The organism is Dactylosporangium sp. NPDC006015 (genome assembly GCF_040614215.1).
Taxonomy (GTDB): Bacteria; Actinomycetota; Actinomycetes; order Mycobacteriales; family Micromonosporaceae; genus Dactylosporangium; species Dactylosporangium maewongense.
This window is the reverse complement of sequence record NZ_JBEXUD010000039.1, coordinates 1-57,671: the sequence shown is the minus strand read 5'-3', so window position 1 is coordinate 57,671 and position 57,671 is coordinate 1. Positions and strand designations below refer to the sequence as shown.

At 73.5% G+C, this 57,671-nt stretch carries 43 protein-coding genes and 1 pseudogene (1 of these 44 running past the window's edge); 24 read left to right on the top strand and 20 right to left on the bottom strand.

Features of this window, described 5'->3' with window-relative positions; all coding sequences use genetic code 11:
* The 3 genes from ABZ321_RS43570 to ABZ321_RS43560 form a co-directional block, all read right to left on the bottom strand.
* On the bottom strand, positions 1-589 hold the start of the coding sequence (locus tag ABZ321_RS43570) for an AAA family ATPase (protein ID WP_354901677.1). 629 nt of this gene lie to the left of the window's left edge; only the first 589 of its 1,218 coding nucleotides appear in the window; it begins with the start codon at positions 587-589; the stop codon falls past the left edge of the window.
* A complete protein-coding gene (locus ABZ321_RS43565) occupies positions 586-1,503 on the bottom strand; it encodes a hypothetical protein (protein WP_354901675.1) in 918 nt (305 codons plus the stop codon). The genes ABZ321_RS43570 and ABZ321_RS43565 overlap by 4 nt, the downstream gene beginning before the upstream one ends.
* Before the next feature lie 435 nt (positions 1,504-1,938).
* On the bottom strand, positions 1,939-2,160 hold the full coding sequence (locus tag ABZ321_RS43560; protein WP_354901673.1) for a helix-turn-helix domain-containing protein: 222 nt from the start codon (positions 2,158-2,160) through the stop codon (positions 1,939-1,941).
* 139 nt (positions 2,161-2,299) lie between these two features.
* Between ABZ321_RS43560 and ABZ321_RS43555 the strand changes: the two genes are divergently transcribed.
* The 5 genes and pseudogenes from ABZ321_RS43555 (at position 2,300) to ABZ321_RS43535 (ending at position 8,892) form a co-directional block, all read left to right on the top strand.
* Entirely contained in the window at positions 2,300-2,773 is a 474-nt protein-coding gene (locus ABZ321_RS43555) for a helix-turn-helix transcriptional regulator (RefSeq protein ID WP_354901671.1), read from the top strand.
* A complete protein-coding gene (locus tag ABZ321_RS43550) occupies positions 2,770-3,990 on the top strand; it encodes a site-specific integrase (protein ID WP_354901669.1) in 1,221 nt (406 codons plus the stop codon). Before ABZ321_RS43555 ends, ABZ321_RS43550 begins: the two co-directional genes overlap by 4 nt.
* Before the next feature lie 147 nt (positions 3,991-4,137).
* A pseudogene (locus tag ABZ321_RS43545) lies at positions 4,138-4,518 on the top strand (competence protein ComEC); the annotation flags it as partial.
* A 4-nt stretch (positions 4,519-4,522) separates the two neighbouring features.
* Positions 4,523-5,506, top strand: coding sequence for a DNA polymerase III subunit delta (holA, locus tag ABZ321_RS43540; RefSeq protein ID WP_354901667.1), 984 nt, complete (start codon positions 4,523-4,525; stop codon positions 5,504-5,506).
* Positions 5,503-8,892 (top strand): hypothetical protein, encoded by a 3,390-nt coding sequence (locus ABZ321_RS43535; protein WP_354901665.1) that lies wholly within the window; start codon positions 5,503-5,505, stop codon positions 8,890-8,892. The genes holA and ABZ321_RS43535 overlap by 4 nt, the downstream gene beginning before the upstream one ends.
* A gap of 434 nt (positions 8,893-9,326) precedes the next feature.
* On the opposite strand, the gene rpsT is transcribed toward ABZ321_RS43535, so the two are convergent.
* The 4 genes from rpsT to ABZ321_RS43515 form a co-directional block, all read right to left on the bottom strand.
* Positions 9,327-9,593: a 30S ribosomal protein S20 gene (gene rpsT, locus ABZ321_RS43530; RefSeq protein ID WP_344512338.1), complete on the bottom strand. Its 267-nt coding sequence runs from the start codon at positions 9,591-9,593 to the stop codon at positions 9,327-9,329.
* A 138-nt stretch (positions 9,594-9,731) separates the two neighbouring features.
* Complete coding sequence (locus ABZ321_RS43525; RefSeq protein ID WP_354901663.1) at positions 9,732-10,976, bottom strand: Ig-like domain-containing protein; 1,245 nt, start codon at positions 10,974-10,976, stop codon at positions 9,732-9,734.
* Positions 10,977-11,083: 107 nt separating this feature from the next.
* Positions 11,084-13,549, bottom strand: coding sequence for a PAS domain S-box protein (locus ABZ321_RS43520; RefSeq protein WP_344512342.1), 2,466 nt, complete (start codon positions 13,547-13,549; stop codon positions 11,084-11,086).
* Positions 13,550-13,610: 61 nt separating this feature from the next.
* Complete coding sequence (locus ABZ321_RS43515) at positions 13,611-14,378, bottom strand: ABC transporter ATP-binding protein (RefSeq protein ID WP_354901661.1); 768 nt, start codon at positions 14,376-14,378, stop codon at positions 13,611-13,613.
* Positions 14,379-14,434: 56 nt separating this feature from the next.
* On the opposite strand from ABZ321_RS43515, the gene ABZ321_RS43510 reads away from it, so the two are divergent.
* Entirely contained in the window at positions 14,435-15,019 is a 585-nt protein-coding gene (locus ABZ321_RS43510; protein ID WP_344512346.1) for a PadR family transcriptional regulator, read from the top strand.
* On the opposite strand, the gene ABZ321_RS43505 is transcribed toward ABZ321_RS43510, so the two are convergent.
* Entirely contained in the window at positions 15,016-16,128 is a 1,113-nt protein-coding gene (locus tag ABZ321_RS43505; protein WP_354901762.1) for an FAD-binding oxidoreductase, read from the bottom strand. The two genes, ABZ321_RS43510 and ABZ321_RS43505, sit on opposite strands and share 4 nt — an antisense overlap.
* A gap of 91 nt (positions 16,129-16,219) precedes the next feature.
* Between ABZ321_RS43505 and ABZ321_RS43500 the strand changes: the two genes are divergently transcribed.
* Positions 16,220-17,161 carry a PfkB family carbohydrate kinase gene (locus ABZ321_RS43500; RefSeq protein ID WP_344512350.1) on the top strand — a complete coding sequence of 314 codons (942 nt, stop codon included), beginning with the start codon at positions 16,220-16,222 and terminating at the stop codon, positions 17,159-17,161.
* 112 nt (positions 17,162-17,273) lie between these two features.
* Here ABZ321_RS43500 and ABZ321_RS43495 read toward each other — a convergent pair whose 3' ends face one another.
* Positions 17,274-17,675 carry a hypothetical protein gene (locus tag ABZ321_RS43495; RefSeq protein ID WP_344512352.1) on the bottom strand — a complete coding sequence of 134 codons (402 nt, stop codon included), beginning with the start codon at positions 17,673-17,675 and terminating at the stop codon, positions 17,274-17,276.
* 168 nt (positions 17,676-17,843) lie between these two features.
* Between ABZ321_RS43495 and ABZ321_RS43490 the strand changes: the two genes are divergently transcribed.
* Genes ABZ321_RS43490 through ABZ321_RS43475 form a run of 4 tightly spaced genes read left to right on the top strand, consistent with a single transcriptional unit; the run spans position 17,844 to position 21,703 of the window.
* Positions 17,844-20,324, top strand: coding sequence for a nitrate- and nitrite sensing domain-containing protein (locus ABZ321_RS43490; protein WP_354901659.1), 2,481 nt, complete (start codon positions 17,844-17,846; stop codon positions 20,322-20,324).
* Positions 20,325-20,747: a roadblock/LC7 domain-containing protein gene (locus ABZ321_RS43485; protein ID WP_344512356.1), complete on the top strand. Its 423-nt coding sequence runs from the start codon at positions 20,325-20,327 to the stop codon at positions 20,745-20,747.
* A complete protein-coding gene (locus tag ABZ321_RS43480) occupies positions 20,734-21,117 on the top strand; it encodes a DUF742 domain-containing protein (protein WP_354901657.1) in 384 nt (127 codons plus the stop codon). The genes ABZ321_RS43485 and ABZ321_RS43480 overlap by 14 nt, the downstream gene beginning before the upstream one ends.
* The gene (locus ABZ321_RS43475) at positions 21,098-21,703 is read left to right on the top strand and encodes an ATP/GTP-binding protein (RefSeq protein ID WP_344512360.1); all 606 of its coding nucleotides are present in this window, start codon (positions 21,098-21,100) and stop codon (positions 21,701-21,703) included. Before ABZ321_RS43480 ends, ABZ321_RS43475 begins: the two co-directional genes overlap by 20 nt.
* Here ABZ321_RS43475 and ABZ321_RS43470 read toward each other — a convergent pair.
* Complete coding sequence (locus ABZ321_RS43470) at positions 21,657-22,958, bottom strand: FAD/NAD(P)-binding protein (RefSeq protein ID WP_354901655.1); 1,302 nt, start codon at positions 22,956-22,958, stop codon at positions 21,657-21,659. The two genes, ABZ321_RS43475 and ABZ321_RS43470, sit on opposite strands and share 47 nt — an antisense overlap.
* A 126-nt stretch (positions 22,959-23,084) precedes the next feature.
* Here ABZ321_RS43470 and ABZ321_RS43465 point away from each other — a divergent pair, with 126 nt between their 5' ends.
* Together ABZ321_RS43465 and ABZ321_RS43460 are read left to right on the top strand one after the other, a co-directional pair.
* Positions 23,085-24,599, top strand: coding sequence for an amino acid permease (locus tag ABZ321_RS43465; RefSeq protein WP_344512363.1), 1,515 nt, complete (start codon positions 23,085-23,087; stop codon positions 24,597-24,599).
* 117 nt (positions 24,600-24,716) lie between these two features.
* Complete coding sequence (locus ABZ321_RS43460; protein ID WP_354901653.1) at positions 24,717-25,196, top strand: hypothetical protein; 480 nt, start codon at positions 24,717-24,719, stop codon at positions 25,194-25,196.
* 8 nt (positions 25,197-25,204) lie between these two features.
* Here the strand turns inward: ABZ321_RS43460 and ABZ321_RS43455 are convergent, their stop codons facing one another.
* Positions 25,205-25,867, bottom strand: coding sequence for a hemerythrin domain-containing protein (locus tag ABZ321_RS43455; protein ID WP_344512365.1), 663 nt, complete (start codon positions 25,865-25,867; stop codon positions 25,205-25,207).
* Between the two features lie 104 nt (positions 25,868-25,971).
* Between ABZ321_RS43455 and ABZ321_RS43450 the strand changes: the two genes are divergently transcribed.
* Positions 25,972-29,514, top strand: coding sequence for a BTAD domain-containing putative transcriptional regulator (locus tag ABZ321_RS43450; RefSeq protein ID WP_354901651.1), 3,543 nt, complete (start codon positions 25,972-25,974; stop codon positions 29,512-29,514).
* Here the strand turns inward: ABZ321_RS43450 and ABZ321_RS43445 are convergent.
* Complete coding sequence (locus ABZ321_RS43445; protein ID WP_354901649.1) at positions 29,502-30,482, bottom strand: hypothetical protein; 981 nt, start codon at positions 30,480-30,482, stop codon at positions 29,502-29,504. The genes ABZ321_RS43450 and ABZ321_RS43445 overlap by 13 nt on opposite strands.
* A gap of 123 nt (positions 30,483-30,605) precedes the next feature.
* Here ABZ321_RS43445 and hrpB point away from each other — a divergent pair, with 123 nt between their 5' ends.
* From hrpB to ABZ321_RS43430, 3 genes are all read left to right on the top strand, one after another.
* Entirely contained in the window at positions 30,606-33,083 is a 2,478-nt protein-coding gene (gene hrpB / locus ABZ321_RS43440; RefSeq protein ID WP_354901647.1) for an ATP-dependent helicase HrpB, read from the top strand.
* Between the two features lie 219 nt (positions 33,084-33,302).
* Positions 33,303-34,595: a DUF1254 domain-containing protein gene (locus ABZ321_RS43435; protein WP_354901645.1), complete on the top strand. Its 1,293-nt coding sequence runs from the start codon at positions 33,303-33,305 to the stop codon at positions 34,593-34,595.
* 85 nt (positions 34,596-34,680) lie between these two features.
* Positions 34,681-36,786: an MMPL family transporter gene (locus tag ABZ321_RS43430; RefSeq protein ID WP_354901643.1), complete on the top strand. Its 2,106-nt coding sequence runs from the start codon at positions 34,681-34,683 to the stop codon at positions 36,784-36,786.
* Between the two features lie 38 nt (positions 36,787-36,824).
* Here ABZ321_RS43430 and ABZ321_RS43425 read toward each other — a convergent pair whose 3' ends face one another.
* From ABZ321_RS43425 to ABZ321_RS43410, 4 genes are all read right to left on the bottom strand, one after another.
* Positions 36,825-37,724, bottom strand: coding sequence for a hypothetical protein (locus ABZ321_RS43425; RefSeq protein WP_354901641.1), 900 nt, complete (start codon positions 37,722-37,724; stop codon positions 36,825-36,827).
* Positions 37,721-38,239 (bottom strand): NADAR family protein, encoded by a 519-nt coding sequence (locus ABZ321_RS43420; RefSeq protein WP_344512441.1) that lies wholly within the window; start codon positions 38,237-38,239, stop codon positions 37,721-37,723. Before ABZ321_RS43420 ends, ABZ321_RS43425 begins: the two co-directional genes overlap by 4 nt.
* 86 nt (positions 38,240-38,325) lie before the next feature.
* The gene (locus ABZ321_RS43415) at positions 38,326-39,504 is read right to left on the bottom strand and encodes a HAMP domain-containing sensor histidine kinase (RefSeq protein ID WP_354901760.1); all 1,179 of its coding nucleotides are present in this window, start codon (positions 39,502-39,504) and stop codon (positions 38,326-38,328) included.
* Positions 39,505-39,518: 14 nt separating this feature from the next.
* Positions 39,519-40,175, bottom strand: a complete 657-nt coding sequence (locus ABZ321_RS43410) for a response regulator transcription factor (protein WP_344512378.1) — start codon at positions 40,173-40,175, stop codon at positions 39,519-39,521.
* 131 nt (positions 40,176-40,306) lie between these two features.
* Here ABZ321_RS43410 and ABZ321_RS43405 point away from each other — a divergent pair, with 131 nt between their 5' ends.
* From ABZ321_RS43405 to ABZ321_RS43390, 4 genes are read left to right on the top strand one after another with little or no spacing between them, the layout of a single operon-like run.
* Positions 40,307-40,918 (top strand): hypothetical protein, encoded by a 612-nt coding sequence (locus ABZ321_RS43405; protein ID WP_354901639.1) that lies wholly within the window; start codon positions 40,307-40,309, stop codon positions 40,916-40,918.
* A 59-nt stretch (positions 40,919-40,977) separates the two neighbouring features.
* Positions 40,978-41,991, top strand: coding sequence for a peptidoglycan-binding domain-containing protein (locus ABZ321_RS43400; RefSeq protein WP_354901637.1), 1,014 nt, complete (start codon positions 40,978-40,980; stop codon positions 41,989-41,991).
* A gap of 53 nt (positions 41,992-42,044) precedes the next feature.
* Positions 42,045-42,719: an ABC transporter ATP-binding protein gene (locus tag ABZ321_RS43395; RefSeq protein WP_354901758.1), complete on the top strand. Its 675-nt coding sequence runs from the start codon at positions 42,045-42,047 to the stop codon at positions 42,717-42,719.
* Positions 42,716-43,927: an ABC transporter permease gene (locus ABZ321_RS43390; protein ID WP_344512384.1), complete on the top strand. Its 1,212-nt coding sequence runs from the start codon at positions 42,716-42,718 to the stop codon at positions 43,925-43,927. The genes ABZ321_RS43395 and ABZ321_RS43390 overlap by 4 nt, the downstream gene beginning before the upstream one ends.
* On the opposite strand, the gene ABZ321_RS43385 is transcribed toward ABZ321_RS43390, so the two are convergent.
* The gene (locus tag ABZ321_RS43385; RefSeq protein ID WP_354901635.1) at positions 43,870-45,087 is read right to left on the bottom strand and encodes a glycosyltransferase; all 1,218 of its coding nucleotides are present in this window, start codon (positions 45,085-45,087) and stop codon (positions 43,870-43,872) included. The two genes, ABZ321_RS43390 and ABZ321_RS43385, sit on opposite strands and share 58 nt — an antisense overlap.
* Before the next feature lie 76 nt (positions 45,088-45,163).
* Positions 45,164-48,475 (bottom strand): hypothetical protein, encoded by a 3,312-nt coding sequence (locus ABZ321_RS43380; protein ID WP_354901633.1) that lies wholly within the window; start codon positions 48,473-48,475, stop codon positions 45,164-45,166.
* A gap of 193 nt (positions 48,476-48,668) precedes the next feature.
* On the opposite strand from ABZ321_RS43380, the gene ABZ321_RS43375 reads away from it, so the two are divergent.
* On the top strand, positions 48,669-49,214 hold the full coding sequence (locus ABZ321_RS43375) for a DoxX family protein (RefSeq protein WP_354901631.1): 546 nt from the start codon (positions 48,669-48,671) through the stop codon (positions 49,212-49,214).
* A gap of 14 nt (positions 49,215-49,228) precedes the next feature.
* Here the strand turns inward: ABZ321_RS43375 and ABZ321_RS43370 are convergent, their stop codons facing one another.
* Both ABZ321_RS43370 and ABZ321_RS43365 read right to left on the bottom strand, forming a co-directional pair.
* Positions 49,229-51,511 (bottom strand): hypothetical protein, encoded by a 2,283-nt coding sequence (locus ABZ321_RS43370; RefSeq protein ID WP_344512392.1) that lies wholly within the window; start codon positions 51,509-51,511, stop codon positions 49,229-49,231.
* Positions 51,512-52,107: 596 nt separating this feature from the next.
* Positions 52,108-54,753 carry a sugar-binding protein gene (locus tag ABZ321_RS43365; protein WP_354901629.1) on the bottom strand — a complete coding sequence of 882 codons (2,646 nt, stop codon included), beginning with the start codon at positions 54,751-54,753 and terminating at the stop codon, positions 52,108-52,110.
* Between the two features lie 610 nt (positions 54,754-55,363).
* Between ABZ321_RS43365 and ABZ321_RS43360 the strand changes: the two genes are divergently transcribed.
* Positions 55,364-56,440: an ROK family protein gene (locus ABZ321_RS43360; RefSeq protein ID WP_354901627.1), complete on the top strand. Its 1,077-nt coding sequence runs from the start codon at positions 55,364-55,366 to the stop codon at positions 56,438-56,440.
* Positions 56,441-56,471: 31 nt separating this feature from the next.
* The gene (locus ABZ321_RS43355) at positions 56,472-57,530 is read left to right on the top strand and encodes an extracellular solute-binding protein (protein ID WP_344512398.1); all 1,059 of its coding nucleotides are present in this window, start codon (positions 56,472-56,474) and stop codon (positions 57,528-57,530) included.
* Positions 57,531-57,671: the final 141 nt, after the last annotated feature.

The window sequence follows — 57,671 nt, the reverse complement described above, 5'->3', positions numbered from 1 at the left end:
GGGTGGCCTTGGAGATGTTGGCGGCCTGGGCGAAGAGGTGGAAGTGATCGGGCTCAACTGGGCGGCCTCCGTTGTTCGCCACCTCCCATGCCGTGATGCGTTCGTCAAGGCCGCTGGCCCCTTCTGCCGCCACGTAGAGCACGTTCCCGGCCCGGGGCACGTCGTAGCGGTCGAGCCAGGGGCGGCCGGTGGCGATGCTCAGCGACCAGCCGATCGCGAGGAACGACTTCATCGACTGGTTTTTGCCAGCCAGCACCGCATAGGAGCCCCTGGTGAGGATGCGGTCGATGAGCTGTTCTGGCCGGGGGATGTTGCCGAGCTTCGAGCGGTCGTAGAGGGCGGCGCGCAGGCTGTCGAGGTCGCCGACGGCCTGTTCGTCGCGGAACTTCTCCCGAGCCTTGTGGGTTGCCTTCTCCCGCATGTACTGGCGCCACACCAACTCTTCGTAGGTGGGTGCCTTGCGTCCCTGGTTGTCGGCGCCGTCGTAGAGCCGTTCGGCGCGGCGCAGGAACTCGGGGAAGTCGCTGTCGATGAGGTCGGCGAGGGTCGCCTCTTCGGTGCCGGGGAACGGCGGCATCTGGTAGGTCACGCCCAGACCTCCAGGTCTGCGAGGCCCGGGTCGGCGAGTGGGGTGTCGACGGTGACGAGCTGGTGCATGCCGAACCCGGCGTCGAGGTGGTCGGACAGGTCGGCGCCCTTGACGTCGACGGCGGCCCGGACGACCTCGATGCCGCGGGCGATGGGCAGGAACGTGGTGACGACCTGCTCAGCGTGCGCGTATCCGGGGCGGTCGTAGTCCGCCATCACCATCACGTCGGGCTTGAGTCCCCGGAAGTGGTCGGCGTGGGCCTGCGTCCACTTGCCCGCGCCGCCCGCGTTGCAGGTGGCGGTGTAGCCCATGGAGCGCAGACGCTCTGCGTCCTTCTCACCCTCGACGATCCACAGGTTCGTGGTGAACGGCTTGCCCTGCAACGCCTTTAGCGCGTCCGGCAGCCGGTACGGCAGGCCCTCGCCGACGGTGGTGCCGTCGTCGAGCTTGCGGCTCCAGCGCTTCCCGGACTTCTTCGTCGGGTCGGGCCGCCACTGCCTGAAGCCCTGGCACCCGTCGCCCTTGAGCGCGCACCGGGCGACGGCGAAGACGAGCGTGCCGTCGGCGTCGCGGTACTCGTACTCGGCGACCTTGCGGTGCCGCCAGTCGTGCGGCGCATCCTTCTGCATGCCGCACGGCATCCAGTCGTCGACGTCAGGGCGGGCGGGCTCGACACCGGAGCAGAGGTCGCGCCAGGTGAGGCCGACGGCCTTGAGGATGTCGTCCCGGCCGCAGTTGCCGTGGCACGTGAGGACGACCGGTTGGCCCTTGGTGCCCCGGGCAACGCTGAGGCTCGGCGTGCTGTCGTCGTGGGCAGGGCACCTGGCGACGAACGCCTGTCCGCGCGCACGCCACCGCACACCGTCGAGCTTCTCGGCCAGGGCGTCGAGCGGGTCGACCAGTTCAGCGGCCACCGCGACCACCACCCCGACGTGCCCCGCCGCCGAGGGCGAGCGGGCACCACGGCTCGTGAGCGATCGTGAGGGCCGCACCCATCAGACCCACCCGGGCCATCGAACGCCGCTGCCTGCGGTTCGGGACGCTCGGCTGTGCACCGCAGTCGTGGCACGCGAGGGCCGCGCCCCGGTGGCGGTACGCCAGCGCCGGACCGCTCGGTACGCTGTTGATGTCGTCGTCGTTCGTCTGCGCGCCCGATCCCTGTCCGGATCGGGCGTTGTTCTTATTCAAGGGGTTCTCGTCTCCCGTTTTCGGGAGCTGGCTCCCACCCCCTACGCGGGTGGGACTTCGCGGGCGTCGGCAACTACCGACCCGGGCAGCCTCGGCTTACCGGCACTGCTCTCGACGCTTGGCGTCGACCTCTGCGGCCCACCTGCTCGATGCTGTGTGGACTACTCGGACGCCGCGTCGGTGAGCTGGTACTGGCGAAGGAACTGACCGGTGAGGACGCGCACCGACCGGCCGACCCGGACGGCGGGCAGTTCGCCGCGTTCTGCCGCCGCGTAGGCGGTCCGCAGGCCGACGCCCAGGATGCGAGCGGCGTACGCGATCCCGATCGTCGGCTGCGTCGCGGGGTCCGGCAGGACGCGGGAGGGCAGCGTGTTGATGGACATGGACTCTCCTTGAGCATGACTTGCGCTCAATTCGATCAAGCGCGGCGCTCAGCATGACACGAGCGGCGCACGTGCGCAAGATGACTTGAACTAGCGCTCAAAATGAGCAATGATGAGCTCGCACGGCAGGAGGGGTCACGTGGTCGAAGAAGGCAACAAGTCAAACCCGGTGGGCGAGTCGGTACGGGCGAACGTCCGCCGACTCAGGGCAGCGAAGGGGTATTCGTATGCCGAGCTGGCCGAGCGGCTGGAGGAGATCGGCTGGAGAATTCCCGTCATCGGGCTGCGCCGGATCGAGAGCGGCGACCGGCGGGTCGACGTCGGCGACCTCATGGCGCTCGCTCACGTCTTCAACTCGTCGCCCCTCGACTTGCTGGTCGATCCGCATGCCGACGAAGGCGAGGTCTATCAGGTGACATCGTCGCTGGTCAGTACGGTCGAGTCGACCCGCGAGTTCATCCGTGGCAACCAGCCACTGATGGACATCGCCAACAACTCCAGCCCGGCGGCCAGCGGCTGGATGAGCGACTTCGTCACCGGCCTGCCGCCAGCCCGGGGGCAGAAGGTGTGGCAGAAGTACATCGAACAACTTCGAAAGGATGGTGATCAATGACTCGCAAGCAGGACCCGATCAAGCGAGTCGAACTCGCCGACGGGCGTATCCGCTACCGGTTCGTCGTCGACCTCGGGGCGAAGCCCGATGGCCGCCGCGACCAGAAGACGATGACGTTCGACACCCAGCGGGAAGCCCGCGCCGAACGCGCACGGATCATCAGCGAGCGGGCGACCGGGACACTGGTCCGGCCGAACAAGAAGCTCACGGTTGAGCAGGTCGCGACCGAGTTCCTGACCGCGAAAGCGGACGCGGGCAAGAAGCCGTCCACCGTCCGGTCGTATCAGGATGCGCTTGCGCCGCTGGTCGACCGGCACGGCAAGTTGCCGATCCAGGCCCTCGACATCCGCCACCTTGAAGCGCTCCGTCGCGACATGTTGGCCGGGCGAACCCGCAGGATCGGGACCGGCGACCTCGCCCCCAGAACGGTCAACCTGGCCTTGGGGGTGTCCACGATGCTGCTGAAGTACGCCATGCGCCGCAGGCTCGTCGGGCACAACGTCGCCGAGCTGGTCGACCGGGTCCCTGCGGACCCCGATGCCGGATCGGACCGGGCGGCGTGGCAGACGGCTGATGCCGTGGTGTTCCTACGGGGTGTCCGTAACGACCGGCTGCACGCCGCGTGGATGCTGTCGCTGCTGGGTCTGCGTCGAGGTGAGGTCCTCGGCCTGCGCTGGCTGGACGCTGACCTGACGGGGGAGCGGGCAGCCGAACGCGGCTTCCCGGCCGGGACGCCAACCCTTGCGGTGGTCAACAACCGCACGTGCGTCGCGGGCAAGATCATTGAAGGCACCCCGAAGGGGCGTGGTCGGCGCCGGGTTCCGCACCTGCCGATCCCACGCCCTCTCGTAGATGCCCTCAAGGCCCTGAAGGCCACGCACGCGGCCGAGAAGCTCGCGGCGGGCGAGGCGTATGGCTCCTGCCCGTTGTGCGGCGGTGCCCATGTGGTCGTTGACGAGTTGGGCGCGCCGTTCCGGCCCGCGCGGTACAGCGAGCGGTTCGAGGCCTTGGTGAAGAGCGCTGGACTCCCGCGTCTTGTGCTGCACGGGTCGCGCCACTGCGCGGCGTCGATCCTCGCCGACCTGGGGGTGCCGGACATCGTCGCGGCGGCCTGGCTCGGACAGACGGACGTCGCCGTAACCAAGGGCTACCAGCACGTGATGAACGACCGGATCGCGGAGGCGAGTCGGTCACTCGGTGAAGCGCTCACCGGGTAGCGCAACAAGCCCGTGCACGACGTGTGACAAACGTGTGAGAAATTGCCCCCGTAGGTGATGCTTCAACGCCGTTGAAGATCCCGAGTGATTGCCGCTGACCTGCTGCAACGGCCGAGGAAGCGGGAAGGTCACCCGCCGACCGAGTTGGACGTCAACAACAACTCGCTGGTCGTCGCGGTCACCGTCGGCGGGATCCGGATCCTGCTCACCGGCGACGCCGAGACGGAGGAGCAGCTGAGCCTGCTCGACGCGCCCCTGCACGCCGACGTGTTGAAGGTCGCCCACCACGGCTCGGCGTATCAAGATCCGGCGTTCCTCGACGCGGTCGCCCCGAGGGTCGCCCTGGTCAGCGTCGGCGCCGGCAACGACTACGGCCACCCGAGCCCCGCCGTCCTGAGCCGCCTGGTCCGCGGGGGTGCGCGGGTCGTCCGTACCGACGAGGAAGGCGACATCGCCGTGGTCCGGGACGCCGCCGGTCGGCTCGCGGTCGTGGCCCACGGCTCGTCCGCTTTTGTCAGGGGGTCGTGACACGATGGCTCGCGTGTCTGGATCTGGTCTGCCCCGCCTCCGCCTGGTGATCGGCGACGAGGAGCTGCTCGTCTCCCGCGCCGTCACCGACACCATCGCCGCCGCCCGGGCGGACGACCCCGACACCGAGGTCCACCGCCGTCCAGGGGGCGATCTGACGGCCGGTGAGCTGGCCGAAATGCTGAGCCCGTCGCTGTTCGGCGGGCGGCGGGTCCTCGTCGTCGACAGCGGCCAGGACACCAAGAAGGACATCGTCGCGGCGCTGCTCGCCTATGCCGCCGACCCCGAGGACGACGTCGTCCTCGTCGTCACCCACGCCGGCGGCGCCAAGGGCAAGGCCCTCGCCGACGGGTTCAAGTCCGCCGGCGCCGACGTCGTGCCCGCCGCGAAGATCGGCAAGCACCGCGAGCGGGTCGACTTCGTGCGCAACGAGATCCGCCGGCAGGGCGGCAAGATCGGCGAGGACGCGGCAGAGGCCCTGCTCAGCGCCGTCGGCAACGATCTGCGCGAGCTGGTCGCCGCCTGCTCGCAGCTGGTCGCCGACACCGGCGGGCGGATCGACGTGAGCACCGTGGCGCAGTATTACCGCGGCCGCGCCGAGGTCTCCGGGTTCACCGTCGCCGACGCCGTCATGGTCGGCGACACGGCCGCGGCGCTGGAGGCCCTGCGGTGGGCGATGCACGTCGGCGTGGACCCCGTGCCGATCGCCGACGCCATCGCCGACGGCGTCCGCACCGTCGCCCGGGTGGCCGCCGCGGGCAAGGGCAGCGCATATCAACTCGCCGGAAATTTGGGAATGCCTCCGTGGAAGGTCGAACGCGCACAGCGCCAAGCCCGTGGCTGGACGGCCGAGGCGCTCGTTGATGCCATGCGAGTGGCGGCAGAGTGCAATGCCGCCGTAAAGGGTGGCTCGGACGACCGCGCCTATGCGCTCGAGCGGGCTGTGTTCGCAGTGGTCGCGGCGCGTGCTGGAGGAATAGGACGATGACGACGAGCAACGGGTTCGCCTCACAGGCGCCGCTGTATGTGCGTGCGCTGCGGCTTCGCCACCTGCATATCGGCGGATTCGTCAGTTTCATGCTGTTCGAGTGCATGATCGCGGGCGGTGTGCTGCTCGCGCTCGCCGAGCTGGCCAGCTGGTGGGCGGTCCCCGTCCTCCCCGCCGTCGTCGCCGTCATGGTGAAGGTCAACGACTTGGCCATCGGCGGCTCGAAGCGGGTCCGGGCGCAGGCGCGTTCCGCGGCCCGGGGTTCATCCGAACGGGCGTCATCCACTCGGGTGGATCCGGCCACCGAGACCGATGAGCCGACATCCGCCACCCGGCGGACCACGACCGCGCTGGACCGCGCCGAGATGGCCCGGGGCACCGGCACCGGCTCCGGCGCGGCGGCCCGCGCCGCGGGCGCCGGGCGCGACTCGTCCGGGATCGGGGTCTCGACCGCCGGCTCGGGCCGCGCGGCCGCGGGCAGCGTCGCCAGGTCCGGCTTTGCCGCGGCAGGCGTCGGCGGCTCTGGCGTCTACGGCTCCCGTTCGGGTTCGGCCGGGTCTGGCTCGTCAGGTGGTTCGGGTTCGGCGGGCTTCGGCTCGGCGGATGGTTCGGATCCGTCCGGCGGGGCACGGGGTGCCGGCTCGTCCGCCGGTGCCGCGGCCGCTTCCGCCGGCAACGGCTCCGGCGGGGTCGGCGTCCGCCAGGGCGGCGCGGGTGCCACGCGCACCGCGACCCGGCCGGCATCCGGCGAACCGCCGGCGCAGCGCAAGAAGGTCGGCGTCATCCGGATCTCGGTCCCGGCCCGCGACGGCGGCCCGCGCGGCGCCCGCCAGCCGGAGACGAACAACGAATACGGCATCTCGCCGGCCAGCGACGCCCCGCCCACCCAGCCCACCGCCGAGACCGCCGGCCACCACGCCGCCTCCGGTCAGGCCGTCCGCGACGCCGACACCGGCTCCCACGCGGCGTTCGACGACGCCGACACGACGGGCTCCGGCCGCACTTTCCGCGACGGCGACACGACGGGTTCGGGCCGGGCGTTCCGGGATGGGGACACGACGGGTTCGGGCCGGGCGTTCCGGGATGGCGACACGACGGGTTCGGGCCGGGCTTTCCGGGATGGCGACACGACGGGCTCGGGCCGGGCTTTCCGGGACGGTGACACGACGGGCTCGGGCCGGGCTTTCCGGGACGGTGACACGACGGGCTCGGGCCGGGCTTTCCGGGACGGTGACACGACCGGCTCCGGTCGGGCCTTCCGGGAGGGTGACACGGGTTCTGGCCGGGCGTTCCGCGAAGGCGTCCCGGGGCAGCAGGTCGTGGTCCGCGACGGGGACACCGGGGTTCACCCGGCGTTCCGGACGGGGGAGGGCGGCGGCGCCCGGTCCGCGTTCCGCCAGGGCGGTCACGAGGACATCCACGAGGCGGACACGGGTAGCCACTCGGCGTACCAGACCTCGGACGGCCGCCGGTCGCGCGTGCACGCCGACGAGTCCGACGGCCGCCATGGCCGGACCGGCGAGCACGAGGGCTGGGACCGGGCCACCGGCGACGCCACCTGGCCGACCCGCAGCGGCTGGGACGAGTCGGCCGAGTCCGCACACGCGGGTCAGCACGGGGACTACTCCGGCACCGGCCGGGACTGGGACCACTCCGGCGAGACCGGCCAGGACTGGGACCGCGCGGGCCGCGCCGGCCAGGACCGGGGCCAGGCCACGCAGATCAGCCAGCGCCGCAGCCGCGACGACGAGGCGACCGAGGCCTGGGACGTGTCCGGCCGGCCCACCCAGGACCGAGCCCACGACAGCGGCGCCTGGGAGCATGACGGTCGGGCGGACCACGACGCTTCGGACGGCCGTGGCTGGCGCGCCGGCCAGGACGGCCGCGACTGGCAGGACGGCCGGGACGCTTCCGACGGCCGCGGCTGGCGCAGCGGTCACGACGGCCACGACGGTCACGGCTCGCAGGGCGACCGGGACGCCTCCGACGGCCACGGCTGGCGTAGCGGCAATGACGGCCACGGCTCGCAGGGGGGCCAGGACGCTTCCGACGGCCGAGGCTGGCGCGGCGTGCAGCACGGTCCCCAGGGCTGGCAGGGCGACCCGAAGGGCTACACCGGCCATGGCGCGCCGGAGTGGGGGCACGACGACGAGGGTCAGCGCTGGGACCGGGCCACCCCCGCGGGCTGGGAGCAGGTCGCCCAGGACGCCGGCCCGGATCGGGTGACGCGTGCCGGGCACGGCGGCGCCGGCGAGGGCCAGCAGGCGTGGGGCGAGGACACCGAGGCCGGCTGGGGCGACGAAGCGGCGTGGGCCGGCCGGCAAGGTGCCCGCGACGGCCAGGCCAACTGGGGCGACGAGACCGCCTGGGGCGACCGCGCCGCGTGGATCAGCCGCGCCGCCGCCGCACGCACCGACCAGCCTGCCCCGGGCACGCGGGCGGCGATGGAGGCGTACGCGGACGGTAGCGCCGACGCGCAGCAGGGGGCCGGCTACACCGTCGCCGGCGGATCGGCCGGCTACACGGGCGGCCACGGCCAAGCGGACTACGCAGGCGCCGGCCAGCAGGGTTACGCGGGCAACGGCGAAGCGGGCTACGCGTCCGGTCAGGCGGGCAGCGGCGACGCGGGCTACGTGCCTGGTCAGCAGGGCTACGCGGCCAGCGGCGATGCCGGCTACACAACCGGCCAGCAGGGTCACGCGGGCGACGGCGGGCCTGGTTACGTGCCCGGTCAGCAGGGCTACGCGGCGAGCGCCGAGGCAGGCTACGCGGCCGGTCAGGCAGGCTACGCGGCGAGCGCCGAGGCAGGCTACGCGGCCGGTCAGGCAGGCTACGCGGCAGGTCAGGCAGGCTACGCGGGCAGCGGTGAGGCGGGCTACGCGGGCGACGGCCAGGCGGAGTACGCGGGCGACGGGCAGGCGGGGTATGCCCGGCAGGCGGGCTCGGGGTACACCGGCGGCGAGCAGGGCGGGCGCGGCGACGGGCACGGAAACGTGGTGCCCGGTGAGCCGGTCGACCCGTGGGCGGAGTGGGACGACGAGACCGGCTGGGCGGACCAGTCGCAGTGGGGTGCCGCGCCGAGCCGGGGTGGGCAGACCGGTTGGGGGGCGGGTCAGGCGGCGTGGAACGGGTACGAGCCGGCCGACGAGCCCGACACCGACGAGCCGGTGCGACCCGTCGACAACGGCCGGACCGCCGCCAACCGGGATGCCGCCGGTGGGCGCCACGCGCAGCGTCAGCCGGGAGGGCGCCGGAGGGCGGATGACACGGGGCGCTTCCCGTCCGGGCAGTTCCAGTCGGGGCGGCACGCCGAGCGGCCCTGGCGGACCGACGACGACCTGACCCGGCAGCGGACCGGAGGCTTCAACCAGGGCCGCTTCGCCTGAGCCGAACAGCAGGCCGGCCAGTACAGGGGCCTGACGGGCGCTGGGCGCCATGAACGATGAGCCGGAGGCGGCTCGGGGCACTCGCCCTGGTCGCCTCCGGCTCTTGGCGTCTGAGGGTGCTGCATTGGCCTGGTGGCGGCGTCTGGGGCGTGGCCTGGCGATGGCGGAAGGGTTGGCTTCGACCGGGACCGGGCCTGGCGGACTGTCAGCGGGGTTCGGGCGGCGTGCCGGAAGCGGACGCCTGCCTGGCCCTGGTCCCCGCCAGCACAGCGATGCCCAGGGCGGTGGGGCGCGCTACCAGGACCCGGATGTATGCGGAGCGGGGCCGGCGGCAGCCCCCGGTGTCCGCGGCGGGGGGTGGGTGGGAACAGCGAAAGCGCCGCCCTCGGTGGGGCGGCGCCTTTCGCGGAGCTGAGAAGAAGTGCTGGGGCCGGTCAGGCGGCCAGCGAGCCCAGCTTCTTGGTGATGGCCGACTTGCGGTTGGCCGCCTGGTTCTTGTGGATGACACCCTTGCTGGCAGCCTGGTCCAGCTTGCGCGAGGCGTCGCGGAGCAGGGTGGTGGCGGCCTCGGTGTCGCCGGCGGCGGTGGCCTCGTGGAACTTGCGGATCGCGGTCTTCAGGGAAGACTTGACCGACTTGTTGCGCAGGCGGCGCTTCTCGTTCTGCCGGTTGCGCTTGATCTGGGACTTGATGTTCGCCACGCGACAGACCTCGTCTTGTTAGCTCGGGTTGGAAAAGTTTAGGCGCAAGCAACAGGGACGCGTCACCGTGCGCGATGAATCAGGTTACCAGGTCCCCACCCTGCCAGCCAAAACGGGCGGCCACGGTGGGGTGGGGTCTTACAGGGCGCTGCCCTTCTTGTACTCGTCCCAGGACAGTTCCCAGTCGGTCCAGCCGTCGCCGTACTTCACGCGCTCCTCGGTGCCCTTGACGATGACGGGGTCGCCGATGTGGGTCACGCCGTACAGCCATTTTGCCAGGTCGAGGGAGATGTTGACGCAGCCGTGGGAGACATTGCGCTTGCCTTGGTCCTTGACGGACCAGGGGGCGGCGTGGATGTACTGGCCGCTCCAGGTGATCCGCTGGGGGTACTCGACCTTCGTGCGGTAGCCGTCGGGGGAGTCGACGGGGACGCCGTAGGTGGAGGAGTCGAACCACTCCCACTCGTTCTTCACCATGACGATGAAGTTGCCGCTGTCGGAGGGGTTGCTCGGCTTGCCCAGGGAGACGGGCATCGTCTTGAGCAGGACGCCGTCCTCGGTGATCGTCATCTGCTTGGTAGCGTTGTCGACCTCCATGATGAGCTTCTTGCCCACGGTGGCGTCGACGGTGATGTCCTTCTCACCGTAGGACTTGCCGCCGAAGGAGACGCCGCCGACGCGGGCGCGCAGGGAGAGCTTCGTGCCCGCCTGCCAGTACTCCTTGGGGCGGTAGTGGATCTCCTTGCTGGTGTACCAGTTCCAGCTGCCCTCCTGCGGCGGGTCGGAGGACATGAGGAGCCGCCGCTCAATGCCGGCCCGCTTGTCCTTCGGGATCTCGACGCCGAAGGACAGGATCATCATCATGCCGACGCCGACGACCTGGCCGTCGCCGATCTGGCTGCTGGTGCGGGCGAGGCTGGACGGCTTGGCCATGGTGGTGAACTTCACCGTGGACTTGGCGCTGCCGGCGGTGATCGTGGCCGTGTACTCGGTGGAGTACTTCAGCTGCTTGTCCGGCATCCACTCGACCCCCTTGCCCGAGGCGCCGGTAGAGCCCGAGGCGCCGGTGGAGCCCGAGGCGGCGGTGGAGGGCGAGGCGCCGGTGGCGGGCGCACCCTGGCCACCAGCGGGCAGGGCGGCGCCGGACACGGTGGCGCCCGAGGCGTCCTGCAGCGTGACCGTGGCGTCGGAGGAGGCCTCGTACACGAGGGACGTCGCGGTCGAGACGTCCTTGGCGCCGTCGGTGGGGGCCGTCACCTTGACGGTGGCGGCCGCGGCGCTGGAGCCGCTGCCGCCGCCCTTCCAGGACGGGGCGGGGTCGCTGCAGCCGGCGAGCAGCAGGGCGCTCACCACGAACACGGAGGTCAGTCGTCGTAGTTGCATCAGCAACCATTGTGCCCGGGTCCGCAAGGACGGCAACCTGGCACCCGCCGGGACGGCAACGCGACGGTGGTCGCGGGCCGGGAGGGCGAGCGGGCGGCCGCCACGGGCTACAGCGACGGCAGGCGGACGAGGAACGTGGTGCCGGGCTTGTCGCCGTGGTCGGTGACGGTGATCGTGCCGCCGTGGCGTTCGATGACGGTGCGGCTGATGGCCAGGCCGAGGCCTGTGCCGGGCAGGCCGAGGCTGCGGATGTTGGAGCCGCGGAAGAAGCGCTCGAAGAGCCGGGACCGCTCCTCCTCGGGGATGCCGACGCCGGTGTCGGTGACCCGCAGGTCGACGCCGGCCCGGTCGCGGGTCAGCTCGATCTCGACCCGGCCGCCTGCGGGTGTGAACTTCACCGCGTTGGTGACGAGGTGGTCGACGACCTTGCGCAGCCGCGGCGGGTCGCCGGCGACGGGCGCCGGGCCGTCGGGGAGCGTGACCCGCATGTCGATGTCCTTCTCCTGCGCCGCGCGGGTGCCCGCGAGCGCGGAGTCGCCGACCACGGCCGCGAAGTCCAGGGGACGCTCGACGAGGGAGACGTAGCCGCTCTCCAGACCGGCCAGGTCCAGCAGGTCGTCGATGATCGCCCGGAGGTTCTCGGCGTTGCGGGCGATGACCGACAGGAACTGCGAGCGGGTCGTCTCGTCGTCGTTGTCGTGCAGGAGCAGCTCGGTGTACGAGGAGATCGACGTGAGCGGGGTGCGCAGCTCGTGGCCGACGAGGGAGATGAACTCGTCCTTCGTGCGGGCCAGCTGGCGGGCCAGGTCCTCGGCGCGGCGGCGCTCCAGGAACTGCCCGACGTGCGCGGCGATCCCGGACAGCAGCGCGATGAGGGACTGCTCGGGCTCCTCGGCGGCGTCGCCGAAGAAGCTGAGCGTGCCGGTGACCCCGGTGCCGTCGCGGATCGGCACGGCCAGGCCGACCCGCAGGCCGTGCCGGGCCAGCGACGGCACGTTGAGGCGGCTGCCGACGACGGAGATGTCGGGGACCCAGGCGGGCTGGCCGGTCTCCCAGGCGACCCCGGAGACGCCGACGCCGGGGGCGAGGGGGCCGGGTTCGGGGATGACGTAGCCGGGCTCGGTCCACATGGCGGCGTTGCGCAGGACGTTGCCGACCTTGTCGACCAGCCACAGCTCGCTGTGCGGCCACTGCAGGGTGCGCGCGACGGTGCCGAGCAGCTCCGGGCCGGCGTCCTCGATCGTGGGCGCCTGCTCCAGGATGCGGGAGACGGCGAGCTCGCACTCGATGAGCCGCTGCGCCCGGCGCCGGTCGGTGACCTCGTGCAGGGCCGCGACGGCGCCGAGCCGGTTGCCGTCGGTGTCGCGGATCGGTTGGGCGTTGGCGGTGAAGCTGCGCCGGGGGCGTCCGGGCATGTGGACGACGACCTCGGCCTCGCGGACGTGCTCGCCGTGGAACGCGCGGACCAGGGGCAGGTCCTCGGAGACGCCGGGCACGCCGTGCGACCGGTACTGCTCGACCCAGGTGGCGGCGGTGGACTGGTCGGCCTCGCCGCCGGTGATCTCCCGCATGGCGCGGTTGAACAGGATCAGCCGGCCGCGCTCGTCGCAGGCGACCACGCCGGCGTCGAGGTTGTCGAGCAGGGCGCTGAGGAAGTGCCGCTCGCGGGCGAGCTGCCGCTCGGCGGTGACGCGTTCGCTGATGTCGTACACGAACGCGTGCGCGTGCCGCCCGGCCGGCCCCTCCACGACGTTCAGGGTCAGCTCGACCGGGAACTCGTCGCCGGCCCGGTTGGTGGCGTACAGCTGCAGCCGCTGCCCGATCAGCTTCGGTGCGCCGCCCCGCGCCAGCCTGGTCAGCCCGGCGCGGTGCGCCGCCCGGAACCGCTCGGGGATGATCAGCTCGTCCACCTGCTTGCCGATCGCCTCCGCGGCGGACCAGCCGAAGGTGCGCTCGGCCGCCTTGTTCCAGCGGGTGATCTCGCCGGTGAGCTCGATGGCGATGAACGCCTCCAGCGCGGTCTCCAGCACCGCGTCGGTCTCGGCCGCGGCGATGGAGATGTCCTGCCGGCTGGTCTCGGCGCCGAGCATGACCTCCAGCATCGCGGCGCACTCCGACACGGCGGCGATGTCGTCGTCGGTCCAGTGCCGGGGGACGGAGTCGGTGACGCAGATCGCCCCGAGCGTGTTGCCGTGCAGGTCGTGGATGGGGTGGCCGAGGTACGCCGTGACGCCCCGGTCGAGCACCGCGCCGAGGTCGCGCAGCACCGGGTGGTCCCGGGCGTCGCTGACGACGAGCGGCGCGTTCCCGGTCACCACGTACTGGCAGAACGAGCTGGTCGCCGGCTCGGCGTGGACGCGGTCGAGGTCCGGCGGGAGGCCGTGCCGGCCGATGATGTGCATCCGCTCGTCGTCGACGAGGGTCAGCAGACCGACGGGGGCGACGACCGAGCGTGCGGCGAGCCGGACCAGGCCGTCGACCGGCGCGGACGACGACGCCAGCAGTGTCTGGGCGCGCCGGAGCGCGGCAAGCCGTTCGGGCTGCGTGAGCACGCCGAAGTCGAGCTGCGGCATGTCCACCCCCAACCCGCGAGCAGCTAGGTCGATGGTACCCGCGCAAAGGGGCTAAATCAGACTAAAGCCGGAGCTGCGTGGCCCGGGCCAGGGTCGACGACGGGTCCTCGCCGGCGGTCAGGTCGATGTCGTCGGTGAGCCGCCCGTCGGCGAGCCGCAGCAGCCGGTCGCACCGCGCCGCGATCTGCTGCTCGTGCGTGGCGAGCAGCACCGTCATGCCGCGCTCCTCCCGCAGGTCGAGCAGCAGGTCCAGGATCTGCGTGCCGTTGGCGGAGTCGAGGTTGCCGGTCGGCTCGTCGGCGAGCAGCAGCTTCGGCGACCCGATCAGGGCCCGGGCGATCGCCACCCGCTGCTGCTGGCCGCCGGACAGCTGCGCCGGCAGGGCCCGCTCCCGGCCGGCGAGGCCGACCGCGTCGAGCAGCTCGCGGGCGCGCTGCTGCTTGTCGAACCCGACGCGGAACGGCAGCACCGGCGCGATGACGTTGTCGAGCGCGGTGAGCGCGGGCAGCAGGTGGTACCGCTGGAACACGAACCCGACCGTGCGCCGGTATTCGCTGAGCTTGCGCCGCCGCAGCGCGGTCACCTCGACGCCGTCGACGACGATCGTGCCGGCGTCGGCGCTCTCGATCGCGCCGACCAGGTGCAGCAGCGTCGACTTGCCCGACCCGCTCGGCCCGGTGACCGCGGTGAAGCTGCCGGGCTCCACGCTCAGGGTCAGCTCGTCGGCGGCGACGATGTCCTGCTCCCCGGTGTGGAAGCGCTTGGTCAACCCGGCGACGGACAGCGCGGCGCCCGTGGAGAGGGTGGCGCCGGTGGACGGTGCGGTCATCGCCCTACTCTGTCGCAATGCATTGCGACAATGCAAGGGGCGAGTAGGCTCTGGACATGCCGATCCATCACGCGGTGCTGTCGCTGCTGTCGCACGGGCCCAGCTACGGGTACGAGCTGAAGAGCGCCTTCGAGACCGCGGTCGGCCCGCAGTGGGGCCCGCTGAACATCGGGCACCTGTACCAGATCCTGGACCGGCTCTCCCGCGACGGCATGGTCAGCTCCGAGCGGCACGCCCAGGCGGTCAAGCCCGACCGGGTCGTCTACGAGATCACCGACGCCGGCCGCGGCGAGCTGCGGCGCTGGCTGGACGAGGCGAGCCCGCGCAGCGGCGGCTTCCGCGACGACTTCTTCCTCAAGGTGACCGCCGCGGCCCGCTCCGGCGACGGGGAGGTGGTGCGCACCGTGCTGGGCCAGCAGCGCACGTACCTGCTGCGCGAGCTGCGCAACCTCGACGGCCTGCGGCGAAAGGCGGCCGACCCGGTCGTCGGGCTGCTGCTGTCGGCGGCGACCCGGCACGTCGAGGCCGACCTCGCGTTCGTCGACGACGCGGAGCGGGCGCTGCTGAGCGATCCGGCCACGGTCGCCACGCTGAAGGGCGTCCGGCCGACGGGCCCGGACCAGCTGCAACAACCCGCCTAACGCGGGTGCAGGGCGCCCCGCCGCAGGCCGGGGATCTCGAACGGCTCGCCCAGCAGCTCCGCCGCGCCCAGCCGCGCCAGCGCCGGCGCGGTCTGGATGCCGGAGCCGCCCTGCCCCGCGAACCAGTAGAACCCGTCCTGCACCGGGTCGGGCCCCACGACCGGGTTGCGGTCCGGCGCGAACGTCCGCAGCCCCGCCCAGCTCGTCCGCACCCGCCGCAGGTCCAGGGTGGTGACCGCGGCGACCCGCTCGACCCCGAGGGCGACATCCTCCGGCGCGGCGACCGCGTCGACCGGCGGCGACGGCGTCTCGTCGCACGGCGACACCAGCAGCCCGCCGCCCTCGGGGCGGAAGTAGAACTCGTCGCCCACGTCGTGCACCAGCGGCCAGCCGGGCGCGACCCCTTCGATGGAGACGATCGCCACGGTACGGCGCAGCGGCTTCAACCCCGCGGCCGCCACCCCGAGCCGCCCGGCGACGGCGTCCGCCCAGGCACCGGCCGCGTTGACGACCCGCTCGGCCTCCAGCTCGCCGCGGTCGGTGGTGAGCCGCCAGCCGCGCCCGGTCCACTCGCCGGCCTCCAGGCCGATCGCGGTGCGCAGCACCACCCCCGCGGCGGCGGCGCGCTTGCGGTACAGCTGATGCAGCGCGTCGACGTCGATGTCCTGCGCGGTGCGCTCGACCGCGGCCCTGGCGACCGCCGACGGGCGCAGCGCCGGGCACAGCGTCTGCGCCCCGGCGACGTCCGTGCCGCGCAGCGCCGGGTTGGCGGTCAGCAGCGCGTTCATCGCCGGGAGCTGCTCCTCGCCGGCGATCCAGACCAGCGGCCTGGCCCGCAGCAGCGGCGTGCCGGACTCGGCGCCGAGCGCGTCGAGGATCGTCCGCGACGCGCGGGTCAGCGCCCGCACCTCCGGCGTGCCGTAGCTCTCGAGGAAGGCGGCCACGGACCGCCCGGTCGTGTGGTAACCGAACTGGTTCTCCCGTTCGAGCACCATGATCCGCAACGGCTCGCGGTGGCCACCCGCCGCCTCCACCCGTGCGACCATCCGGCTGTCCAGCTCGGCGAGCTCCGCGGCGAGGGACAGGCCGGCCATGCCCCCACCGATCATCGCCACGTCTGCGCGTTCGATCCTGCAATTGTCGCAGGCGATGTTGTGATGTTGCAGAATGTTCCGATTCGAGTCGGGTAGGCATGGAGGCGTGAGATTCGCCGAACTCGCCGCCCGCTGGCAGGACCGACCCGTGCTCGTCGTCGGCGACGCCGTGCTCGACTGCTGGCTGACCGGGACCCCGACCCGCATGAGCCGGGAGGCTCCCGTCCCCGTCATCACGCTGGAGACGACCCGCGAGGTCGCCGGCGGTGCCGCGGCCGTCGCGGGCGCGTTCACCGGCCTGGGCGCCAGGACCACCGTCGTCGGCGTGACCGGCGACGACGACGCGGGCGCCACGCTGCGCTCCAGGGTGTGGGACGGCGGCGCCACCGACCGCCTGGTCGTCGCGGTCGGCCGGCGTACGCTCACCAAGCGCCGCGTCGTCGCCGCAGGTCAGGTGGTGGCACGGTTCGACGACGGCGACACGAGCCCCCTCACCGGCGGGGCCGCCGAGACGCTTCTGCACCGCCTCGGCGAGTCCCTCGCCGAGCGCCCCGCGGCGGTCGTCGTCTGCGACCTCGGCGCCGGCACCCTCGGCCCCGCCGTCCGCGCGCTCCTGGCCAGCCGGCGCCTCGACGTGCCGCTCCTCGCCGTCGACGCGCTGGACCTCGCGCCGTGGGCCCACCTCGGCCCTGACCTCGTCACACCCACCCTCGACACCGTCGGTGGGGTCGTCGACGGGACGACCACCGCCGCCGTCATCGCATCCCGCGGCATGCTCCTGCGCTCGACCGCCGCCGCCGTCGTGGCCGTCACCCTCGACGCCGACGGTGCGGTCGTGCACAGCCACGACGCCGACACGGTCCACACCTCGGCGGCCCCGACACCACGCAACCGGTCCGCGTACGTCGCCGGCTTCGTCCTCGCCCAGCTCGCCGGCGCCGCCCTGCCGGAGGCCGCCGCCACCGCCCAGCGCTGCGCCGCCATCCGCGACCGCGACCTCCCCTTCGCCGCCGCCCAGCTCGGCTCCCTGGACCCCACCCCAGCCTGACCCACCACTGAGCCGCTCGACTTCCCCGCTCCGTGTACGCCCTCCTCGCCCGCCCGCGCAGACGTTGGTCAATGTCGCAATTCGTGGGCTCTGTTCCGCGGGGTGCGGTGGTTCAGCCGAGGGTGACCTCGGTGGTGGGGAGGAGGGTCTTGGGGTCGCAGCGGACGACGACCCGGACCTCCTGGCCGTTCGTCTTGAAGGTCACCCGGTATTCGGCGGCCGGGCCCTGCTGGGCGTCCTCGACGTGGAAGCCGGTCGCCGGGCGTAGGTAGTCGGCCCAGGTCAGGCCGGCGTTGCAGTGGGCGGCGACGGTGCCGCCGGGGGTGCGCAGGATCTGCGTGGAGCCGGGCGACGGAGAAGGGGACGGGGAAGGGGTGGCGGAAGGGCGGCCGCCGCTGGTGGCGGCCACCATGGACGAGCGGACGGCCTCCACTTTGTCGATGCCGACGACGCTGAGCGCCGTCGTGCACACGGCCCAGGCACTGATCGCGAAAACCCACCGTCCACGCCGCATGCGGGGCGCCCTGCCCGGGGGCGGGGAATGCACACCGGCGGGGGAGGGAGATCCGGAGCGAGCCGGGTTTGGGACGGCGACGACCTTGTTGGTGACTTCCTCGCCTGTCTGTCCGTATCATGCCCGAGACGCGCCACCCCCCTTGTCGACGCGACCCACGAGGACCACATGAAGACCCGCACGTGGAGAATCCGCACGTGGTCGATCCGCGCCAAGATCGTCACCCTGCTGCTCCCGCCGCTGCTGTCGCTCGTCGTGCTGTGGGTCTTCGCGACCAGCCTGACGTCCAGCGCGGTGGTCGAGCTGTTCGATGCGCAGACCTACTACAAGCTGGCCGCCGAGCCGGCCGAGACGATGACCGTCGAGCTGCAGCGGGAGCGGAAGCTCTCGCAGGTGTACCTGGGGTCCGGCCGGGCCGAGGGGAAGCCGGAGGCGGCGCTGCTGGCCGAGCAGCGGCGCAAGACCGACACCGCCATCAGCCATTTCCGGTCCCTCGCCGGCAAGGGGGAGACCAAGGACGCCATGCCGGAGGCCGCCAGAGGGCGCCTCACGGAGATCATGGTGGCGCTCGATGGGATCGTGTCGGGGCGCTCGGGGATCTCGTTGGGGCAGATCGACCGGACCGGCGCGATGGAGGTCTACAACGAGCCGATCGACGCGATCTACCGCTGGTACAACGCACTGCCCGGCGTCAGTGACGCGCAGCTGAGCAAGGACGCCCGGACCAACATCGCGATGAGCCGCGCCCGGGAGCTGCTCGCGCGGGAGGACTCGCTGGTCAACGGCGCCGCCGCGGCGGGCAAGTTCATCCGCACCGAGGCCGCCGACCTGATCGCGGCGATCGGCGCGAAGCGCGCCGAATACGCGGAGCAGTCCGCGGAGCTGCCCGAGACGGTGCAGCGGGTCTACCGGGACATCGTCGCGGGCGACGCGCACAAGAAGCTGACCGCTTTCGAGGACAAGATCATCGCCGAGGCCAGGCCGAACGTCGCCATCCCGGTCGACATCGCCGTGTGGCGCGACGCCTACGACAAGCTCGCCGAGCAGCTGCGCCAGCTGGACCTGCAGTACGGCGACACGATCCTGGAGCGGGCCGAGCCCGTCGGTGTCGCGATCATCGTCCGGCTGGTGCTCGCCGCGGTGCTGGGTCTGCTCGCGATCGCGATCTCGGTCGTGCTGTCGATCCGGATCGGCCGGTCGCTGATCAACCGGCTCACCGGCCTGCGCCAGGACGCCCAGATCCTCGCCGACCAGCGGCTGCCGGAGCTCGTCGGCCGGCTGCGCCGGGGCGAGGAGTTCAACCTGGCCGAGGCGGCGCCGCCGCTGGAGTACGGCACCGACGAGATCGGCAAGGTGGGCAACGCGTTCAGCGCCGTGCAGCGCACCGCGATCGAGTCCGCGGCGCACGAGGCGCAGCTGCGCCGGGGGCTCAACGAGGTCTTCCTGAACATCGCCCGCCGCAGCCAGACGCTGCTGCACCGCCAGCTCGCGCTGCTGGACCGGATGGAGCGCCGGACCGGCGACCCGGAGGAGCTGGAGGACCTGTTCCGGGTCGACCACCTCGCCACCCGCATGCGCCGCCACGCCGAGGACCTGGTCATCCTGGCCGGCGCGACCCCCGGCCGCGGCTGGCGCAACCCGGTGCCGATGGTCGACGTGGTCCGCGGCGCGGTGTCGGAGGTCGAGGACTACGCGCGGGTCGGCTTCCTCACGCTGCCCGAGGCGTCGCTGGTCGGGCGGGCCGTCGCCGACGTCATCCACCTGCTCGCCGAGGTGATCGAGAACGCGACGTCGTACTCGCCGCCGCACACCCGGGTGCAGATCAGCGGGCAGCTCGTGCCGAACGGGTTCGCGGTCGAGATCGAGGACCGCGGGCTGGGCATGTCGCCGGAGGCCATCGAGGAGGCCAACCAGCGGCTGCTGCACCCGCCGGACTTCGACCCGGCCAACAGCGCCCGGCTCGGCCTGTTCGTGGTGGCGCTGCTCGCGGCCCGTCACGGCGTCCGGGTCACGCTGCGGTCGTCGCCGTACGGGGGCGTCACCGCGGTCGTGCTGATCCCGCCCCACCTGATCACGGGCGCCACCCCGGAGCTGACCGCGTCGACCCCGTCGGAGGCGGCGTCGGAGCTGGCGGGCGAGCTGGCGGGCGAGCTGGCCGGGGACCTGGACGGTGAGCTGGCCGGCGACGTGGCGGCGCAGCCCGAGTTCGAGACGCGCCGGGTCGGGCCGGACGAGCGGCTCACCGCGGAGGTCCTGGAGCTCGTCCCGTCGCAGGTGAGCACGGCCGCCACGCACGTGCCCCTGCCCGTCCGCGGGCGCGACGCCGACGCCGAGATGCCGCCGCCGGTCGTGCCGGCTCAGGCGGTACCGACGCGGCAGACACCACCAGAGCAACCCGTCGATCTCACCGACGACGGACTCCCCAAGCGGCGCCGGCAGGCGAGCCTCGCCCCGCAGCTCCGGGAGCGACCTGACGACGAGCACACGGTCGACGGCGTGCCGGCGTCGCAGTTCGCGGCCGCCGGGACCGGTGGCAGGTCGCCCGAGCAGACCCGCGCGATGATGACGTCGCTACAGGCGGGGTTCACCCGGGGGCGCCGGGAGGCGGCGCTCACCGACGATCAACCCACACTGGAAAGGGACGCATAGGTGGCACAATCGACGAGTCGCACCGGCAAGCTCGACTGGCTCCTCGACGACCTCGTCGATCGGGTCGAGTCGGCGCAGCATGCCGTGGTGCTCTCCGCCGACGGGCTGCTCATGGGCGCGTCCAGCCACCTCGGCCGGGACGACGCCGAGCACCTGTCGGCGGTCGCGTCCGGGTTTCAGAGCCTGGCCCGCAGCGCCGGCCGGCACTTCAACGGCGGCACCGTCCGGCAGACGATCGTGGAGATGGACGACGCGTTCCTGTTCGTCACGGCCGCCGGGCAGGGCGCCTGCCTGGCGGTGCTGAGCACGGCGGACTCCGACATCGGCGTGATCGCCTACGAGATGGCGATGCTGGTGACCCGGGTCGGGCAGTACCTCACCGCACCGTCACGAACGGGCGCTCCGTCCGATGTCGCGGGGTGAGCACGACTGGCTCGACTCCGAAGCCGGGCCGGTGGTGCGCCCGTACGCGGTGACCGGCGGGCGGGCCAAGCCCGCCGTCGGCGGCTTCGACCTGGTCGCGTTCGTCGTCAACGCCGACGGCGGGACGGGCCCGCGGCACCTGCAGCCCGAGCATTATGCGATCCTGGCCCGCACCCGCGTGCCGATCACGGTCGCGGAGCTCGCCTCACACCTCGATCTCGCGCTCGGCGTGGTGCGCGTGCTGCTGGGCGACCTGCTCCAGCAGGGCCTCATCGAAATGCACGAACCTGTGTACGACCAATCCGTCGGGCCGCAGCGGCCCGACGATCGCATTCTCAAGGCGGTTGTCAATGGTCTCCGATCGCTCTGACGGGCACATCCCGCTGGCGGTGAAGATCCTCATCGCCGGGGGGTTCGGCGTCGGCAAGACCACGCTCGTCAGCGCGGTCAGTGAGATCCGTCCCCTCCAGACCGAGGAGGTGCTCACCAACGCGGGCGTCGGCATCGACGACGTCAACGGCGTGGAGGGCAAGACCACCACGACGGTGGCGATGGACTTCGGCCGGATCAGCATCAACGACGACATCGTGCTCTATCTCTTCGGTACCCCGGGACAGGACCGCTTCTGGTTCCTGTGGGACGAGCTGGCGCTCGGCGCGCTCGGCGCGGTCGTGCTCGCCGACACCCGGCGGCTCACCGACTGCTTCCCGTCGGTGGACTACTTCGAGGAGCGCAACACGCCGTTCCTGGTCGCCGTCAACTGCTTCGACGGCGTGCAGAAGCACACCGCGGAGGCGGTCCGCCGGGCGCTGGACCTCGACCCGGACGTGCCCGTGGTGCTCTGCGACGCCCGCGACCGGCGCTCGATCAAGGGTGTGCTCATCGCGCTCGTCGAGCACGTCATGACGATCAAGCAGGCACCGGCACTCGAGCCAGCGCGGCGGCCTGGCTTCTGATCTCCGGCACGGCCGTCGTCTCCCACCAGGCACCCCGGCGGGTCGGGCCGATCGCGAAGATGCGGTCGGACGGCTCGCCGTCGCGGCCGACGAGCCGGCCGTGCCCGTCGACGTCGAGGCCGGTGCCGGTCGGGTCGCGGCGGGCCAGCCCGTCGTCCAGCAGCGCCCGGCCGAGCGTGCTGGTGGCGGCGCCGCCCGGGCCGGTGCAGTTGACGATCGCGCCGACGGGCCAGCTCACGTCCTTGTCCTTGAACCGCAGCGTCACCACGAAGCCGCGCTCGCCGCGCCGGATCGAGTGGATCGCCGCCGCGTGCGTGCGGAGGGCGCCGCTGTCGCGCAGCGCGGCCACCCGCGCCGCGACCGTCGGCGCCATCCGGTGCCGGTGGACCTCCCAGTACGCCGCGACGTGCTGCAGGAACCGTCGCCGCGCGTCCACCGACAGCTGCCGCCACAGCCGGTCGATCTGCGGCCGCAGCGTGTCGACGGCGCAGCGCCAGTCGGCCTCGGTCGCCGCGTAGCGCCGGACCGCCCGCAGCAGCCCGCGCGCGTCGGCGCCGTCGTGGGCGAACGTCCCGGTGGCCTTCGGCTGGGTCTCCAGGTGCGGCTGGGGGAGCAGGCCACGGCGCGACACCGCGTGCAGCGGCGCCCGGCGCCCCCGGTTGCTCAGCGACATCGCCACGTCCAGCGCGGTGAGCCCGGTGCCGATCAGCAGCACCGGCACGTCGCCCGGGACCCGGTCCAGCGCGCCCGGCGTCCACGGGTTTCCCACATAGTAGGGGTGGGTGCGCACGGCCGAGGTGATCGACAGCGGGCCCGCCGGGGCGCCGTGGCCGAGGGCGAGCACGACCCGGTCCGCGGCCACGGTCTGCCCGCCGCGCAGCACCACGCTCAGTCGCTCCCGGCCGGTGTCCAGGCGGATCGCCACGCCGCGGGCGTGCTCGAAGTCGGCGCCGCGCAGCCGGTCGTGCAGGTAGTCGCCGAAGACCGCGCGGGGCGCGAAGTCCGCCGGGCCGATGGGGAGCCCCTGCTCCCGGCACCAGTCGACGAAGTCGTCCGGGGTGTCGGCGAGCGCGCTCATCGCCGCCGCCCGCGAGTTGAGCAGATGTGTGGGGTCGGTCGTGCGGTACGCCGCGCCGCGACCGAGCGTGTCCGCCGGCGCCGGGTCGACCAGCACGACCCGGTCCGCCGGGCCGCTGACATGGATCGCCGTCAGGGCGCCGCTACAGCCTCCGCCCACGACCACTGTGGTTTGCATGCCCGCCCCTAATTTCTATCTAACCGGTAGGTTTTAACTGTACTAGGTGCGGCCGCCCGGGTGTAGAACCCAGATCGTCCGGGCATGTCGGGTTCAGGGCCTGTCGGGCCCCGAGGAGGTGCACCGATGTCGATCTTTCGGACCAAGCCGATCGAGCAGTCGCTGCGGGACACTGACGAACCGGGCAGAGGGCTGCGCAAGAACCTGTCGGCGTTCCACCTGACGGTCTTCGGGGTGGGCGTGATCATCGGTACGGGCATCTTCGTGCTGACCGGCCAGCAGGCCGCCCGTAACGCCGGACCGGCCATCGTGATCTCGTTCGCCCTGGCCGGGGTGGTGTGCGCCCTCGCCGCCCTCTGCTACGCGGAGTTCGCCTCCAGCGTGCCGGTCGCCGGCTCCGCGTACACCTTCTCCTACGCCACCCTCGGGCAGTTCGTCGCCTGGATCATCGGCTGGGACCTGTGCCTGGAGCTCGCCCTCGGCGCCGCCGTCGTGTCCCGCGGCTGGTCGGCCTACCTGCAGGAGCTGTTCGACCTGCCCGCCTGGCTCGCCGGGGACAAGGCCCTGCCCGACTTCGGGGCCGCCTTCATCGTCGCCGCCCTCACGATCGTGGCGGTCATGGGCGCGAAGCTGTCCGGGCGGGTCACCGGGTTCCTCGTCGTCGTCAAGGTCGCCGTCGTCGTGTTCGTCATCGGGCTCGGCGTGTTCTTCATCAAGGCCGCCAACTACACGCCGTTCATCCCCGCCGCCGAGCCGTCGACCAAGGCCAGCGGCGGCGACGCGCCGCTGCTGCAGGTCCTGGCCGGGATCACGCCGCAGCACTTCGGCTGGTTCGGCATCGTCGCGGCCGCGTCCATCGTGTTCTTCGCGTACATCGGCTTCGACGTCGTCGCGACCACCGCCGAGGAGACCCGCAACCCGCAGCGCGACGTCCCGTGGGGCATCATCGGCTCCCTGGTCATCTGCGGCGTGCTGTACATGGCGGTCGCCTTCGTGGTGACCGGCATGGTCCCCTTCGGGCAGCTCGACACCGCCGCGCCGCTGGCGAAGGCGTTCGACCTCGTCGGGCAGGGCTGGGCCGCCGACCTGATCTCCCTCGGCGCCGTGTGCGGCATCACGTCCGTCATCCTCGTGCTGCTGCTCGGGCAGGCCCGGGTGTCGTTCGCGATGGCCCGCGACGGCCTGCTGCCGCCGGTCCTGTCGAAGGTGCATCCCCGCTACGGCACCCCGTGGGTCATGTCGACGATCACCGGCGTCGTGGTCGCCGTGCTCGCCGCGTTCGTGCCCCTGTCGGAGCTGTCGGAGCTGACCAGCATCGGGACGCTGTTCGCGTTCATCGTGGTGTCGCTCGGCGTGATCGTCCTGCGGCGCACGCGGCCCGACCTGCCCCGGGCCTTCCGGGCGCCGGGGGTGCCGTGGCTGCCGGCGCTGAGCGTGCTGGCCAGCCTGTGGCTGATGCTCAACCTGCCGGTGGTGACCTGGGTGCGGTTCCTGATCTGGATGGCCGTCGGTCTGGTGCTGTTCTTCCTGTACGGGATGCGCCGCGCCAACCTCGCGCTCGCCACGGAGGCCCGGGAGGGGCTCACCGCGGGCGGCGGGCGGCCGGACGACCGGTCAGCGCCGGGCGACCGGACGTCGTAGGAAGGCTCGGGCCGAACGGGACGCGGAGCCGGCGCCCCCGGATCGCGGGTCTTCTCATACCGACCCGCACGTGTCCCGGGTGGCGCCGGGTTCGCCGGTGCTGGAAAGGTGACAGGCATGAGTGACTTCGGCCTGCAGTCCGACTTCGGCGTCGACTTCGACCCGGGTGACCTCGGCGTGTCCGACTTCGCCGACCCGCACGCGGTCTTCGGCGAGGAGCACGGGGTGGAGGCCGGCCTCAGTCCCGCGAGCGAGACCACGGCCGACCCCGGCACCGAGGAGTCCGACTCCGACTCCGCCGCGGCCGCCGCCGGGTCGCAGGCGCCGCCGTCCACCGAGGGGCTGGAGACCGCGAGCTACGACAGCGACGGCGACGGCGTGGCCGACGTGCTGGTCGCCGACGAGAACCACGACGGCGTCACCGACATCGCCATGTGGGACACCAACGACGACGGCCTCATCGACCAGGTCGCCTACGACCAGGACCACGACGGCAAGATCGACCTGATCTACCACGACGACGACTTCGACGGCGAGGTCGACCGCGTCGAGAGCGCCGACGGCTCCCAGAACGTCCCCGGCTACACGTCCAACTAGCCGGGCAACTAACGCAGCCCCGCGCGGACCTTGCGCATCTGCTTCTCGTACTGGCGGCGGCCCACCGTGTGCCACAGCACCCGGGCCGGCATGGGCAGGTGCGACAGGAAGCGGCTCGTCTCCTCGGGCGTGGCATCCTCCAGCAGCGCGCCGAGCATGAAGAGCAGCTTGTCCTTCGGCGTGTGCGACCGGGCCTCCTCGCCGAGCGCCGCCCACTCCGCCACGGTGATGTGCTCCGACACCAGCGGCAGCACCGAGTGCTCCTCCTCGTCGAGGTGCACGAGCAGGTCCCGGCGGTGCCGGTCCATGGCGTCGGCGAGCGCGTCCCGGGCCGGCGCCGACGCGTCGGCCTCCCACGCGGCGAGCAGGGCCATCGCCTCGCGGAGCCCGGCGGCGACGACCTCGTGCTGCTGCTCCATCCGCAGCACCAGGTCCGCGTCCAGGTCGACGCGAGCGAGCAGCTTCGGCCACAGCATCGCGTCCTCGCCCGTGTGGTGGGCGTGCAGGCCGGCGTCGTACTCGCGGAACATCGACCCCAGGAACCTGGCGCGCTCCACGTCGCCAGGCCGGACATTACGGACGAGCTGGGGCATCAGCCGCGACTCGCGCCGGAACACGCGGTGCACGACGACCATCTCCTGGACCCAGGGACGCTCAACGGTGGTGGTCATATCGGTAACTCCTAGAACGCGGTTTCAGTGGTGCGTTCAAGGTGCGGGGACTGTCTTGTAGCGGTCTTGGAACACGCTTGGGGACGGCTACGATGGCCCGCGTCATGCTGATGCGGGTGCTCGGGCCGTTCGCGGTCGACGTCAGTGGCGGTGCGGCCGACCTCGGTGGCCCCCGCCAGCGCGCCGTGCTCGCGCTCCTGCTGTCCGCCGGCGGCGACGTCGTCTCCGTCGACCGGATGATCGACGACCTGTGGCGCGGCGAGGCGCCGCCGCGGGCGATCGCGTCCCTGCAGGCGTATGTCTCCAACCTCCGCCGCGTCCTCGAACCCGCCCGCGAACGCCGCGCGCCGGCCCGGCTGCTGATCAGCGCGCCGCCCGGCTACGCGATCCGGGTGCCGCCCGACGCCGTCGACGCGTGGCGCTTCGAGGCCCTCCTCGCCGAGGCGCGCGCCGCGCACACCGCCGAGCCCGGCCGGGCGCGGCTGCTGCTGCGGGCCGGGCTGGAGCTGTGGCAGGGCGGCGCGTACGCCGAGTTCGCCGAGGAGCCCTGGGCGCAGCCGGAGGCGGCGCGCCTCGAAGAGCTCCGCCTGGTCGCCCGGGAGCTGCTGCTGGACGTGGCGCTGCGGACCGGCGGCGCCGCCGAGGCGGTCCCGGAGGCGGAGCTGCTGACCCGGCAGGCGCCGCTGCGGGAGGAAGGGTGGCGGCTGCTCGCCCTCGCCCTGTGGAGCACCGGCCGGCAGGCCGACGCCCTCGCCGCGCTGCGCCGCGCCCGCGCCGTCCTCGCCGACGAGCTGGGCCTGGACCCGGGGCCCGCGCTGGTGGAGCTGGAGTCCGCGATCCTCGGCCAGCGCGTCGGGATCCTCGACGGCCTGCGCCCGGCGCCCAGCTCCGCGGGCAGCGTCCGGGCAGATGTACCGGCAACCGCCGAGCCCCACCCGCACCCGAACCCCGGCTCCGGCGGAGCCGAGGGGTGGACTGCGCAGAGCGCGGGACCGGCGGGCGACGAGCACCGTGGGCAGGGCGCGGCGCCGCCGGACCGGTCGCCCGCCCCACGGGTGGCGGGCCAGGAGCACCATGAACGTGCGGCCGGCAGCCCCGTACATGAGCGGGCGACGCAACCGCAGGCGCGTGGGGCCGGGCAGGACGAGGTGTTCGTCGGGCGGGGACAGGAGCTGGCGACGCTCTCCGGGGTCGCCGCCGAGGCGGTCGCCGGCGGTCCGCGGATCGTGCTGCTCAGCGGCGAGGCCGGGGTCGGCAAGACCAGTGTGCTCGCCCGGTTCCGGCAGGAGCTGCTCGACGGCGGCTGGCTCGTCGCGGTCGGCAGGTGCCCCGAGGTCGACGGTGCGCCACCGGCGTGGGCCTGGGTCGAGGCGCTGCGCGGGCTCGCCGGCGACGTGCCGCCCGACGACCTCGCGCCGGCGCTCGCGCCGCTGCTCGAGGACGCCGACCGCCCCCTGGCGGCCCCCGGCGAGGTCAGCGACGTGGCCGGCGGCCGGTTCCGCCTGCACCGGTCCGTGCGTGCGTGGCTGCGGCGGGCCGCCGCCCGCAGGCCCGTGGCCATCGTCCTGGACGACCTGCACGCCGCGGACGCCGAGACGCTGCTGCTGCTCGCCAGCGTCGCCGACCTCACCGACGCGCCGGTGCTCATCGTCGCCGCGCTGCGGCCCGCCGACAACCGGGAGCGGCTCGCCGAGACCCTCGCGGCGCTCGCCCGGCGGTCGCCGCTGCGCGTCCACCTCGACGGACTCGGGCCCGCCGACGTGCAGCGGCTCGTCGGCGCGTTCGCCGACGCCGACGCGGGCACCGTCGCGGCCCTCGCCGAACGCACCGGCGGCAACCCGTTCTACGTCCGGGAGTCCGCGCGGCTGCTCGCCTCGGAAGGCGCGCTCGTCGCCACGTCCGACGTGCCGGAAGGGGTACGCGACGTGCTGCGCCGCCGGTTGTCGCGGCTGCCGCAGCCGGCCGTCGCGGTGCTGCGCCTCGCCGCGGTCGTCGGGCGGGAGGCCGACGTGGAGACCCTCGTCGGGGCCGCCGACACCGACGAGGGCGCCGTCCTCGACGCGCTCGAGGCCGGGCTCATCGCGGGCCTGCTGACGGAGCCGGCGCCGGGACGGGTCAGGTTCGTGCACGGGCTGGTCCGGGACACGATGTACACGGACCTGTCGCAGCTGCGCCGCACCCGCATGCACGCGAAGGTCGCCGCGTGCACCAGGCAGCTGCGCCCCGACGACTACCCCGCGCTGGCGTACCACTACGCGCGGGCCGCCTCGTCGGACACCGCGGCGCTCGCCGTCGACTACGCGGTGCGGGCGGCGGAGCTGGCCGAGCGGCGCTACGCGTACGACGCCGCGATCGAGCTGCTCGAAGGCGCGGTGCTGACCGTGGAGGCCGTCGCCGGGGACCGCGACCAGGTGCGCATCGACCTCCTCGGCCGGCTGCTGCGGGCGCAGGCGCGGGCGGGCGCGGTGGCGCAGGCCCGGCAGACCCGCGACCGCGCGCTGGACATCGCCGTCGCCGGCGGGCGCGAGGACCTGCTGATCGCGGCGTTCACCGCGTGGAACGTGCCGACGCCGTGGCAGATCCGCCCGTACGGCGTGATCGACCACCGGGTCGTCGGCCTGCTGAGCCGCCTGCTGCGCAAGCCCGACCTGGACCCGGCGACCAGGGTGCGGCTGCTCGACGCGTTCACCGCCGAGCTCGACGGCGAGGACGACCCGCGCGGCCCGGCGGCCGGCCTGGAGGCCTTCGAGCTCGCCGCGTCCCTGCCCGACCCGGCCGTGCGGGCGCTCGGGCTGGCCGCCAGGGCCAGGACGATGCGCTTCGACCTGGAGGCCGGCGAGCGGGCCGAGGTCGGCGCCCGGCTGGCGGAGCTCGCCAGGGCGCACGACATGGTCGCCTACGAGTGGGCCGCCGAGCAGATCCTCGCCAACTGCGCCGCCGCCGGCAACGACGCCGCCGGCGTGCGGGACCGGATCGCGCGGCAGGGGGCGCTCGCCACGGCGTACCAGCTGCCGGAGCCCCAGGCGATCATCCTCAGCGCCCGGGCCGCGCTCGCGCACGTCGCCGGCGACTACGCCGAGGCGCAGCGGCTCTACGACGAGGCGCTCGAATACATGCGCCGGCAGGGGTCGCTGCACGCCGACGGGTTCCACTTCCTCGCCACCGCGAGCCTGCTCATCAGCCAGGGCCGCTTCCAGGAGTACCTGGCGCAGACCCGCGCGACGCAGGCGGCCCTCGGCCCGATCGCCGACGACGCCCTCGCCCTGGCGCTCGTCGAGGCGGGCCGGCCGGACGAGGCGCGGGCCATCGCGGTCGGCGAGCACCGGCACCGGCCCGACTACTTCCAGTCCGCGTTCATGGCGGTGCGGGGGCTGGCCGTCGTCGCGCTCGGCCGCGCCGACCTGGCACCCGCCGTCATCGAGGCGCTGCTGCCGGTCCGCACGCAGATCGCCGGGATGAGCAGCACCTCGATCGCGATGCGCCCGGTCGCGTACATCCTCGGCCGGCTGTTCGAGCTCCTCGGCGACCGCGACCGGGCGGCGGAGCACTTCCAGCTGTCGCGGGACGTCGCCGCAACGTGGGGCGCCGCCCACTGGGTCGCCGACGCGGAGGCCGCCCTGTCGGGGCTCCGCGCTCACCCGCGCTGAGCCTGCCCTGAGTCTGCGCTGGGCTTGCGCTGGACCCGTCCGCACCAGGTCAGGAGCGCTACCGCGGCCAGCGCGAACCCGGCGTTGCCCCACCACCGGACCTGGTCGTCGGGCCGCACCAGCCAGGTCAGGACGAAGCCGAGCCACGCGTACGTCAGCAGCACCCCGCCGACGAGCGCGATGTGCCGCCCGTGCGTCCACCGTGGGCTCCGCGCGAGCCGGGAGACGACGACGGCGGCGAGCCCGAGCAGCGCCACACCGATCCAGACCCCGGCCCAGCTCTCCGGCACCGCCACGAACGCCCCCGACAGCACGAACCCACCGGCCCCGGCCAGCCACGCCTTCGGCACCCACCCGCCCGCGCCGCGCGGTCCCGGCCGCCGGGTCAGGAACGCGGCCACCACCAGCAGCGCCGCCACCACGGCCGCCCCGGTCAGCTGCGCTGGCGTGGCGAGGAACCCCGACGAGTCGTGCAGCTCCTTGAAGATGATCCAGAGCCCGCCCAGGTACGCCAGCGCCGTCACCACCAGCCCCACCGGTCCGAGCCACGGGGTGCGGCGCCGGCCGGGCGTCAGGTGCTCCACCAGCGCGATCGGCAGGGTGATGCTCCACACCGCGTGCCCGACGATGAACGCCATCGAGTGCAGCGCGCTGATCCCCAGCGCCGGCACAGGTGTCACCGACTGGAAGTCGTGCCCCTCGAACGCCGGGTTGAACATCGACTGGTCCGCCAGCCCCGCCTCGATCACCCCGTACGCCGCCCCGAGCAGCAGCACCGCCGGCCACCCGAACCCGGCCCGCCGCACCACCTCCCTGATGAGCAGCGCGCCGGCGCCGTACATCGGCACCAGGAACGGCAGCGCGGCCAGCTCCCGCACCGAGATGTTGCCCAGCAGGTACTCCCCGACGAACGGCGCCAGCACGAGCAGCCCGGCCACCGGCGCCATCTTGCGGATGAACGCTCCCATGCCTCCAGTCCACCGGCCCGCCACTGCCCCGCCTACCGCCGAAAGTCGCTCCCCACCGTCACCTTCCGCCCACCACCGCCCCCCGACCACAGGCCGTGGCCGGGATGGGGTAGGAGTGGGGGCGTGGGTGAGCTGGCGGTGGAGCGGGTGCTCGGGGACGTGGTCTCCGTGCTCGGGGGTGGGGCCGGGGTGCTGGTGGCGCCGCCGGGGAGTGGGAAGACGACGCTGGTGCCGGGGGTCCTCGCGGGGGCGTTCGAGGGCAGGGTGGTGGTGGCGGAGCCGCGGCGGATCGCGGCGCGGGCGGCGGCGCGCAGGATGGCCGAGCTACGGGGCGAGCGGGTCGGGGAGAGCGTGGGGTACAGCGTCCGCGGCGACCGCAGGGTCGGGCCCGGGACGCGGGTCGAGGTCGTCACGACCGGGCTGCTCGTGCAGCGGCTCCTCGCGGACCCGGAGCTGGCGGGGGTGGGGACCGTGATGATCGACGAGTGTCATGAGCGGCACCTGGACACGGATCTGGCGCTCGGGTTCCTGGTGGAGAGCAGGCAGACGCTGCGGCCGGAGCTGCGGCTGCTGGCGACGTCCGCGACGGCCGACACGCTGCGGCTCGCGGAGCTGCTGGAGGCGGGCGTCGTCGCGGCGGACGGGTCGCCGCACGAGGTGGCGGTGGTGTGGTGCCCGCCGGAGCGGCCGGTCAGGCCGCCGCACGGGCTCAAGGTCGACCCGGCGTTCCTGGACCACGTGGCGGCGGTGGTGCGCAGGGCGTGGCGGGAGACGGCCGGGGACCTGCTGGTGTTCCTGCCCGGCGCGGCGGAGATCGCGTCGGTGCGCGGCAAGCTCGCCGACCTGCCCACGGACGTCCTGCACGGCCGGCTGCCGGCGGCGGCGCAGGACGCGGCGATCAGGGCCGGCGACCGGCGCCGGGTCGTGCTCGCGACGGCGGTGGCGGAGAGCAGCCTGACGGTGCCGGGAGTGCGGGTCGTGGTCGACGCCGGGTTGGCGCGGGTCCCACGGACGGATCATGCTCGCGGTCTGGGGTCTCTCGCCACGGTACGAGCGGCGAAGGCCTCCACCGTCCAGCGCGCCGGGCGGGCCGGACGGGAGGGGCCCGGCGTCGTGTACCGCTGCTGGTCGCAACTGGACGACGAGCGGCTGCCGGCGCAGCCCGAGCCCGAGGTGGCCGTGGCGGAGCTGAGCGCGTTCGCCCTCGCGCTCGCCTGCTGGGGGCACCCGGGCGGGGTGGGCCTCGCCCTGCCGGACACACCGCCGGACGCGGCGATGCGGGTGGCGCAGGCGACGCTGCGGGCGCTCGGCGCGGTGGACGACGCGGGGCGGGCGACGCCGCGCGGGCACCGCATGTCGCGCGTGGGCGCGCATCCGCGGCTGGCGCGGGCGCTGCTGGACGGCGCGCCGGCGGTGGGGGCGCGGAAGGCGGCCGAGGTGGTCGCGATCCTCGCCGACGACACCCTTGCCAGGGGCGACGACCTCGCCGCCGCCTGGCGCCACCTCCGCGACGCCCGGGACCCCCGCTGGCGCGCCGAGGCCGACCGCCTGCAGCGCAGCGCCGCCCCGCAGCCCGCCGCTACTGAAGGCCCGCAGCGCGCCGCCGACGACCGGCAGCGCGCCGACCAGGACGGCGGGCGGCGGCGTGCCGCCGGAGGGGATGGGGCGCCCGTGACGATGCCCGACGACCTGGTCGCAGGGCTGATCGTCGGGCTCGCCTACCCGGAGCGGCTCGCCCGGCTGCGCGGCGGCGCGTACCTGATGGCGGGCGGGACCGAGGCGGCCCTGGCGCAGGGGTCGGCGCTGACGGGGCACCCGTGGCTCGCGGTCGCCGTCGCCGACCGGCAGCCCGGCAGCGCCTCCGCCAGGGTCCGGCTCGCCGCCGCGATCGACGAGGACACCGCCCGCGAGGCCGGCGCCGCGCTGCTGTCCACGGTGGACGAGGTGACGGCGGAGGGCGCGGAGCGCCAGGAGCGGCTCGGCGCGATCACGCTGCGGCGGCGCGAGCTGAAGGATCCGCCGCGGGAGCTGGTCGAGCGGGCGCTCCGCGAGGCGCTCGCCAAGCAGGGGCTGCGCTGGACGAAGGAGGCGGCCCAGCTGCGGCAGCGGATGGACTTCTGCCACCGCGTCCTCGGCCCGCCGTGGCCCGACGTCAGCGACGCCGCCGTCATCGCGCACACCGACCTGAGCCGCGTCACGAAGCTCTCCGCGGTCGACCCCGGGACGACGCTCCGGGCCATGCTGCCGTGGCCCGCGGCGGCCCGGCTCGACGAGCTCGCGCCCGAGCGGCTGCCGGTGCCGAGCGGGTCGCTCGTCAGGCTCGACTACAGCGACCCCGAGGCGCCGGTCCTCGCGGTGAAGGTCCAGGAGGCGTTCGGCTGGCTGGAGACCCCACGCATCGGCGACGGCCGGGTGGCGGTCCTGCTGCACCTGCTGTCGCCCGCGGGGCGCCCCACCGCCGTCACCCGCGACCTGGCGTCCTTCTGGCGCACCGGATATCCGCAGGTCCGGGCCGAGCTGCGGGGCCGGTACCCGCGCCACCCATGGCCGGAGGACCCGGCCACCGCCACCCCGACCAGACGCACCAACCCGCGCAAGTGAAACCCCGACCAGACGCACCAACCCGCGCAAGTGAAACCTCGACCAGGCGCACCAGACCGCGCAAGGGAGCACCGGCGGGCGCGGGACCCCGCGCGGGTGAAGCCAACCGGGGCCGCGTGTACCCGTGCGGGTGAAGCCACCCGGCGACTCACCCACCGGCGTCACGGCCGGCGGGCAGGCTGGAGTCCAGAGGAGGCGATCCAACCCCGGGAGGGACGCATGGACTTCCGCGCGATGGACCTGACCACACTGGCCGCCGAGGCGTTCCAGTACGGCTACCCGCTGCTGACCAGCCTCGCCGCCGTGGAGCGGGAGGGTGGCGCGGACAACACGTTCAGGCATCAGCGGCGCTTCGACGACCGGGCCAACGCCAACCCGGACCTGCTGCACTCGACGGCGCGGCTCGACCTGTCCGGCGGGCCACTGTGGCTGCGCGTCCCCGACACCGGCGACCGGTACCACGTGCTGCAGTTCGTCGACGCGTGGACGGACAACTTCGCGTATGTCGGCCGGCGGTCCACCGGCGGCGGCGAGCGCGAGTTCCTGCTCGTGCCGCCCGGGTGGGCCGGACGGGAGGCCCCCGGCGCCCAGGTCATCAGGATCCCGACGATGGTGACGACGCTCATCGGACGGTTCGCCTGCGGCGGCGCCGACGACGAGACCGCCGTGCACGCGCTGCAGGACGCGCTGCGGATCGAGCCGATGTACCCGCAGGTCCCGCTCGACGGGCTGCCCCACCCGCAGGCGGGCGTCCCGGAGGACCTGGTGTTCTTCGAGACGCTGCGGCGGGCCCTCGCGGCGTTCCCGCCGTCGCCGGCGGAGCGGCGCTACCAGCGCAGGTTCGCGGCGATCGGGCTGCTGGAGCCGGGCACGTCGCCGTACGCGGGCGCGCCGCGCGAGCTCCGCGAGACGCTGCGCGACGGGCTCGAAGCGGCCCGCGACCAGCTGGAGGAGGAGGCGACGACCCGGCACGCCGAACTCGTCAACGGCTGGACCAACGACCTGCACATGTTCGACTTCAACCTCGACTTCTTCGAGGTCGGCACGATGGACACGCCGGAGTGGACGATGCCGGACCGCGACGAGGCGCACGTGATGCGGGCCGTCGCGGCGCGGACCGGCCTGTGGGGCAACCACGCCTACGAGTCGGTCGCGCCGACCGTGCACAAGGACGCGGCCGGCGTCCGGCTCAGCGGCGCCCACCGCTACGAGCTCCGCTTCCCCGAGCCGCCGCCGACCGAGGCCGGGTGGTCGTTGTCCATGTACGACGCACCCGGCTCCTTCCCGGTGCCGAACCCCCTGGACCGCCGCGCGATCGGCGGCGGCACCCCCGGGCTGCGGCCCGAGGCCGACGGGTCGCTCACCATCCGCATCCAGCACGAGCGGCCCGACGACGTCGCCAACTGGCTTCCGGCGCCGGAGGGAGGCTTCCGGCCGGTGCTGCGGGTGTACGAGCCGAGCCAGGCCGTCCTGTCCGGGACGTTCCAGCCGCCGCCGGTCATGCGGCTCTAGTGCTGTCCTAGTCACCTCCAAGTCGGCTGTAAGTGGCACCCGGGATGGTGTCGCTGCTGATTCAGACGACTTGGAGGCACCACATATGTCCCGCTTGCTCGGCCGGCTCGGAGGAGCGGCCGCCGCCCATCCCTGGCGCATCATCGGCGCGTGGGTGATCGTGCTCGTCGCGTTCACCGCGCTGTCCGCCGGCTTCGGCGGCACCCCGCACGACGACTACAACGTGCCCGGCACCGAGTCGCAGGCGGGCACCGAGTTCCTGCGCAAGCACCTGCCGGAGCTGGCCGGCACCGACGCCCGCGTCGTGGTCCACGGCAAGGGCAAGGTGGACCCCGCGACCCTGGAGGGGCTCCGCACCCGGCTCGCCGCGATGCCGAGCGCCGGGGACGTGTCGCAGCCGCGCATGTCGGCCGACGGCGACACCGCGCTCATCGCCGTCCGGTACACCATCCCGGTCACCGACTTCGAAGGCACCACCGGCATGGACGCGCTGCGGGCCGCTGCCGAGCCGCTCGTCCGCGAGGGCCTGCAGGTCGAGTTCGGCGGCCAGGTCGCCGAGAACATCTCCGCGCCGTCCGGCACCGCCGAGGCCGTCGGCATCGTCGCCGCGCTGTTCATCCTGGTCTTCGCGCTCGGCTCGGTCATCGCCGCCGGCCTGCCGCTGATCGTGGCGATCAGCGGCCTCGGCGTCGCCAGCGCCATCATCGCGCTGCTCGCGAAGGCCACCGACATCAGCGGCACCGCCCCCACGATCGCGACCATGGTCGGGCTCGGCGTCGGCATCGACTACGCGCTGCTGCTCGTCGCCCGGCACGTCGAAGGGCTGCGGGCGGGGCTGAGCCCGCGTGAGGCGGCCGCCGCGGCGAACGCGACCGCGGGCGCGTCGGTCATCGTCGCCGGGCTCACCGTGCTGGTGTCGCTGTTCGGCCTGAGGCTGGCGACGCTGCCGGTCTACTCGTCGTTCGGCTACGCCACGTTCGCCGCCGTCGGCGCCGTCATGCTCGCCTCGATCACCCTCGTGCCGGCGCTGTGCGGCCTGGCGGGCCACCGGGTCCTGCCCCGCGCGGTCCGCAAGGGCACCGCCGTGGCGCGGGACACCGTGGCGCGGCCCGGGCTCACGGCGCGGTGGGCGGCGCTCGTCGGGCGCCGGCCCGTCGTCGCGGCCCTGGCGTCGCTGCTGGTCCTCGGTGTGCTGTCCGCGCCGGTCCTCGGCATGCGCACCTGGCCGCAGGACGCCGGCAGCCAGCCGACCTCCAACACGACCCGGCAGGCCTACGACCTGACCTCCGCCGAGTTCGGCGCCGGAGCCAACGGCCCGCTCGTCATCGCCGTCGACACGGCCAAGGTGCCGGACGTCGACGGTCTCGTCGCCGCCCTGCGCGCCGTGCCGGGTGTGGCGCTGGTGGCGCCGGCCGCCCGTACCGCCGACGCCGCCGTCATCCTCGTCGAGCCCACGACCGGACCGCAGGACGAGCGGACCACCGAGCTGCTCAACCGTCTCCGCGCCGACGTCCTGCCCGACGGCGCGCTCGTCACCGGGCTCGTCGCGGTGTTCGCCGACATCTCCGACCGGCTCTCCGACCGGCTGTGGATCGTGGTCGCGTTCGTGGTGGCGCTGTCGCTGCTGCTGCTCACCGTCCTGTTCCGGGCGCCGGTCGTGGCCGTCAAGGCCGCCATCATGAACCTGCTGTCGGTCGCCGCGGCGTACGGCGTGATGACCGCCGTCTTCCAGACCGACGCCGGCGCGAAGGCGGTCGGGCTGCCGCACTCGGTGCCGGTGTCGAGCTGGGTGCCGATCCTGCTCTTCACCGTCCTGTTCGGGCTGTCGATGGACTACGAGGTCTTCCTGCTGTCCCGGGTCCGCGAGGACTGGCTGGCGACCGGCGACGCGCAGGGCAGCGTGGTCCGCGGCCTGTCCGCGACCGGCCGGGTCATCAGCGGCGCGGCGGCCATCATGGTGGCGGTGTTCATCGGGTTCGCCCTCGACCCCGACGTGACGGTCAAGATGATCGGCGTCGGCATGGCCGCGGCCGTCCTCGTCGACGCGACCCTGGTCCGCCTGGTCCTGGTCCCGGCGACGATGTCGCTGCTCGGCCGCGCCAACTGGTGGCTGCCCGCGTGGCTGGACCGCCTCCTGCCGCACGTGAAGGTCGAGGCGGCCGAGGAGCGGGAGCTCGCGCCCGTGGCGTAAGCCCCAGCGCTGCCCCAGGGCAGCCCCGGGGCAGCGCCTCAGCGCAGCCCGAGGGCGGCGAGGACCCGCCCGACCGTCTGCCCCACCGGCCGGAGGACCGCATCGCGGATCCACCGGCCGGTGGGCGTTACCACCGACTGCCAGACCCACCGGACCGGGGCCACGACGAGGTACTTCCACAGCAGGACGACGGAATGGTTCCACACCCATGACACAGCCCACGCGATCCCGCGCCCGACCGGCACGACGAGGTTGCGCCAGAGCCAGGCGATGAGCAGGCCCGCCGGCCGGATCCCGTAGTAGCCGATGACGCCGACGACGAACGCGACCGCGAGGCCGACCGGCCTCAGCACGTAGCGCCACAGCGCGACCGCGAGCCAGGCGATGGCGATGCCCAGCGGGCGGATGCCGTAGCGGTACCCGGTCTCGGCCAGCCACGCGATCGCGATGCCGATGGGGCGCAGGACGTAGCGGTACAGCCCGATCCCGGTCCACCGGACCCCCTGGACCAGGGCCCAGAGGACGTAGTAGACGCCCTTGCCGAGGTAGACCCAGAACAGGCGGGTGCGCTTCGCCAGCCACACGGTCGCGTCCCAGAGCGCCTGCAGCGCGGGCGCGACCACGTGCTCGATGAGCCACGCGAGGGGCGCCGCCACGAGGTTGCGCAGCACCCAGACCAGCGGGATCCAGATCAGGGTGCGCCATACCCAGGCGAGCGGCCGGAGCAGGACGTAGTTGATCGCGATGCCGATCGGGCGCAGGACATACCGGTAGACGAGCCGGGGGATCGGCTCCAGGACGTACCTGCGGATCGCGACGAGCAGCTCCCACAGCAGCTTGAACGGCACGACCACGACGACCGCGACCACCCGCACCGGCCACGCCAGCCAGTCGGGAAGCGGCTCCGGCTCGCGGGACTGCTTCTTCAGCGATGTCATGCCGCCGCCAGGATCGTGCGGGCCCGCATGAGGGCGAAGCCGAGCAGGTTGAGGCCGCGCCACAGGGCCGGCTCGTCGGCGGAGGCGTCCTGGGCGCTCAGCCCGATGCCCCAGACCCGGTCCACGGGGCTCGCCTCGACGAGGATCCGGTCGCCGGTGCCGAGCAGGAACGCGCGCAGGTCCTCGTGCTGGCCGAACTTCCCTACGCTGCCGTTGACGACGATGTCGAAGCGCTCCCGCTTCCAGACGGTCTCGTCGAAGCCGCGGACCTCACGGCCGAGGGTCTTCGCGTCGTTCGGGTGACCGGCCTTCAGCACCTTCGCCGCGGTGGCGGCGTCGCCGAACAGGGTGGCCTTCGACCACATCATGTAGTGCTCGGCGGACGCGTACCGCACGCCGCCGACCTGGAACTCGGCCGGCCACCACTGGCTCAGGCAGCCCGGCCCGACGGAACCGTCGCGGTTGGGCCGGTGCCCCCAGAAGTGCAGGAAACGGACCCGCGCGTCGGTCGACATCAGCGCGATGAGCTCGGCGGTGCTGGCCGGTGGGTCGGTCGGAACTGGCATGATCCGAGTCTGCCGGACGGTGGCAACCCGTTATGTCAGGAATCCGGCGGTGCGATGGGCAAGATCACCGTGACGACCAGCCCGCCGCCGTCGCGCGGCTCGGCCCGCACCCGCCCGCCGTGGGCGCGGGCGACGGCGCCGACGATCGACAGGCCGAGCCCGGCGCCGGGCACGCCGGCCGCGACCCGCTCGGGCCCGAGCCGCCGGAACGGTTCGAAGAGGCGCGGGATCTCGTACCGTGGCACGACCGGACCCGTGTTGCTGACGGTCAGCGCGACGGTCCCGTCGGGGCGGGTGCCGCAGCTGACGTGGACCCAGCCGCCGTCGGGCAGGTTGTGCCGGACCCCGTTCTCGACCAGGTTGTGGACGAGCCGTTCGAGCAGCACGGCGTTGCCGGTCGTCGGGGCCTCCTGCGGCGCGCTGTCCACGGCCGCCTTCCCCGGTGGCAGCCGGGAGCTGCCGGAAGGGCGTGACAGTTGCGCCGCGACGTGCTCGACGATGTCGGCGAGGTCGACGAACGACCGGTCGGTCACCTCCCGCTCCGACCTGGCGAGCAGCAGCAGCCCGTCGATGAGCTGCTCGTGCCGGGCGTTGACGGCCAGCAGCGTCCTGCCGAGCTGCCGCAGCTCCGGGGAGGCGTCCTCGGGGTCGACCGCGACCTCCAGGAGCGTCCGGTTGAGCGTCAGCGGGGTCCGCAGCTCGTGGGACGCGTTGGCGATGAACCGCCGCTGCCCGTCGAACGCGTGGTCGAGCCGGGCCAGCATCAGGTCGAACGTGTCGGCGAGCTCCTTGACCTCGTCGTGCGGGCCGGGCAGCGCGATCCGCTCGTGCAGCCCGCGGTCGGGGGCGTTGGCGATCCGGCGGGCGGTGGCGGTCACCTGGTGCAGCGGCTGGAGCAGCCGCCCGGCGATCAGCCAGCCGAACGCGGTCGCCGCGGCCGCGATGACGGCGAGCGCGATGCCGCCCTGGACGATCAGCGTCTGCCGGGTGTCGGTGGTGATGTCGTCCCTGATCTGCCGGACGAACAGCTGCCCGTCCGGCGGCGGCGCGGCGACACCCGGGGGCAGCCCGCTGACGGTCCCGCTGATGATCGCGTTGCCGCTGAGCCGCTGGTACAGCAGGACGTACGTGACCCCGAGCAGCAGCAGCCCGGCGAGGAGGAACAGCCCTCCGTACACCAGCGTGAGCCGCGCCCGGATCGTCAGCCTGTTCATCAGTCTGGTGGTCATCACGCCACCCGGTAGCCGACGCCGGGCTCGGTGTGGACGACCGGTGGGTCGCCGAGCTTGCGCCGCAGCTTGAGGATCGTCATCCGCACCGTGTGCGTGAACGGGTCGGCGTGCTCGTCCCACGCCTTCTCCAGCAGCTGCTCGGCGGAGACCGCGGCGCCGTCGGCGCGCAGCAGCTCGGCGAGGACCGCGAACTCCTTGCGGGACAGCGGCACGTACCGGCCGTCGCGGAACACCTCCCGGCGGTGCGGGTCGAGCCGGATCCCGGCGCGCTCCAGGACCGGCGGGGCCGCCGCCCGCGCCCGCCGTCCGAGCGCGGCGACCCGCGCCGACAGCTCCCGGAACGCGAACGGCTTCGGCAGGTAGTCGTCGGCGCCGATGGCGAGGCCGGCGACCCGGTCGTCGATGTCGGCGGCGGCGGTCAGCATCAGCACGCGGGCCGCGCCGTCGCGGGCCGCCAGGGACCGGCACACGTCGTCGCCGTGGACGACCGGCAGGTCCCGGTCGAGGACCACGACGTCGTAGTCGTTGACGTCGAGCCGCTCCAGGGCGGCGCCGCCGTCGTGGACCACGTCGACGGCGTGCGCGTCGCGCCGCAGCCCCTGCGCGACCGTCTCGGCCAGTAGCGGCTCGTCCTCGACCACCAGAATGCGCATGCCTCCATGGTGACGCGTGGTGACGTCACGCCGGCGTCAACGTTCGCGGTTACGGCCGGGTGACGCGCTCCCCGCTTGACTTCGGCGCAGCGGCCGGCGAAGGCCCGGCCCCTCTCAGGAGGAACACCATGATGCGCGTCAGGACAGCCCCGGCGCGGGGTCTGTTGCTCGGCCTGCTGCTCGTCGCCGGCCTCGCCGTCTCCGGGTGCGGCAAGACCGGCGGCGGCGACAACGGGGTGGCGAGCGCCGGCGGCACGCCGACCGCGAGCGCGAGCGCCGGGTCGGGGAACCAGCCCCGGGACCCGGCCAAGGACCAGGAGAACATGCTCAAGTACGCCCAGTGCATGCGTGAACACGGCATCGACATGCCGGACCCGCAGTTCGAGGGCGGCGGGGTCAGCATGATGCTCCCGCAGGGTGCCGACAAGGCGAAGGTCGACGCCGCGAACGCCGAGTGCAAGCAGTACATGCCCAACGGCGGCCAGCCGATGAAGGCCGACCCGGAGATGCAGGAGCGGATGCGCAAGTACTCGCAGTGCATGCGGGAGAACGGCGTGCCGGAGTTCCCGGACCCGAGCGAGGACGGCGGCATCCGCATCGAGGGCGGCCAGGGCAGCAACCTCGACCCCGGCAGCGAGGCCTTCAAGAAGGCCGACCAGGCGTGCCAGCAGTTCGGGCCGAAGCGCCCCGGCGACGGCGGCCCCGCCACCAACCAGAAGACCGAGACCGGCGGCGGCGCATGAGCGTCGATCGCCGGAGGAAGAGGAGCAGGGCGGGGCGCGTCGCGGTGACGGTCGTGGCGGTGGCGGCCGTCGGAGCCGCCGCGGCGGCCGGGCTGGGGCTGCCGGACCGGGACAGCGACGCGAGCACCCAGGCCGCGGCGGCGCCGCCGAAGACCACGAAGGTCACCCGGCAGACGCTCGTCGACACCCAGACCGAGGACGGCAAGCTCGGCCACGGCACCTCGGCGACCGTGTCGGGGCGGCTCAGCGGCACGCTGACCGAGCTGCCGGCCGTCGGCGCGACCGTCCAGCGTGGACAGCCGCTGTACAAGGTGGACGACACGCCGGTCGTGCTCCTGTACGGCGGCCTGCCCGCCTACCGGAACCTGGCACCCGGCACGGAGGGCGCCGACGTCCGCCAGTTCGAGGAGAACCTCGCCGCGCTCGGCTACAAGGGGTTCACCGTCGACGACGAGTACACCGCGTCGACGGCGACCGCGGTCAAGGCGTGGCAGGGCAAGCTCGGGCTGACGAAGACCGGCGTGGTCGAGCTCGGCCGGGTCGTCTACGCGGTCGGCGCGGTCCGCGTCGAGGAGCACAAGGCGGCCCTCGGCGACCCCGCCGGCGGGGCGCTGCTCACCTGCACCGGCACCGGGCCGGTCGTCACCGTCTCCCTGGAGGTCTCCGAGCAGCGGCTCGCGGCCGTGGGGACCGCCGTCACCGTCAAGCTGCCGACCGGCAAGACGGTGCCCGGCAAGGTCGTGAAGGTCGTCACGGTCATCACGCCCGCGCAGGGCAACAACCCGGCGGAGACGAACCTGGAGGTGACCGTGACGCCCGACGACGGCGCCGCGTTCGCCGGGCTCGACCAGATCACCGTCGAGGTCGTGTTCACCGCCTCGCGCAAGGAGAACGTGCTCACGGTGCCGGTCTCGGCGCTGCTCGCGCTCGCCGAGGGCGGCTACGGGCTGCAGGTCGTCGAGCAGGGCGCCAGCCGCGTCGTCGCCGTCGAGCTCGGCATGTTCGCCGCGGGGCGGGTCGAGGTCAGCGGCGGCGGGCTCACCGAGGGCATGCAGGTCGGGGTGCCGTCATGACCGCCATGATCGACCTGTCGGCGGGGGACGCCGTCGCGGCCGGACCGGCCGAGGTGGTCGCGCTGGAGCGGGTCAGCAAGTCGTACCCCGGCGGCGTCACCGCGGTGCGGGAGGTGTCGCTGACCGTCGAGTCGGGGGAGATGGTCGCGATCGTCGGGCCTTCGGGCTCCGGCAAGTCGACCATGCTGCACCTCATCGGCACGCTGGACCGCCCGTCGTCCGGCACGGTGCGCATCGACGGGCACGACGTCTCCGCGCTCACCGACCGGCAGCTGTCGGCGCTGCGGGCCCACCGGATCGGGTTCGTCTTCCAGCAGTTCCACCTCGCGCCCGGCCAGAGCGCGCTCGACAACGTCGCCGACGGCCTGCTCTACGCGGGGCCGTCGCGGGCCCAGCGGCGGGCCAGGGCGGAGGCGGCCCTCATCCGGGTCGGCCTCGCGGACCGCCTCGACCACCTGCCGCACGAGCTGTCCGGCGGCGAGCGGCAGCGGGTCGCGATCGCCCGCGCCGTCGTCGGCGAGCCGGCGCTGCTGCTGGCCGACGAGCCGACCGGCAACCTCGACTCCACGTCGGGGGCCGGCGTGGTGGAGCTGCTGCGCGAGCTGCACGCCGCCGGCACCACCGTCCTGGTCATCACCCACGACCAGGCGATCGCGGCGGCGCTGCCGCGCCAGGTCGTCATGCGCGACGGTCAGGTGGTCGCGCCGACCGGGGGAGTGGTCGCATGACGAGCGCGACCGCGCCGCTGCGCCCCGCCCGGCTGTTCCTCAGCGACGTGCTGCGGGTCGGCAGCGCCGGGCTGCGGACCAGGCCGATGCGGGTGTTCCTGTCCGCGCTGGGCATCGCGATCGGCATCGCCGCGATGACCGCCGTCGTCGGCATCTCCTCGTCCAGCCGGGCGGAGCTCGACCGGCAGCTCGACGCGCTCGGCACCAACCTGCTGACCGTCGCCCCCGGCAACGACCTGTTCGGCGGCGAGGCGACCCTGCCCGACGAGTCGGTGCCGATGATCTCGCGGATCGGCCCGGTCACCGAGGTCGCCGCGACCGGCAAGGTGTCCGGCGCGCACGTGTACCGCAGCGACCACATCCCGGCCGCGCAGACCGGCGCGATCAGCGTCCAGGCCGCGCACCTGGACCTGCCGCGCACCGTCGGCGCGTCGCTCGCCGGCGGCGTCTGGCTCAACGACGCCACCGCCCGCTATCCGGCGGTCGTCCTCGGTGCGGCGGCCGCCCGGCGGCTCGGCATCGACACGGCCGGCGAGGGCGTCCAGGTGTACCTGGACCGGCGGTGGTTCACCGTGGTCGGGGTGCTGCGGCCGGTGCCGCTGGCGCCGGAGCTCGACGCGGCCGCGCTCGTCGGCTGGGCGGCGGCGCAGACCTACCTCGGCTTCGACGGGCACCCGACGACCGTCTACACGCGGTCCCGCGACGAGCAGGTGGAGGCGGTCCGGTCGGTGCTGGCCGCGACCGCGAACCCGCAGAAGCCCAACGAGGTCAAGGTGTCCCGGCCATCCGACGCGCTCGCCGCCCGGCAGGCGACGGACAAGACGTTCACCGGGCTGCTGCTCGGCCTCGGCGCGGTCGCGCTGCTCGTCGGCGGCGTCGGGGTGGCCAACACGATGGTCATCTCGGTCCTGGAGCGGCGCGCCGAGATCGGCCTGCGGCGGGCGCTCGGCGCCACCCGCGGGCAGGTCCTGCTGCAGTTCCTCGCCGAGTCGCTGCTGCTGTCGGCGCTCGGCGGGGTCGGCGGGGTGTTCCTCGGGGTCACGGTCACCGGCGTCTACGCCCTCACGAGGTCGTGGCCGGCGGTCGTGCCGCCGTGGGCGACCGCCGGCGGGGTCGTCGCGACGCTGGTGATCGGCGCGATCGCGGGCCTCTACCCGGCGGTGCGCGCCGCCAGGCTCGCCCCGACGGAGGCTCTCGCGACACCCTGAGCCGCGCTGTACGCACGCAGCAGGTGGTCGAGGTAGTTCTGGGTCGAGTACGCCCCGGCGGCGGCCCGGCCGGCCTCGGCCACCTCGCGGTGCAGCGACGGATCCGTCAGGACCCGCACGAGCGCGGCGGCGAACGAGTCGGCGTCGGGCGCGGTGCTCAGCCGGTGCGTGCCGGCGAGCGCCGCGTCCGCGAGGACGACCGGCAGGCCCTGCGCCTCCGCCTCGATGAGCACCAGGCCCTGCGTGTCGGTGGTCGACGCGAAGGCCAGGACGTCGGCCATCCGGTAGTAGGCGGCCATGCTCGCGTGCGGCACCGGCCGGACCAGCCGCAGCGCGTGCGCCACCCCGGCCTGCCGCGCCTGCCGCAGCACCGCCTGCCGCCGCTGCAGCACGCCGAGCATCACCAGCCGCGCGTCCGGCAGCCGCCGCAGCAGCCGCGCGAACGCCTCGAGCAGCAGCTGTGGGTCCTTCTCCTTGGTGGCCCGCCCGACGGCGAGGACCACCGGGGCGTCCGCCGGCAGCCGCAGCGACCGCCGCAGGTCGTCGCGGCTCAGCGGGCAGTCCGGCAGCGTCACCGACGTCGGCACCGTCCACACCGGAGGGACGCGCTCGAACTCGGCGAGGCTCGCCGCCGTCTTCTCCGACGGCGCGATGAGGATCGCGGTGCGGTCCAGGAACTCCTGGCCGACCCGCACCAGCTGGGCCCGCCGCTCGGTGCCGGGCCGGGTCAGCTTCAGGTAGTCGCGGACGGTCCAGCCGACCTGCAGGCGCTGCGCGGCGTGGGCGGCGCCGAGCTGGATCTCCATGAAGTGCGCCGAGTAGGCGAGCAGGTCCGTGTGCCAGGTCATGACGACCGGGATGTCGTGGGCCCGCGCGTACCGCAGGCCGCCGACGCCGACCGGGCCCTGCGTGTGGATGTGCACGACCTCCGGCACCCGCCGCATCCCCGGGAACCTCGGCACCCCGATCCGAACGTTGCGCAGCGGCACCGGCACCGACCGCACCCCGCACGGCTCGGCCCGCCCGCGCAGCAGCGGCGCCGGCTGGTACACCTGGACCTCGTGCCCGGCGTCACGCAGGAGCGCCACGGTCGTCGCGACCGAGATGGCCACGCCGTCGGAGCGGCCGGGATGGCTGTCGCAGAAGTGCGCAACTCTCACGCCGGACATGGTGCGGCACGCCCGCCGGGTTCGGGGATGGCTCACGCGAGGTGTACGCCGTCTGGAAAGCCGATGTTCATTGATCCACGGTCGGGTCCGTCGACAGGGCCAGCGCGGCGTCCCGCACCTCCGCGACCGGGTGGCGGCGCAGCGTGGCGACGACGTCGCGCCACGGCTCCGGCCAGCCCAGGTCGCCGCCCCGGGCGGCGTACGCGAGGCCGAACAGCCCGTCGGCGAGCCCGTCCCCGGCGGCGAGCCGGGCGGCGATCGCCAGGGTCGTGCCCGGTTCGGCGGCCGGCCGCTCCAGCCGCCTGCCGGCCCGCCCGGCGAGCCGAGCCGCGAGCACCGGCCGGTCCGCGGTCAGCCGGCGGACCCCGTCGAGCCAGCCGGTCGCCGGGTCGGCCAGGTCGGCCGCCTCGACCAGCAGGGCCGCCGCCGCCGGGACGTACCCGTCCACCGTGGACAGTGCCCGTCCCGCGGCGCCGGTCGCGTCCCGCCCCGCCGCGTCGTGCGCCGCCCGGTCGGACCACGCGACGACCGCGTCGACGATCGCCTCGACCCGCCGCCGCGCGGTGTCGCGCGCGGTGTCGGAGGCGTCCGTGCCGGCCGCCGCCAGGGCCCGCACGGCGGCGACGAGCGGCGCCTCGCCGAGGCCGGTGTCGACGAGGCCGGCCAGGGCCCGCACGACGGGGCGCCACACGATCCGGTCGTCGAGGTCGGTCAGCCGGGACACCGCCGCGCCCGTCACGTCAGCCAGCCACGGCGCCCAATCGGGCAGCATCGCCCACGCCCACGTCGCCGCGTGCTTGTCCGGTCCGGCGGCCGCCGCGGCCACCAGCGCCGCGTAGTCGCCGCGCAGCGGCACCGGCACCGCCCACGGGCTGGCCGCCAGAAGCTCCGCCAGCTCGTCGCGGCCGCTGTCACGGTCCCGGCCGGCGCCCGCCGCGCGCAGGATCCGCCACATCGCGGGGTCGCCGGCGCGCTGCCGGGCCGCGGCCACGATCGCGACCCGGACGGAGCGGTGCAGGCCCGGGTCCTGCCACAGCCGCCACAGCGTGTCCGCCGCGCCGGGCACCGACCGCGCCGCCAGCAGCCGGACCGCCTCCTTCCGGGCGGTCACCTTGCCGAGGGCCGGGTCGAGCGCCGCCAGCAGCACCGACGGCGGCGTGAAGCGGCTGACCCGGCCGGCCGCCGCGACCACCACCCGGGCCCGGTCGTCACCGACGTGGCGGAGCAGCACGGGCAGCGCCGCCGCCGGCCGGTCGGTCCAGGCGAGCGCCGCCAGGGCCGCCTCCGCCAGGACCACGTCGCCCGCGTCGACCCACTCCAGGACCAGGGCCTCGCCGTGCACGGGGACCGGGGCCGCGTCGCGCAGCGCCGCCGCCCGGGCCTGCGGCGTCGCGCCCACATCCCGCACCACCTCGGCCTGGCGTTCGACGTATGCCCGGTGCTGGTGGGGCAGCCAGCGCCGCAGGTGCACCGGGCGCGGCGGCACCCAGCGGACCCCGGCGGGCACGAACCGGCCGGTCGGCGGCGGGCCGGTCAGGGCGGCGTCGAGCAGGTCGCCGCGCCGGGCGCAGACGGCCCGCCACACGGCGGGCAGGGCGATCGCGGAGGGGTCCTCGCGCAGCACCGCCTCGACCCGCTCGGCGCGGTGCCTCGGATCGGCGAGCCACAGGTCGACGGCGGTGCGGGCGACGCCCGCGAGGGTGCCGCGGCGGGTGGCGCGCTCCAGCATCGACTGCAGGTCCGGCAGCCGCCAGGCCCGTTCGCCGAGGGCCCGGGCGATCGCGAAGAGCGGCTCGAACTTCGCCCGCTCCGCGCCGAGCCGCACCCAGCCGCGGACCGCCTCGAACGCCTGCGTCTCCTGCCCCCGCCGCAGCCGGGGCAGGTCGCCGAGGCGCGGCACCCGGTCGTCGCCGAGGAGCCGCTGAAACGTGTGCAGCGCCCACCGGACCAGCACCGGCGAGTCGAACCGCTCGCGCAGCACCAGCACGGCGAGGTCGCTGAGCCGGCCGAGCGCCATCGGTGAGGTGTCCCGCGCCTGTACGACGTCCGCGACGACCTGCTCGAGGGGCTCGACCAGCTCGGGCCGCAGCAGCGCCGGCCGCACGTCGGCGAGGCTCCACAGCGCGGCGGCGCGCACCGGGTCCTGTTCGTTGCGCAGCCGCAGCAGGTGGTGCGTCGCGGCGAGGACGGCGGCCGGGTCTTTTCCGCGCGCCGCGCACCGGATCAGCAGCTGCCAGGCGGTGACGCGGTCCTCGGCGCGGGCCCGGCGGGTCGCGGCGAGCAGCGGCTCCTCCGCCTCCGCCCACGGCAGGTGCGCGGTGTAGGCCAGGGTCAGCGCCTCGCTCTGCCGCACCGCGTCGAGCGTGAGCGCCCGGCGCGCCTCCGCCACCCGCAGCCCGGCCGGCAGCACCCGGTGCACGTCGGCCTCCGGCAGCGACCGGGAACGGTCCACATCGGACATCGCCCGGGTGAAGAGCTCCGCCCGGTCGTGCGGCGGCACCGCGGCGAGCAGCCGCGCCAACGCCGGCCCGTGCCCCCGCAGGCGGCGCGCCAGCCCCACCAGCCCCGCCACCGGCAGCCGGCCCAGCCGCGACAGCACCGCCCGCGGCAGCGCCGTCCTGGCCAGCCACGCCGCCCGCGAAGGCCGGGTCAGCAGCGCCAGGACCAGCAGCGGGTCGGCGGCGGTGAGCACGCCGTAGGCGCGCAACGGGGACGGCAGGGACTCCCGCGGCCCATAGCGCTCCAGCAGCTCCAGCACCCGGTGCGGCAGCGCGGGCGCCGCGGCGAGCACCCCCGCGCCGTGCCGCGCCCACCACGGTCCGCGGGCGGCCTCCGGCAGCGCCGCCAGCTCCCGCTCCGCCTGGTCGAGGCAGGCCCTCGGGTGGCGCCGGGTCAGTGCGGCCCGGTCGCCGAGCACGTGGGCCAGCTGCGGCAGCAGCCGGGCGACCGTGGCCTCGCCGCACGCCGGCAGCAACGCCGCGGCCTCGGCGTCGCCGAACCGGGCGCGGACCGGGTCGACGAGCGCCTCGGCGAGGTCCGTCCGCCCGCGGACGCGGATCCGCCGGTACAGCCGGACCCGCGTGTCGGCGGGCGCGTCCGTGACGACCCGGGCGACCGGCTCCGGCGCGGTCTCGGCCGACCCGGCCCAGGCGAGCAGGGCGCTGCGGCGGATGTGCGGGTCCTCGTCGGTGAGCGCGGCGAGGACCGCCTGCCGGTCCCGCCCGACGAGCGCCATGAACAGCGCCACCTCGCGCTCGTGCCGCTCCCCGGCGCGCAGCGCGGCGAGCGTCGCGGCGAGCGTGCCGTCCGCCGCGCCCGCGAGGGCCCGCGCGGCCTGCAGCCCGCGCCGCGCCGGGTAGGGCAGATGATCGCCGTCCATCCCCACATCTTGCCCGGCGCCCGCCCGTCCTGAGCCGCGTCCCGGTCGGCGCCGCCGGAACACTCCCGTGTTCGCGCAGGCGGGGCGCGTTCCGGGTGTCCCACGGTGTCCCACGGCCGGCGCGCGGCGGGCCGCCGCGGTGGTCAGCTGTCTCCCGTCAGCGACACCCGCACCACGACACCAGGGAGACACCATGGACGCGACCGCCACCACGATCCGGCCCGCCGCCAAGATCCGCTTCACGCTCAACGGCGTGCTGTGGACCCTGCAGGTGCTGTGGGGCTTCTTCTTCGCCGGCAGCGGCTTCGGCAAGGTGCTGCTCGCCGACGACACCCTCTACGCCGCGGCGCCCCGGGCCGTGGCCTGGTACGCCGCGGTGCCGCAGCCGCTCATCGTCTTCATCGGGGTCGCCGAGGTGCTCGGCGGCATCGGCCTGATCCTGCCGGCGATCACCAGGGTCAGGCCGCGGCTGGTCCCGCTCGCCGCCGCCGGGCTCGCGCTCACCATGGTCCTGGCCGCCGGCTTCCATCTCGTCCGCGGCGAGTACGCGCTGGTCCCGGCCACCGTCGTGCTCGGTGGGGTGGCCGCCTTCGTCGCCGCCGGCCGGTTCGCCATGCGCCCCACCGAGCCCGCCCGCCTCACGACCCGGCGCGCGCTGACGTCGCTGGCCGTGCTGGTCCTGCTGGCCCTGACGACCTTCGTGCCCACCTGGTACACGATGACCCACGCCCAGTTCTGAGACCGCTCCCCGGACTACTTGATCTCGTAGACGGCCACGTGTCCGGCGCGGTACCGCAGCTGGGCGAACTTGCCGAGGTCCGGTGAGACGTTGACCTCCTCGGGGTACGGCGGCTTGTCCACGTAGTACCAGTTGGAGACGTCCTCGACCCACAGCCACCGCACGCCGTACTGGTCGCGCAGCTTGCCGACGGTCTCCGCGGACGGCGCGGTGAAGGCGGCGTCGTTGTCGATGATGATCTGCGGGTGCCAGTACATGGAGTACTGCTGCATCACGCCTTGTGTGCGCTCCTGGCTGTGCGCCTCGGCCGTGTAGGCCCACGACTCGACGAGGACGCGGCGCTCGCTGTACGCGGCGATGCCGAAGTGCCTCCGGTCGCAACCGTCTTCAGGGGTGAGGTACACGCAGTGCGCGTTGGTGGCCACCAGGTCGTCGGAGGAGGAGTTGGCGCGCAGCCAGCGGCCGGCGTCGAGGGTGCCCTCGGTGACGATCGGCCAGAGCTTCGCGGCGTTCTTCCAGCCGTCCTTCTGGGCGGTGGGGTACACGTTGGCGATCTGGCTGGCCACGGTCGGCAGGGTGAAGCCGAGCATGAGGGTCACGACCAGCGCCGCCGGCCTGACGCCGCCGAGCCGGGACCGGTACCGCCAGGCCAGGACCGCCGCGACGACGATGACCAGCGCCAGGATGGCGTACGGGTACGTGAGCTTCGCGGCCAGCTGGACCGTGCGGTACGTGGGGCTGAACTTCGGCAGGTGAGTGCCGTCGACGGCGCGGATCGCGAAGATCACGAGCACGCCGGCGCCGAAGGCCACCAGCAGCGGGCGGGCGGTGTGCCAGGTCAGCGCCGGCGCGAGCAGCAGCAGCCCCCAGACGGCCAGGGTCGCCAGGTACGGCCGCGCGCCCATCAGGAAGAAGCCCTCGGCCGACCCGCCGGAGTGCGCGAACAGCATCAGCGCCGCCATGCCGACGATCCCGAGCCCGGCCATGAGCAGCACCTCGGCGTCGAACAGCCGGCGGCGCAGCCCGGCGGCGCCGGCCCACATGCAGACCCAGCACAGCACGGTCAGGGCGAGCAGGATCACCAGGCGGTACATCTTCGGGTCGGCCACGAAGCCGGTGGTGCCGCCGGCTGGGTTGTGCCGCATCCCGCCGAGCGGCACGATGTCCAGCCCCTGGCTCTCCCCGCCGAAGAGCACCAGGTTCGCGAACGCCATCCAGGCTCCGACGATGACGAGCGCGGCGAGCGCCACCCGGTTGAGCCGCCGCCGGAACACCAGCTGTGCGCAGACGACCAGCAGCAGCCCGCACAGCAGCGTCGGCAGGAACGTCGCCTTCGCGCCCATGATCGCCCCGGGCAGCAGCGCGAACAGCACCCACCGCCGCCGGTCCCCGCCGTGCTCCCGCAGCAGGTCGACCAGCAGCAGCATCAGCGGCACGAACAGCAGGCTGCCGAACGTCTGGGTCGGGCTGGTCCACAGGAACAGCTTGAGGTTGGACCCGTCGTCCATGGGGTTGAACGCGTAGGTCTGGTAGAACCCGTTCAGCTGCCAGCCGTACGGGTCGGGAGACAGGACGAGGAACGCGGCCAGGGAGGCGAGCGCCCCGCCCAGCCACGACCCGGTCACCCGGCGCCCGAACGCGGCGATCAGCAACACGTACGCCATGACCATCGGCAGCAGGGACAGCCTGTTGAGCAGCACCCACGGCTCGATCCCGGTCGCCCAGCTCGTCGAGGCGAAGTCCGCGTAGACGAACCAGTGGTAGAAGACGCCCTCACTGGTCACCCACGGCGTCACGAGGTCCATGTGGTGCTTGATCTCGCCGGTGAGCGCCAGGTGGAACGGCAGGTCGATGTCGGTCATGCCGTAGCTGGGCCACTTCATGCCGACGAACCGGTAGTAGTTGGCCGCCCACGCCAGCATGACGAGCGCCAGCACCGCCATCGCCCACGACCAGGCCAGCGGCGTTCGCGCGGCCGGGCCGGCGCCGCGCCAGTACCGCCGCAGCCTCGGCACCCCCGCGAACGCCACGATGACCGCCAGCGGCACCAGCTGCGCCGCCAGCGGCACCCCCAGGGCGCGGGCCGGGATGTAGGCGAGCACCTCGATCGCGTACCCGATGGCCGTCCCGGCCGCCAGGTCCTCCGGCAGCGCCCGCGCCCCCCGATGCACCAGCCGCCACAACAGCGTTCCCGGCAGCGTGATCCCGATCGCGATGTACGCCGCGAAGATCCCGGTCGTCGCCGGTGACACGTCGTAGAACCACAGCACTCCGACCGTGGCGACCGCCACTAGCACCGCCGGTAACCATCCGGACCTCCAGACAGCCGTCCGCACCGGGCCGGGCGACTGTTCGTCGGACTGGACACCACCGTCGTGCTCGGCCTGCTGAGCCAGAGTCATCGTGAGAGTCACCTTCTGGTTTCGCCGTAAGCTGCGGCCCGAGTATAGGCACCCTGACCGGCGCGCCCTGACCGCGCACAGTGACGCCCGGCACTGCTTGCACCCCTTACACGCCTCCACGCGGGGCATGTCAGGGGCCGTTCTTCTGATGTTCACCGCCACCGGCGCGCGGGCGCCGGTGCCACCCTCATGATGGCAGGCGCGCGGAGCCAATGACGTCCCGAAGAGGCCAAACCCGGACGAATCATTCAAGAGTGGGCGCAGAAGGAGAACAGCCGCATCTGGGGTGGGGACCCGACGCCGAAGGCGCCTGTGGAGGCGCCTGTGCCGCCTGTGGCGGCGGCGCGGGCGTGGCAGCTGCCAGGTGTCGCCGTGCCATGCGGAAGTGACTGTGAGTGTGGGGGTCCTCGCGCGCTTCGTGGGATCAGGCGGACGCGAAAGGAGGGGCCGGCGTGCGCCGGCCCCTCCCTTGTGCGTTCAGCTCAGCGTGCTCAGCTCAGCTGCTGGGCGATGCCCGTGGTGGCCTCGCCGGACTGGTACGACACCAGCAGCGTGGCACCGGCCGGCAGGGTGCCGGTCGTCGGCAGCCACACGGCACTCGAGCCGCTGCGGTCGAACTCGACCGTGGACTGCGCCAGGATCGCGTTGCCGTCCCAGACGAACACCCGGGCGGTGCCGGCCTGGCGGGCCTTGAGCTCGACCTGGACGCCGTTCTGCTGCTTGACCGCGTCCTTGATCTGGATTGTGCCCTCGGGCAGCGCCGTCCAGCCGCCGGGGGCGACCATGTCCGAGCTCGACTGCAGGATCGTCTGCGGCGACTTCACGCTCTCCGCCGCGGTGTCCGGGATGATCGGCGCCTTCGGCGAGGAGGGCTGGGTCTGGTAGCCCTCCAGCTTGGCGACGCCCCAGCGCCACGGGTCGGCTCGCACGCCGCTCCAGGTGGACCAGCCGACGCGGGTCTGCGCCGCCAGGTCCTGCGTGTCGGAGTCGTTCACGAGGATGTTCATGCCCATCTTCGCCGCGTCCACGTTGTCGGGCAGGACGCTGAACGGCACCTTCACCTCGATGCGGTAGCCGGTGTAGGGGTTGCTGGAGACGACGGACGCGACCTGCATGCCGGGCGCGGTCACCGGGCCGGCGCCCTGGTGGTTGTCCCGCTCCCGGGCGTAGCACGGCGGGTTGCCGTTGGCCGGGTCCTTCGTCGCCGGGAAGAGCGCCACGTTGAACACCGTGGAGGTGTTCGGCGAGCCGCCGCGCGGGTCGATGCCGAACTCGATGTTGTCGTTGCGCCGGGGACGCTTGCAGTCCTCGGGCGGCAGCACCGTGCCGAGCACGTCGTCGGTGATCTCGAACAGCGCGTAGATCGCGTCGTCGGTGTAGGTCAGCCAGGCCTTGCCGGAGATGTCCGCCGCCGTGGCCGCGGTGCCCTCCCAGCGGGTGGAGATGTCGATGGCCTGACCGCCGTACTCGCCCGGGCTCGCCGTGCCGTCGACGACCGGGGCCTTCGCCGCCTTGGGGATGGACGTGACCGGCACGATGTTGAGGACACCGGGCTCGACCGCGCTGCCACCGACGTAGCCGGTCTCGATCTGCACCGCGTAGCGCCCGTCGTTGGGCGCCCGGTTGGCGGTCGGCAGCGACGCGTCGGTGTTGGTCACCGTGAACGTGACCGAGCCGCGCGCGCCGGGCTGCAGGCCGCTGTAGCTCTGCTGCGCCTCGGCCACGGCGAAGCCGGCGGGCACCTTGAGCTTCACCGAGCCGGACTGCACCTGGTCGCTGTGGTTGGTGAGGTCGACGCGGATCGGCCGGGTGCCGCCGCTGGGGATGCTCAGCATCGACTCGATCAGCGCGTCGAGGGACTGGACCTGGTTGCGCTGCGTCCACTCGCGGAAGTCACCCACCTCGGGCAGCGGCTCGAGCGTGCCGCGGACCGGGGCGGTGGCCTGCACCAGCGTGGTGTTGCTGCCGGTGCCGTCCTTCTTGGTGGTCATGGTCGCCTTGAGCTGGAACCGCTGACCCGCGACCAGGGTGGCCGGTGGGGTGACGGTGAACGTGGCGACGGACTCCTTGTTGTTGGGCGTGACGGTGCCGATGTCGCCCTTGCCCGTGACGGTCCAGCCCGCCGGGGCCTCCAGGGCCACCTGCGCGCCCGGGATCGCCTGCGTGGCCCGCACGTGGGTCTTGACCTCGAAGGGCTGGCCGGCCAGCACCTCCCACTGCTCGGAGCGGACGTGCAGCTCCGTGCCGAGCGGCAGCCCGCCGGCGGCGCGGATGCTGGTGCCCTGCAGCGCGGCGGTGCCGCCGACGTTCGGGTCCGGGTACGGGGTCCGGCTGTCGATCATCGTGATCCGGTTGCAGCCGATGCTCGCCGGGTTGCTCTGCGCGTCCGCCGTGTCGGCCCAGCCCTGGGAGGCGTACTCACGCCGGGCCAGCACGCCGACCTGGTTCCACCGCATGCCGCCGTTGCGGGCCGACTCGTAGCCCTGCCAGGTGCCGAAGATGGTGTTGGTCGCCTGGGAGGGGGTGAAGGTGGTCTCGCAGGCCTGGCCGTTGGAGCTGGTGCCGCTGCCGCCGCCCTGGAAGAGGCGGGCGGGCCGGAAGGGCTGGAGCCCCTCCTTCTTGATCTGCTCGGGGAAGGCGTTGGGGTCCGCCGCCGCGTAGAACGCCTCGACGGCGAGCATCGCGGCTTCCTGGTGGTTGCCGTGGTTGCCCTGGGTCGCCGACGGGTTCATCGTGACGATGACCTCCGGCTTGGTGGTCCGGATCGTGCGCACGATGCGCGACAGCGACTTCTCGTAGTTCCAGATCTGCTCGGACAGCGGCGCGCTCGCGGTGTAGTAGAAGTCGAGCGCGTCGAGGTTGTAGACGTTCATGACGCCGGCCCGGCCGACGGCGCGGCGCTCCTCGGCCTCACGCAGGATGCCGAGCGCGGGCCCTTCCTCGAGGCCGACTGCGTTGCCGCCGCCCTCGCCCCGGGTCATCGTGATGACCCCGGCCTTCATGTTGTGGTACTCGTTCCAGTACCCGAACATGCCGAGCTGTCCGGCCTCGTCGTCCGGGTGCGCACCGATGAACATGATGTCCAGGTCGATCGGTGCGTTCGGTTTGGCCTGTGCAGGGCTTGCCAGGCCCACCATCAACAGACCGCATGTGGCGATCACGGCTTTGGGGCGCCATCTCATAGGGCAACCTTCTTCGTGTGGTGGAGACGGGGGTACTCCTGGACCGCTGGCGGTTTGCCGAGTTAATTCAGACTGCGAAATTAGTGCGTGGACGCGACGGCGCCCGGCACGGCAGGACGACCGTCCACAGTGGACAGTCGCCATGCATCACAGCGGCCGGCAAGCCGGTCAGCACTGGAAGGGTGTTGTGGCGTAACGCTAGGGACCGCCCGAAAGAGCTGTCAACACCTCGGACGGGCATTTTCTTCGCTCTAGAAAGAATCGCCGAACGAGAGCACCCGGGCGTGGTCCCGATCCGACCATGAATGTCCATATTTGTGTTTATGATCTGTCCACATTACTGTCCTTTTAGGCGAGCCACCTGGCCTTTTGCCATGTCCAGCTCGTCGATATCGCGGGGGCATCGTGGCCCTTCGAGATCGTTCCGTGACTTGACCCCCGATTTTCTTCGCACTAGTAAGAAAGGGTGATCGCCGTGGGGAGAGCACCGACAAGTCCGGTCAGCCGGGAACGGTCGCGTGAGATCAAGCGCCAGTCGGTGATCTCGGCTGCCCGGGAAGCGCGTGTGCTGTCCCGGGTCGATCTGGCCGAGCTCACCGGACTTCCTGCGGCGACGCTGACGGCGCTCGTGCGTGACCTGATCGCCGACGGATACCTGATCGAGCGCGGCCCGGGCGCCAACACGCACGGGCGACCGCGGGCGATGCTCGAGTTCAACCCGCGCGCCGAGCTGGTGGCCGCGGTCTCGCTCGAGCCGCCCCGCATCACGTGCGAGATCGCGGACAGCAACGGCACGGTGATCGCCCACCGCACGTCCCGCCTCGGCCGCGACGTCGTCGAGACCGTCTGCCAGTTCGTGGCGGAGCTGGTCGCCGACAACCGGCCGTCGCTGTGCGGGGTCGCGATCGCCGTGCCCGGCGTGTCGTCCGACGGCGCGGTCCGGCTGGCGCCCTCGGTCGGCCTCGTCGAGGCGCGGCCGATCGGCCAGTCGGTGCAGCAGGAGCTCGGCGTGCCGGTGGTCGTCGACAACGACGTCAACCTGATGGCGGCCGGGGAGCGGATGGCGGGCGCCGGGAAGGACGTCGACGACCTGCTGCTGCTGCACGTCGCCGACGGCATCGGCGCCGGTCTCATCCTCGACGGCCAGGTGCGGCGGGGGGCGAGCGGCGCGGCGGGGGAGATAGGTTTCCTCCCGCTCGATCCGCAGGCGGACCGCGCCTACAGCGGGGTCGGCCCCTTCGAGGCGCGTTGGTCGGCCAACGCGATCGCGGAGCGGGTCGTCGCGCTGAACCCCGGCCGCCGCCCCGAGGCGCCGGTCAGCGAGCTGATCGAGCTCGCGGCCACGTCCGCGGCGGCCCGCGCCTACCTCGACGAGGTGCTGGAGGCGTGGGCCCGGCTCATCATCTCCTGCGCCTGCGTCGTCGACCCGGGCCGGGTGCTGCTCAGCGGCGCGGCGGCCGAGCTCGACGACGCGGCGCTGGCACGCATCCAGGACCTGGTCTCCGCGAGGGTTCCGGCCTCCACCGAGGTGCGCCGGGCCGTGCTCGGGGACCAGGCGGTGCTGCACGGCGCGATCAGTTACGCCCTGTCGGCCGCGGTACGGCTACCCGGCCCTTTCCTCACCACGAACCACCACCGATAACACCCCCCCCTTTCTGCATGCGGAGGAAGTCATGAGACGTCGCGTTGCCCTCACCCTCGCGGTCAGCACGTTAGTGGCCGGTCTGACCGGCTGCGGGAGTGAGAACAAGGATTCCGCCTCGGCGGGCGCCTCCGGGAAGCCGGCCGAGAAGATCGTCGTCTACAGCGCGCGCGACAAGAAGGTCACCGACTTCGTCGTCGAGCAGTTCGTCGCCAAGCACCCCGAGTACAAGGGCAAGGTCGAGGTGCTCAACATGGGCGCCCAGGAGGTGCTCGAGCGGACCCGCGCCGAGAAGGCCAACCCGCAGGGCTCGGTCTGGTGGGGCGGCACGCAGCAGGGCCTGTCGGCCGGTGCCGGCGACGGCCTGCTCGAGGCGTGGCAGCCTTCCTTCGCGGGGCAGATGGACGCCCGGTACAAGGACGCGCAGGGCCGCTGGTTCGGCGAGATCCTGCTGCCCGAGGTCATCATGTACAACAACAAGGCGATCCCGGCCGACCAGGCGCCGAAGGACTGGGACGACCTGCTCGACCCGAAGTGGAAGAAGAAGGTCATCATCCGCGACGTGGCCGCGTCGGGCACCATGCGGTCCATCTACGCCTCGATGATCCAGCGCCTGTCGAAGGACGGCAGCAACCCGCAGCCCGGCTACGACTGGCTGCGCAAGCTCGACGCCAACACCGGCGACTACGCCGCCAACCCGACGGACCTGTACGTCAAGATGTCCCGCGAGCAGGGTGTGCTCAGCGCCTGGAACCTGCAGGACATCCTGCTGCAGTCCGAGCAGTCGAAGATGCCGTTCGGCTACGTGATGCCGGCGTCCGGCGCGCCGGTGCTCGTCGACGGCGTGGCCGCGATCAAGGGCGGCAACACCGAGGGCGCCAAGACCTTCATCGAGTTCCTGTTCGACGGCGAGCTGCGGGCCAAGCTGGCCAAGGACTTCTTCCAGATCCCCGCCGTGCCGATCTCCGAGAAGCCGCAGTGGCTGGCGGACCTCAACCTCAAGCCGATGGACGTCGACTGGGACGTCATCGCCAAGAACGAGACCCAGTGGATCAACCACTGGAACGCCGAGATCAAGAACAAGGGCTGACCGCCCCCTGGCCGGGGGGGGGGGGGGGGGGGGCCCCCCCCCCCCCCCCGGCCCGGGGGGGGGCCCCCCCCCCCCCCCGCCCCGGCGGGGTGTCGAGTCGCCGGCGGCGTTGGCCCCGGGGGGGGGGGGGGGGGGTGTTTT

Bases quoted from the DNA above. Each gene is read 5' to 3' on its own strand.
- ABZ321_RS43375 (WP_354901631.1), top strand. From the start codon at position 48,669: ATGGACGCGACCGCCACCACGATCCGGCCCGCCGCCAAGATCCGCTTC.
- ABZ321_RS43355 (WP_344512398.1), top strand. From the start codon at position 56,472: ATGAGACGTCGCGTTGCCCTCACCCTCGCGGTCAGCACGTTAGTGGCC.
- ABZ321_RS43480 (WP_354901657.1), top strand. From the start codon at position 20,734: ATGTCGCGGGGTGAGCACGACTGGCTCGACTCCGAAGCCGGGCCGGTG.
- ABZ321_RS43435 (WP_354901645.1), top strand. From the start codon at position 33,303: ATGGACTTCCGCGCGATGGACCTGACCACACTGGCCGCCGAGGCGTTC.
- ABZ321_RS43380 (WP_354901633.1), bottom strand. From the start codon at position 48,475: ATGGACGGCGATCATCTGCCCTACCCGGCGCGGCGCGGGCTGCAGGCC.
- ABZ321_RS43450 (WP_354901651.1), top strand. From the start codon at position 25,972: ATGCTGATGCGGGTGCTCGGGCCGTTCGCGGTCGACGTCAGTGGCGGT.
- ABZ321_RS43405 (WP_354901639.1), top strand. From the start codon at position 40,307: ATGCGCGTCAGGACAGCCCCGGCGCGGGGTCTGTTGCTCGGCCTGCTG.
- ABZ321_RS43475 (WP_344512360.1), top strand. From the start codon at position 21,098: ATGGTCTCCGATCGCTCTGACGGGCACATCCCGCTGGCGGTGAAGATC.
- ABZ321_RS43490 (WP_354901659.1), top strand. From the start codon at position 17,844: ATGAAGACCCGCACGTGGAGAATCCGCACGTGGTCGATCCGCGCCAAG.
- ABZ321_RS43515 (WP_354901661.1), bottom strand. From the start codon at position 14,378: ATGACCGCACCGTCCACCGGCGCCACCCTCTCCACGGGCGCCGCGCTG.
- ABZ321_RS43520 (WP_344512342.1), bottom strand. From the start codon at position 13,549: ATGCCGCAGCTCGACTTCGGCGTGCTCACGCAGCCCGAACGGCTTGCC.
- ABZ321_RS43430 (WP_354901643.1), top strand. From the start codon at position 34,681: ATGTCCCGCTTGCTCGGCCGGCTCGGAGGAGCGGCCGCCGCCCATCCC.
- ABZ321_RS43445 (WP_354901649.1), bottom strand. From the start codon at position 30,482: ATGGGAGCGTTCATCCGCAAGATGGCGCCGGTGGCCGGGCTGCTCGTG.
- ABZ321_RS43495 (WP_344512352.1), bottom strand. From the start codon at position 17,675: ATGCGGCGTGGACGGTGGGTTTTCGCGATCAGTGCCTGGGCCGTGTGC.
- ABZ321_RS43465 (WP_344512363.1), top strand. From the start codon at position 23,085: ATGTCGATCTTTCGGACCAAGCCGATCGAGCAGTCGCTGCGGGACACT.
- ABZ321_RS43415 (WP_354901760.1), bottom strand. From the start codon at position 39,504: ATGAACAGGCTGACGATCCGGGCGCGGCTCACGCTGGTGTACGGAGGG.
- ABZ321_RS43505 (WP_354901762.1), bottom strand. From the start codon at position 16,128: ATGATCGGTGGGGGCATGGCCGGCCTGTCCCTCGCCGCGGAGCTCGCC.
- ABZ321_RS43525 (WP_354901663.1), bottom strand. From the start codon at position 10,976: ATGCAACTACGACGACTGACCTCCGTGTTCGTGGTGAGCGCCCTGCTG.
- holA (WP_354901667.1), top strand. From the start codon at position 4,523: ATGGCTCGCGTGTCTGGATCTGGTCTGCCCCGCCTCCGCCTGGTGATC.
- ABZ321_RS43365 (WP_354901629.1), bottom strand. From the start codon at position 54,753: ATGGTGGGCCTGGCAAGCCCTGCACAGGCCAAACCGAACGCACCGATC.
- ABZ321_RS43410 (WP_344512378.1), bottom strand. From the start codon at position 40,175: ATGCGCATTCTGGTGGTCGAGGACGAGCCGCTACTGGCCGAGACGGTC.
- ABZ321_RS43460 (WP_354901653.1), top strand. From the start codon at position 24,717: ATGAGTGACTTCGGCCTGCAGTCCGACTTCGGCGTCGACTTCGACCCG.
- ABZ321_RS43550 (WP_354901669.1), top strand. From the start codon at position 2,770: ATGACTCGCAAGCAGGACCCGATCAAGCGAGTCGAACTCGCCGACGGG.
- ABZ321_RS43560 (WP_354901673.1), bottom strand. From the start codon at position 2,160: ATGTCCATCAACACGCTGCCCTCCCGCGTCCTGCCGGACCCCGCGACG.
- ABZ321_RS43510 (WP_344512346.1), top strand. From the start codon at position 14,435: ATGCCGATCCATCACGCGGTGCTGTCGCTGCTGTCGCACGGGCCCAGC.
- ABZ321_RS43535 (WP_354901665.1), top strand. From the start codon at position 5,503: ATGACGACGAGCAACGGGTTCGCCTCACAGGCGCCGCTGTATGTGCGT.
- ABZ321_RS43470 (WP_354901655.1), bottom strand. From the start codon at position 22,958: ATGCAAACCACAGTGGTCGTGGGCGGAGGCTGTAGCGGCGCCCTGACG.
- ABZ321_RS43390 (WP_344512384.1), top strand. From the start codon at position 42,716: ATGACGAGCGCGACCGCGCCGCTGCGCCCCGCCCGGCTGTTCCTCAGC.
- ABZ321_RS43420 (WP_344512441.1), bottom strand. From the start codon at position 38,239: ATGTCGACCGACGCGCGGGTCCGTTTCCTGCACTTCTGGGGGCACCGG.
- ABZ321_RS43425 (WP_354901641.1), bottom strand. From the start codon at position 37,724: ATGACATCGCTGAAGAAGCAGTCCCGCGAGCCGGAGCCGCTTCCCGAC.
- ABZ321_RS43455 (WP_344512365.1), bottom strand. From the start codon at position 25,867: ATGACCACCACCGTTGAGCGTCCCTGGGTCCAGGAGATGGTCGTCGTG.